Source organism: Microcoleus sp. A006_D1, assembly GCF_036702805.1.
GTDB lineage: Bacteria > Cyanobacteriota > Cyanobacteriia > Cyanobacteriales > Microcoleaceae > Microcoleus.
The window spans coordinates 23,861-80,502 of record NZ_JAUBVZ010000023.1 but is presented as its reverse complement, the minus strand read 5'-3'; the positions used below and the strand labels follow the sequence as shown (position 1 = coordinate 80,502).

General features: G+C 45.1%; 49 protein-coding genes, 31 tRNA genes and 2 pseudogenes. 24 read left to right on the top strand and 58 right to left on the bottom strand.

From position 1 onward, the window contains the following. Positions 1-55 precede the first annotated feature (55 nt). The 4 genes from cobN to QUB68_RS27665 form a co-directional block, all read right to left on the bottom strand. Positions 56-4,018, bottom strand: coding sequence for a cobaltochelatase subunit CobN (gene cobN, locus QUB68_RS27680; RefSeq protein WP_332998111.1), 3,963 nt, complete (start codon positions 4,016-4,018; stop codon positions 56-58). A gap of 171 nt (positions 4,019-4,189) precedes the next feature. Beyond that, on the bottom strand, positions 4,190-5,062 hold the full coding sequence (locus QUB68_RS27675; RefSeq protein ID WP_332998110.1) for an EamA family transporter: 873 nt from the start codon (positions 5,060-5,062) through the stop codon (positions 4,190-4,192). Next, on the bottom strand, positions 5,059-5,796 hold the full coding sequence (locus tag QUB68_RS27670; RefSeq protein WP_332998109.1) for an ABC transporter ATP-binding protein: 738 nt from the start codon (positions 5,794-5,796) through the stop codon (positions 5,059-5,061). The genes QUB68_RS27675 and QUB68_RS27670 overlap by 4 nt, the downstream gene beginning before the upstream one ends. Positions 5,797-5,885: 89 nt before the next feature. Further along, positions 5,886-6,698 (bottom strand): ABC transporter ATP-binding protein, encoded by an 813-nt coding sequence (locus tag QUB68_RS27665; RefSeq protein WP_332998108.1) that lies wholly within the window; start codon positions 6,696-6,698, stop codon positions 5,886-5,888. A gap of 51 nt (positions 6,699-6,749) precedes the next feature. Between QUB68_RS27665 and QUB68_RS27660 the strand changes: the two genes are divergently transcribed. The 6 genes from QUB68_RS27660 to QUB68_RS27635 all read left to right on the top strand — a co-directional run bounded on the left by QUB68_RS27660 (position 6,750) and on the right by QUB68_RS27635 (position 14,448). Beyond that, positions 6,750-7,049: a DUF4258 domain-containing protein gene (locus tag QUB68_RS27660; protein WP_332998107.1), complete on the top strand. Its 300-nt coding sequence runs from the start codon at positions 6,750-6,752 to the stop codon at positions 7,047-7,049. Positions 7,050-7,053: 4 nt separating this feature from the next. Continuing rightward, complete coding sequence (locus QUB68_RS27655) at positions 7,054-7,302, top strand: type II toxin-antitoxin system MqsA family antitoxin (RefSeq protein ID WP_332998106.1); 249 nt, start codon at positions 7,054-7,056, stop codon at positions 7,300-7,302. Between the two features lie 39 nt (positions 7,303-7,341). Further along, complete coding sequence (locus tag QUB68_RS27650) at positions 7,342-10,695, top strand: HEAT repeat domain-containing protein (RefSeq protein WP_332998105.1); 3,354 nt, start codon at positions 7,342-7,344, stop codon at positions 10,693-10,695. A 4-nt stretch (positions 10,696-10,699) separates the two neighbouring features. Beyond that, positions 10,700-11,557: a Uma2 family endonuclease gene (locus QUB68_RS27645; protein WP_332998104.1), complete on the top strand. Its 858-nt coding sequence runs from the start codon at positions 10,700-10,702 to the stop codon at positions 11,555-11,557. A gap of 21 nt (positions 11,558-11,578) precedes the next feature. After that, positions 11,579-12,514: a Uma2 family endonuclease gene (locus QUB68_RS27640; RefSeq protein WP_332998103.1), complete on the top strand. Its 936-nt coding sequence runs from the start codon at positions 11,579-11,581 to the stop codon at positions 12,512-12,514. A 65-nt stretch (positions 12,515-12,579) separates the two neighbouring features. Further along, positions 12,580-14,448 carry a hypothetical protein gene (locus QUB68_RS27635; RefSeq protein WP_332998102.1) on the top strand — a complete coding sequence of 623 codons (1,869 nt, stop codon included), beginning with the start codon at positions 12,580-12,582 and terminating at the stop codon, positions 14,446-14,448. 140 nt (positions 14,449-14,588) lie between these two features. Here the strand turns inward: QUB68_RS27635 and QUB68_RS27630 are convergent, their stop codons facing one another. Continuing rightward, positions 14,589-15,224: a L,D-transpeptidase gene (locus tag QUB68_RS27630; protein WP_332998101.1), complete on the bottom strand. Its 636-nt coding sequence runs from the start codon at positions 15,222-15,224 to the stop codon at positions 14,589-14,591. Positions 15,225-16,094: 870 nt separating this feature from the next. On the opposite strand from QUB68_RS27630, the gene QUB68_RS27625 reads away from it, so the two are divergent. Both QUB68_RS27625 and QUB68_RS27620 read left to right on the top strand, forming a co-directional pair. Beyond that, entirely contained in the window at positions 16,095-16,601 is a 507-nt protein-coding gene (locus QUB68_RS27625) for an autotransporter (RefSeq protein WP_332998100.1), read from the top strand. Between the two features lie 104 nt (positions 16,602-16,705). Further along, entirely contained in the window at positions 16,706-18,055 is a 1,350-nt protein-coding gene (locus QUB68_RS27620) for a PQQ-dependent sugar dehydrogenase (protein ID WP_332998099.1), read from the top strand. Positions 18,056-18,244: 189 nt separating this feature from the next. Here the strand turns inward: QUB68_RS27620 and QUB68_RS27615 are convergent, their stop codons facing one another. The 4 genes from QUB68_RS27615 to QUB68_RS27600 all read right to left on the bottom strand — a co-directional run bounded on the left by QUB68_RS27615 (position 18,245) and on the right by QUB68_RS27600 (position 21,084). After that, the gene (locus tag QUB68_RS27615; protein ID WP_332998098.1) at positions 18,245-18,811 is read right to left on the bottom strand and encodes a DUF924 family protein; all 567 of its coding nucleotides are present in this window, start codon (positions 18,809-18,811) and stop codon (positions 18,245-18,247) included. A 143-nt stretch (positions 18,812-18,954) separates the two neighbouring features. After that, positions 18,955-19,317: a peptidoglycan-binding domain-containing protein gene (locus QUB68_RS27610; RefSeq protein ID WP_332998097.1), complete on the bottom strand. Its 363-nt coding sequence runs from the start codon at positions 19,315-19,317 to the stop codon at positions 18,955-18,957. A gap of 262 nt (positions 19,318-19,579) precedes the next feature. Beyond that, positions 19,580-20,218, bottom strand: coding sequence for a ThiF family adenylyltransferase (locus QUB68_RS27605; protein WP_332998096.1), 639 nt, complete (start codon positions 20,216-20,218; stop codon positions 19,580-19,582). A gap of 38 nt (positions 20,219-20,256) precedes the next feature. Continuing rightward, positions 20,257-21,084: a hypothetical protein gene (locus QUB68_RS27600; protein WP_332998095.1), complete on the bottom strand. Its 828-nt coding sequence runs from the start codon at positions 21,082-21,084 to the stop codon at positions 20,257-20,259. Positions 21,085-21,237: 153 nt separating this feature from the next. Between QUB68_RS27600 and QUB68_RS27595 the strand changes: the two genes are divergently transcribed. Further along, entirely contained in the window at positions 21,238-21,630 is a 393-nt protein-coding gene (locus tag QUB68_RS27595; protein WP_332998094.1) for a DUF4189 domain-containing protein, read from the top strand. Between the two features lie 187 nt (positions 21,631-21,817). On the opposite strand, the gene QUB68_RS27590 is transcribed toward QUB68_RS27595, so the two are convergent. After that, entirely contained in the window at positions 21,818-22,159 is a 342-nt protein-coding gene (locus QUB68_RS27590; RefSeq protein WP_332998093.1) for a hypothetical protein, read from the bottom strand. A gap of 412 nt (positions 22,160-22,571) precedes the next feature. On the opposite strand from QUB68_RS27590, the gene QUB68_RS27585 reads away from it, so the two are divergent. After that, on the top strand, positions 22,572-22,883 hold the full coding sequence (locus QUB68_RS27585; RefSeq protein WP_332998092.1) for a DUF433 domain-containing protein: 312 nt from the start codon (positions 22,572-22,574) through the stop codon (positions 22,881-22,883). A 131-nt stretch (positions 22,884-23,014) separates the two neighbouring features. On the opposite strand, the gene QUB68_RS27580 is transcribed toward QUB68_RS27585, so the two are convergent. From QUB68_RS27580 to QUB68_RS27545, 8 genes are all read right to left on the bottom strand, one after another. Then, entirely contained in the window at positions 23,015-23,641 is a 627-nt protein-coding gene (locus QUB68_RS27580) for a Uma2 family endonuclease (RefSeq protein WP_332998091.1), read from the bottom strand. A 45-nt stretch (positions 23,642-23,686) separates the two neighbouring features. Further along, positions 23,687-24,013: a type II toxin-antitoxin system Phd/YefM family antitoxin gene (locus QUB68_RS27575; protein ID WP_332998090.1), complete on the bottom strand. Its 327-nt coding sequence runs from the start codon at positions 24,011-24,013 to the stop codon at positions 23,687-23,689. Between the two features lie 62 nt (positions 24,014-24,075). Beyond that, complete coding sequence (locus QUB68_RS27570; RefSeq protein WP_332998089.1) at positions 24,076-25,509, bottom strand: hypothetical protein; 1,434 nt, start codon at positions 25,507-25,509, stop codon at positions 24,076-24,078. 333 nt (positions 25,510-25,842) lie between these two features. Next, the gene (locus QUB68_RS27565) at positions 25,843-26,304 is read right to left on the bottom strand and encodes a hypothetical protein (protein WP_332998088.1); all 462 of its coding nucleotides are present in this window, start codon (positions 26,302-26,304) and stop codon (positions 25,843-25,845) included. A gap of 91 nt (positions 26,305-26,395) precedes the next feature. Beyond that, positions 26,396-26,463: transfer RNA gene (locus QUB68_RS27560), tRNA-Lys, on the bottom strand. A gap of 452 nt (positions 26,464-26,915) precedes the next feature. Next, a complete protein-coding gene (locus QUB68_RS27555) occupies positions 26,916-27,116 on the bottom strand; it encodes a hypothetical protein (protein ID WP_265234065.1) in 201 nt (66 codons plus the stop codon). A gap of 130 nt (positions 27,117-27,246) precedes the next feature. Continuing rightward, complete coding sequence (locus tag QUB68_RS27550; RefSeq protein WP_332998087.1) at positions 27,247-27,447, bottom strand: radical SAM protein; 201 nt, start codon at positions 27,445-27,447, stop codon at positions 27,247-27,249. 392 nt (positions 27,448-27,839) lie between these two features. Beyond that, complete coding sequence (locus tag QUB68_RS27545; protein ID WP_332998086.1) at positions 27,840-28,799, bottom strand: GNAT family N-acetyltransferase; 960 nt, start codon at positions 28,797-28,799, stop codon at positions 27,840-27,842. Positions 28,800-29,097: 298 nt separating this feature from the next. Here QUB68_RS27545 and QUB68_RS27540 point away from each other — a divergent pair, with 298 nt between their 5' ends. The 5 genes from QUB68_RS27540 to QUB68_RS27520 all read left to right on the top strand — a co-directional run bounded on the left by QUB68_RS27540 (position 29,098) and on the right by QUB68_RS27520 (position 33,479). Then, positions 29,098-29,610 (top strand): bleomycin hydrolase, encoded by a 513-nt coding sequence (locus tag QUB68_RS27540; protein ID WP_332998085.1) that lies wholly within the window; start codon positions 29,098-29,100, stop codon positions 29,608-29,610. A 387-nt stretch (positions 29,611-29,997) separates the two neighbouring features. Then, positions 29,998-30,195 (top strand): HEAT repeat domain-containing protein, encoded by a 198-nt coding sequence (locus tag QUB68_RS27535; protein WP_332998084.1) that lies wholly within the window; start codon positions 29,998-30,000, stop codon positions 30,193-30,195. A gap of 8 nt (positions 30,196-30,203) precedes the next feature. Continuing rightward, on the top strand, positions 30,204-30,410 hold the full coding sequence (locus QUB68_RS27530; RefSeq protein ID WP_332998083.1) for a HEAT repeat domain-containing protein: 207 nt from the start codon (positions 30,204-30,206) through the stop codon (positions 30,408-30,410). Between the two features lie 827 nt (positions 30,411-31,237). Then, the gene (locus QUB68_RS27525) at positions 31,238-32,392 is read left to right on the top strand and encodes an FIST signal transduction protein (protein ID WP_332998082.1); all 1,155 of its coding nucleotides are present in this window, start codon (positions 31,238-31,240) and stop codon (positions 32,390-32,392) included. A gap of 4 nt (positions 32,393-32,396) precedes the next feature. Continuing rightward, positions 32,397-33,479, top strand: a complete 1,083-nt coding sequence (locus QUB68_RS27520; RefSeq protein WP_442923135.1) for a sensor histidine kinase — start codon at positions 32,397-32,399, stop codon at positions 33,477-33,479. A gap of 141 nt (positions 33,480-33,620) precedes the next feature. Here the strand turns inward: QUB68_RS27520 and QUB68_RS27515 are convergent, their stop codons facing one another. The 4 genes and pseudogenes from QUB68_RS27515 to QUB68_RS27500 all read right to left on the bottom strand — a co-directional run bounded on the left by QUB68_RS27515 (position 33,621) and on the right by QUB68_RS27500 (position 36,231). Further along, a complete protein-coding gene (locus tag QUB68_RS27515) occupies positions 33,621-34,625 on the bottom strand; it encodes an MAE_28990/MAE_18760 family HEPN-like nuclease (protein ID WP_332998081.1) in 1,005 nt (334 codons plus the stop codon). A 76-nt stretch (positions 34,626-34,701) separates the two neighbouring features. Next, positions 34,702-35,775: pseudogene (locus QUB68_RS27510) on the bottom strand (DUF262 domain-containing protein). Positions 35,776-36,020: 245 nt separating this feature from the next. Beyond that, positions 36,021-36,094: transfer RNA gene (locus QUB68_RS27505), tRNA-Lys, on the bottom strand. After that, a complete protein-coding gene (locus QUB68_RS27500; RefSeq protein WP_332998080.1) occupies positions 36,085-36,231 on the bottom strand; it encodes a hypothetical protein in 147 nt (48 codons plus the stop codon). Before QUB68_RS27500 ends, QUB68_RS27505 begins: the two co-directional genes overlap by 10 nt. 42 nt (positions 36,232-36,273) lie before the next feature. Between QUB68_RS27500 and QUB68_RS27495 the strand changes: the two genes are divergently transcribed. Beyond that, positions 36,274-36,612: a XisI protein gene (locus QUB68_RS27495; protein WP_332998079.1), complete on the top strand. Its 339-nt coding sequence runs from the start codon at positions 36,274-36,276 to the stop codon at positions 36,610-36,612. Between the two features lie 92 nt (positions 36,613-36,704). Here QUB68_RS27495 and tuf read toward each other — a convergent pair. The 3 genes and pseudogenes from tuf to QUB68_RS27480 all read right to left on the bottom strand — a co-directional run. After that, positions 36,705-36,863: pseudogene (gene tuf / locus QUB68_RS27490) on the bottom strand (elongation factor Tu); the annotation flags it as partial. Continuing rightward, a complete protein-coding gene (locus tag QUB68_RS27485) occupies positions 36,836-37,420 on the bottom strand; it encodes a 3'-5' exonuclease (RefSeq protein ID WP_332998078.1) in 585 nt (194 codons plus the stop codon). The gene QUB68_RS27485 and the pseudogene tuf, both read right to left, overlap by 28 nt. Positions 37,421-37,504: 84 nt before the next feature. After that, positions 37,505-38,077: a dihydrofolate reductase family protein gene (locus QUB68_RS27480; RefSeq protein WP_332998077.1), complete on the bottom strand. Its 573-nt coding sequence runs from the start codon at positions 38,075-38,077 to the stop codon at positions 37,505-37,507. A gap of 170 nt (positions 38,078-38,247) precedes the next feature. On the opposite strand from QUB68_RS27480, the gene QUB68_RS27475 reads away from it, so the two are divergent. Continuing rightward, positions 38,248-38,418 (top strand): hypothetical protein, encoded by a 171-nt coding sequence (locus QUB68_RS27475; RefSeq protein WP_332969199.1) that lies wholly within the window; start codon positions 38,248-38,250, stop codon positions 38,416-38,418. Positions 38,419-38,489: 71 nt separating this feature from the next. Next, the gene (locus QUB68_RS27470) at positions 38,490-38,720 is read left to right on the top strand and encodes a hypothetical protein (protein ID WP_332998076.1); all 231 of its coding nucleotides are present in this window, start codon (positions 38,490-38,492) and stop codon (positions 38,718-38,720) included. Between the two features lie 544 nt (positions 38,721-39,264). On the opposite strand, the gene QUB68_RS27465 is transcribed toward QUB68_RS27470, so the two are convergent. From QUB68_RS27465 to QUB68_RS27415, 11 genes are all read right to left on the bottom strand, one after another. Continuing rightward, positions 39,265-39,350: transfer RNA gene (locus QUB68_RS27465), tRNA-Ser, on the bottom strand. Positions 39,351-39,563: 213 nt separating this feature from the next. Continuing rightward, positions 39,564-39,646, bottom strand: a tRNA-Ser gene (locus QUB68_RS27460). Between the two features lie 4 nt (positions 39,647-39,650). Then, positions 39,651-39,724: transfer RNA gene (locus QUB68_RS27455), tRNA-His, on the bottom strand. Positions 39,725-39,728: 4 nt separating this feature from the next. Beyond that, positions 39,729-39,823 (bottom strand) — tRNA-Ala (locus QUB68_RS27450). A gap of 5 nt (positions 39,824-39,828) precedes the next feature. After that, a tRNA-Ala gene (locus QUB68_RS27445) sits at positions 39,829-39,905 on the bottom strand. Between the two features lie 5 nt (positions 39,906-39,910). After that, positions 39,911-39,987 (bottom strand) — tRNA-Ala (locus QUB68_RS27440). Between the two features lie 6 nt (positions 39,988-39,993). Next, a tRNA-Arg gene (locus QUB68_RS27435) sits at positions 39,994-40,067 on the bottom strand. 194 nt (positions 40,068-40,261) lie between these two features. Continuing rightward, positions 40,262-40,334, bottom strand: a tRNA-Arg gene (locus tag QUB68_RS27430). 6 nt (positions 40,335-40,340) lie between these two features. After that, a tRNA-Val gene (locus QUB68_RS27425) sits at positions 40,341-40,411 on the bottom strand. 286 nt (positions 40,412-40,697) lie between these two features. Continuing rightward, a tRNA-Gly gene (locus tag QUB68_RS27420) sits at positions 40,698-40,768 on the bottom strand. Between the two features lie 44 nt (positions 40,769-40,812). Further along, the gene (locus QUB68_RS27415; protein WP_332998075.1) at positions 40,813-41,256 is read right to left on the bottom strand and encodes a retroviral-like aspartic protease family protein; all 444 of its coding nucleotides are present in this window, start codon (positions 41,254-41,256) and stop codon (positions 40,813-40,815) included. Between the two features lie 102 nt (positions 41,257-41,358). Between QUB68_RS27415 and QUB68_RS27410 the strand changes: the two genes are divergently transcribed. Continuing rightward, on the top strand, positions 41,359-41,964 hold the full coding sequence (locus QUB68_RS27410; RefSeq protein WP_332998074.1) for a macro domain-containing protein: 606 nt from the start codon (positions 41,359-41,361) through the stop codon (positions 41,962-41,964). 20 nt (positions 41,965-41,984) lie between these two features. On the opposite strand, the gene QUB68_RS27405 is transcribed toward QUB68_RS27410, so the two are convergent. The 19 genes from QUB68_RS27405 to QUB68_RS27315 form a co-directional block, all read right to left on the bottom strand. Next, positions 41,985-42,056: transfer RNA gene (locus QUB68_RS27405), tRNA-Thr, on the bottom strand. Positions 42,057-42,151: 95 nt separating this feature from the next. Further along, positions 42,152-42,225: transfer RNA gene (locus QUB68_RS27400), tRNA-Leu, on the bottom strand. A 270-nt stretch (positions 42,226-42,495) separates the two neighbouring features. Continuing rightward, positions 42,496-42,569: transfer RNA gene (locus tag QUB68_RS27395), tRNA-Leu, on the bottom strand. A gap of 28 nt (positions 42,570-42,597) precedes the next feature. Then, positions 42,598-42,672 (bottom strand) — tRNA-Leu (locus tag QUB68_RS27390). A gap of 4 nt (positions 42,673-42,676) precedes the next feature. Continuing rightward, positions 42,677-42,750: transfer RNA gene (locus QUB68_RS27385), tRNA-Pro, on the bottom strand. Between the two features lie 4 nt (positions 42,751-42,754). Further along, positions 42,755-42,836, bottom strand: a tRNA-Leu gene (locus QUB68_RS27380). 23 nt (positions 42,837-42,859) lie between these two features. Continuing rightward, positions 42,860-42,936, bottom strand: a tRNA-Leu gene (locus QUB68_RS27375). Between the two features lie 30 nt (positions 42,937-42,966). Continuing rightward, a tRNA-Gln gene (locus QUB68_RS27370) sits at positions 42,967-43,040 on the bottom strand. Between the two features lie 8 nt (positions 43,041-43,048). Continuing rightward, positions 43,049-43,124, bottom strand: a tRNA-Gln gene (locus tag QUB68_RS27365). Positions 43,125-43,252: 128 nt separating this feature from the next. Then, positions 43,253-43,327: transfer RNA gene (locus QUB68_RS27360), tRNA-Asn, on the bottom strand. Between the two features lie 6 nt (positions 43,328-43,333). Next, positions 43,334-43,406 (bottom strand) — tRNA-Phe (locus QUB68_RS27355). Between the two features lie 4 nt (positions 43,407-43,410). Continuing rightward, a tRNA-Ser gene (locus QUB68_RS27350) sits at positions 43,411-43,497 on the bottom strand. Between the two features lie 7 nt (positions 43,498-43,504). Beyond that, positions 43,505-43,579 (bottom strand) — tRNA-Arg (locus QUB68_RS27345). Between the two features lie 33 nt (positions 43,580-43,612). After that, positions 43,613-43,694 (bottom strand) — tRNA-Tyr (locus tag QUB68_RS27340). Between the two features lie 13 nt (positions 43,695-43,707). Further along, positions 43,708-43,782: transfer RNA gene (locus QUB68_RS27335), tRNA-Lys, on the bottom strand. A 5-nt stretch (positions 43,783-43,787) separates the two neighbouring features. Further along, positions 43,788-43,862: transfer RNA gene (locus QUB68_RS27330), tRNA-Glu, on the bottom strand. 93 nt (positions 43,863-43,955) lie between these two features. Continuing rightward, positions 43,956-44,029, bottom strand: a tRNA-Cys gene (locus QUB68_RS27325). After that, positions 44,030-44,104: transfer RNA gene (locus QUB68_RS27320), tRNA-Glu, on the bottom strand. Positions 44,105-44,108: 4 nt separating this feature from the next. After that, positions 44,109-44,182 (bottom strand) — tRNA-Asp (locus tag QUB68_RS27315). 709 nt (positions 44,183-44,891) lie between these two features. On the opposite strand from QUB68_RS27315, the gene QUB68_RS27310 reads away from it, so the two are divergent. Together QUB68_RS27310 and QUB68_RS27305 are read left to right on the top strand one after the other, a co-directional pair. Continuing rightward, a complete protein-coding gene (locus tag QUB68_RS27310) occupies positions 44,892-45,821 on the top strand; it encodes a polysaccharide deacetylase family protein (protein ID WP_332998073.1) in 930 nt (309 codons plus the stop codon). A gap of 219 nt (positions 45,822-46,040) precedes the next feature. After that, the gene (locus tag QUB68_RS27305; RefSeq protein ID WP_332998072.1) at positions 46,041-46,871 is read left to right on the top strand and encodes a biotin--[acetyl-CoA-carboxylase] ligase; all 831 of its coding nucleotides are present in this window, start codon (positions 46,041-46,043) and stop codon (positions 46,869-46,871) included. A gap of 175 nt (positions 46,872-47,046) precedes the next feature. On the opposite strand, the gene QUB68_RS27300 is transcribed toward QUB68_RS27305, so the two are convergent. Then, positions 47,047-50,673: an OmpA family protein gene (locus QUB68_RS27300; protein ID WP_332998071.1), complete on the bottom strand. Its 3,627-nt coding sequence runs from the start codon at positions 50,671-50,673 to the stop codon at positions 47,047-47,049. Between the two features lie 120 nt (positions 50,674-50,793). Beyond that, positions 50,794-51,840: a 4-hydroxythreonine-4-phosphate dehydrogenase PdxA gene (pdxA, locus tag QUB68_RS27295; protein WP_332998070.1), complete on the bottom strand. Its 1,047-nt coding sequence runs from the start codon at positions 51,838-51,840 to the stop codon at positions 50,794-50,796. A gap of 623 nt (positions 51,841-52,463) precedes the next feature. Here pdxA and petM point away from each other — a divergent pair. From petM to QUB68_RS27280, 3 genes are all read left to right on the top strand, one after another. Beyond that, on the top strand, positions 52,464-52,568 hold the full coding sequence (petM, locus tag QUB68_RS27290; RefSeq protein WP_332998069.1) for a cytochrome b6-f complex subunit PetM: 105 nt from the start codon (positions 52,464-52,466) through the stop codon (positions 52,566-52,568). Positions 52,569-52,951: 383 nt separating this feature from the next. Further along, positions 52,952-53,929 (top strand): NmrA family NAD(P)-binding protein, encoded by a 978-nt coding sequence (locus QUB68_RS27285; protein WP_332998068.1) that lies wholly within the window; start codon positions 52,952-52,954, stop codon positions 53,927-53,929. A 1-nt stretch (position 53,930) separates the two neighbouring features. Further along, positions 53,931-54,848, top strand: a complete 918-nt coding sequence (locus QUB68_RS27280; protein ID WP_332998067.1) for an NAD(+) kinase — start codon at positions 53,931-53,933, stop codon at positions 54,846-54,848. Between the two features lie 387 nt (positions 54,849-55,235). On the opposite strand, the gene QUB68_RS27275 is transcribed toward QUB68_RS27280, so the two are convergent. Then, on the bottom strand, positions 55,236-56,642 hold a 1,407-nt coding region (locus QUB68_RS27275; RefSeq protein WP_332998066.1), incomplete at its 5' end, for a WD40 repeat domain-containing protein.

Below are 56,642 nucleotides of genomic sequence, written 5' to 3'. Positions count from 1 at the left end.
AGCTTTCACCGTTGGCGAAACATTAGTAGATATTACCGCAAACGGTCTGGTGAGGTTAATTGCGTATGTCTGTATGGGATTCGATGACTGCTTCGGCTTGCAGGGCGATCGATCGCAATTTATCAAGAGTATCCTGATTAGCACTCTGCCACAACCCCCGCTGGCGGGCTTCTAGCAATCTTTCCGCCATATCTCGCAGCGCCCAAGGATTATTATCCTGGATAAATCCCTGCACTTTTTCATCAAAAATGTAAGCCTGTGCAATTCCTTCATACATAAAATCTTCTACACAATTTGCCGTAGCATCATAAGCAAACAAAAAATCGACAGTGGCGGCAATTTCAAAAGCACCTTTATAACCGTGGCGCATCGCCCCTTCAATCCATTTTGGATTTACCGCCCTGCTGCGATAAACCCGCGCAATTTCTTCTTTCAGTTGTCGCACTTTCGGATTTTCGGGAATCGAGTTATCTCCGAAATAAGTTTCAGGATTTTTCCCTTGCAAATTGCGAATTGCCGCAGTCATTCCACCTTGGAATTGATAATAATCGTCAGAGTCGAGGATATCGTGTTCGCGGTTGTCTTGGTTTTGCAGAACTATTTGCATTTGGCCGAGGCGTTGTGCAAATGCTTCGGGTGCAGAAAGTCCCCATTCACTCTGTTTAATTCCTGTTACCTCTCCCGGTAAATTTGAAGAACTAGAGGAAGTATAGGCGTAACTGCTCCAATTAATGTAAGCTTTGGCTAAATCTGCATCGTCTGTCCAGTTTTGAGCTTCAATTATGCCCTGAAGTCCCGCGCCGTAAGCCCCCGGTTTTGAACCAAAGACTCGAAATTGCGATCGCACTTCCGCATCTTCCCGACTCAAACCCGCCGATTCCCAATCCAAAATCTCTTGCTTAACTTGTGCTGCTAAAGGATTATTTTCTGGTGGTTCATCTAAAGCTGCCACAGCTTTGACTGCGGAGTCAAACAAATCAATTAAATTAGCAAAAGCATCGCGGAAAAAGCCAGAAATCCGCAAAGTAACATCAACGCGCGGCCGTCCCAAAACAGCAACAGGCAAAATTTCAAAATCTACAACTCGGCGCGAAGGCCCATCCCATATCGGTTGAACTCCGATTAATGCTAGCGCTTCGGCGATGTCATCTCCCCCTGTCCGCATTGTCGATGTTCCCCACACAGACAAACCCAAAGTTTTGGGATATTCACCATTTTCTTGAGTGTATCTTTCGATTAAAGTTTCGGCCGCAACTCTGCCAACTCTCCAAGCAGTTTCTGTGGGAATGGCGCGGATATCTACCGAGTAAAAATTGCGGCCGGTGGGCAATACATCAGGTCGGCCGCGGGTGGGCGCGCCGGATGCACCGCTGGGGATGTGCCGCCCATCTAGTCCGCGCAACAGGTTAGTAATTTCTTGGTTTGTTTGGAGGAGTGAGGGTAAAAGATAGTTGGCAATCCAATCTAATTCTTGTTGGGTTGCTTCTCCTATTTTAACCGCAGATGAACGCGGATGAACGCTGATGTTTTGGATTAAATTATCTACTAATTCAGCGGCTTTTTCTTCTAGTTCGGCTGTTAAATCGCCTGCGGTGGTTAAGGGGTCGAAGTCGTAGCCTAAATCTTTGGCTAGGGAGCGGGTTAAGCCGGAACGATTTGTGCTAGGATGGCGGGCGATCGCAATTATCAAATCTCGCAACTGTCGCCCTTCGGGACACTTCCCGAACACGTGCAATCCATCGCGAATTTGGGACTCTTTGAGTTCGCAAAGATAGCCGTCGGTGCGGGTGATAAACTCGGTAAATTCCGATTTATTGAGTTGAATGCCTAAGTCTTTATCTAGATTTTCCTGGTTGGTGAGGGCTACAATGCGATCGCGAATCATCGGTAATCTCGACGGATCTAAGCTTTGGGCTTCGCAATATTCGTCGATTAAGGCCTCCAACTGCTGCAACGGCCCGTAAAGTTCGGCGCGAGTCATCGGCGGGGTGAGGTGGTCGATAATCACAGCTTGCGATCGTCTTTTTGCCTGGGAACCTTCCCCCGGATCGTTGACAATAAACGGATAAAAATTCGGCATCGCGCCCAATGCGACTTCGGGATAACATTTATTAGACAATGCGACACTTTTACCCGGAAGCCATTCTAAATTCCCGTGTTTTCCCGCATGAATGATCGCATCAATTCCCAACTTTTCGCGCAGCCAGTAATAGTAAGCGAGATAATTGTGGGTAGGTTCCAAATCTGGCGCGTGGTAATTTAACGCTGGATCAATTTCGTATCCGCGCGATGGTTGAATTCCCACAAACACATTGCCGAATTGAATTCCCGGAATCGCGAAAGACTTGTGATCAGTGATTAAATCTTGTGCATGGTTTTCTGCTAATCCCCATCTTTGGCAAATGCCATCTTGTACTTCCTGCGGCAAAGTAGTAAAATATTCTTCATATTCTGCCAAATCCAAAGATTGATTAACAGGCCGCAATTCGCGTCCTTCCGGGTCATTTGTCACGCCAGAAGTCAGGAGTTCAATTAACTCATTGCCACTAGCAGGAATGTTTTCAACTTGATAGCCTGCTTGCTGCATAGCTTTGAGGATTTCCACACAGCTAGCGGGCGTATCTAAGCCGACACCGTTAGCTAAGCGGGCGTTGCGGGTGGGATAATTGGCGAGAATTATGGCGATGCGTCTGTTGGCGGCTGGGGTTTGTTTCATTTTCACCCAATTCGCGGTTAAATCTGCTACGAATGAAATGCGATCGCCCGCTGCGACATATCCTACCACATCTGTTTCTAATTCGCTGTTCCAAGTCTGTACCGCCTTAAAAGAAACAGCCCGAGTAATGATTTTACCGTCTACTTCGGGCAATGCCACATTCATCGCCACATCCCGAGGCGAAAGTCCTTGCAATTCAGTTTCCCACTGTTCCAAACCGCCACAGCTGAAGATGGCTTGTAATACAGGAACATCTAAGGATTTTAAACTATTTTGTTCCGGTTCTTGACTGTTGAAACCCGAGACAGCAAAACTTGTGGTGTTGAGCAATAATTGAATTGGTTCGGAGTCTTTGGGTTGGAAATATTCCAGCAATTCTATTTGCAAATCTGGTTCCCGCAGCGAAGACACAAAGACGGGAACTGGTGCTAAGTTTCGCTCTGCTAGAGCTTGACAAAGTGCATCGATTGGTGCCAAGTTTCCTGATAAGTAATGAGCGCGATAAAATAAAATTCCGACTTTAGCGTGTGGTGATAAACCCGGAGATCCCCCCCAGCCCCCCTTAATAAGGGGGGAGCAAGAAGTTGTCAAAGTCCCACTTACCTTAACCTGGGCTGGTAAACCCGGAGATCCCCCCCAGCCCCCCTTAATAAGGGGGGAGCAAGAAGTTGTCAAAGTCCCCCTTATTAAGGGGGATTTAGGGGGATCGGAATCTGGTTGGAAAGTTTCAAGACACGCCCCCGGGCGCCTGCCCCAATCATAAATCCCGACGCGGGAAACTGTTTGAGGTAGCGGCGGATTGTAAGAAGTTTTCAGACAAGTATCAGCAGTAAACTTGAGGGCATTAACAAAGTTTTGCACTCCACCTTCAGTGAAATAACGCCACAGTTGATTAACTGCGGACAGCGATACATTAGAATGACTAATTAAATCTGGATCGGGACTATCTTCACCAGGCATCACAATCAGTGCTGCATTAGTTTTCTGCACCGTTTCCCGCAGAACTTCTAACCCGTAAGACCAATAAGAACGCCCGCCTAACAGCCTTAAGATTATCACCTCTGCGCGTTCTAAAATTTCCTCAGCGTAGGTATCAATGGTTAGTTGTTGCTGTAACTGAAGCAGATTTACGGCGCGCACTTTCGGGAAATTTGCGGGCATTTTGGATGAGGCTGCCGCGAGTGTTTGAATGTCGGTGTCAGCAGCACTAATAAACACAATTGGTGCTGGGGTTTGCTGAATAAAAATTACTCCTTCTGATTGAGGGTTCCAACCTCCGGGTGTCGCGGCTATTTTGTGCATTAATTTTTACCTATATAATCAGTCTAAATGATTTAATTATGGCACATGGGCGGTCAGAAACCGGGTTTTTCACGAAGATATTTCGCAGCTACCGACAGATTACGTAAAAACCCGGTTTCTTGGGTGTAGTGGGTAAATTTTGTTTGCTAAAATCCGCTGACCTACAAAAATTCATAAGGTGATAAAGAAAACTCCCACAATCATGATAGCAGCTCCCAACAATCTTTGCTGAATATCTTTTTCCTTAAAAATGAAATGACCGAACAGTACACCCATTAATACGCTGGTACGCTTAACCGCTATTACTTGCACTACTAAAGTCATTGTCAAAGCTTGCATCTGAAAAATCACTCCTAAAGCATTGACAAAACCCATTGTTATTAGCATCGGTAAGTGCTGCATAATTTTGCGGCTGGGCTTAGGGGTTTTGTGCAGTAAAACTGGCAACAATAACACACTCATGGCTGTAAATAAAGAAAATAACCAAAAAATCGGGGAAGAGTTCTGCACTCCTATTTTGTCAAAATTTGAGGTGATACTCCACAGAAATGCTACGATTAACATTAATTTTGGCCCTGGTTGGTGCAGGAGTGCTTTGAAGGGGGCTAGATATCCTTGGGATTTTTCTTTGATGTTTAATAGATAGGAGCCCATGACTATGAAACAAATTCCAATACAATCAAAAAAGTTGGGATATTCGCCGACAATTAACGGTGAAGTTAGCAGCATGAATAACGGTGTTAAAGCTACCAGCGGCACGGTTAGGGATAAATCTGACAGTTTGATCGCTTTAATGTAGAGGATAGCTGTAACTGAGTTGAGGCTTGCTCCGATTAACAAGGCTATCCAAAATTGCGGGTTTAATTGCGGGTTTAATTGCGGTATTTCTATGAAGAATAGAAAGGGAGCTAAAAAGACTGCTGAAAAAAATGCTAACGACCAAGCTACGACATATTCGTCGTTTTTTTTCAGGTTTTGCTTGCTGAAAACGTCTTTTACTGCTTCAAAAAAAGCGGTGAGAATTCCAAAAATTAACCAAGTCAACCTAAATATGCGCTCCTGACTCGCTCGTCGTTTAACAAATCCGATCCTATACCTGTAAGGGTAATGTTACCAGCTTCTAGTACGTAAGCCCGATCGGCAATTTGGAGTGCCAAATTAGCGTTTTGTTCGACTAACAAGATTGTAACGCCCGTAGAGCGCAGGTTTTGAACGATCGCAAAAATTTCTTTGACGATCGCAGGTGCTAAGCCTAAACTCGGTTCGTCTAATAATAGCAGTTTTGGGCGGCTCATGAGCGCGCGGGCGATCGCCAGCATTTGCTGTTCCCCACCGCTGAGGGTTCCGGCTAGTTGAGTGCGCCTTTCTGCTAGGCGCGGAAATAGCTCGAATTGGCGGGCTAAATCGGCTTTTATCGCTGCGAAGTCCGATCGCACATAAGCCCCTAATTCCAAGTTAGTCAACACCGTTTGCTGCGCCAAAACCCTTCGCCCTTCTGGACTGTGGGCGATTCCCAATTTTACCACTTCGTGAGCTTGGCGGCGCGTAATATCGCGCCCGCTGTATATGATTTGTCCTTGTCGCAAATTAACTATTTTAGAAATTGCTCTCAGCGTCGTACTTTTCCCCGCACCGTTAGCGCCGATGAGACTGACAACTTCGCCCGCATTCACAGTTAAATTGATATTTTGGAGGGCTTGAATTCCGCCGTAATTTACACAGAGATTTTTGAGTTCTAAAAGGATATTTTGGGTAGTTTTGGGTGCGCTATTTTGCATTTCATATAACTTAATTTGTTGATGGTCTTAGTCCGCGGAGGCGGACATTGTTTGTGTAGACGCGATTTCCAATCGCCGGGTTTTATGAGTTATTTCTCATCTCCCAAATAAGCCTCAATTACAGCCGGATCATTCCTGACAATAGCAGGTTCACCCAAGGCAATAAGCTGACCAAAATGCAACACCGCAATGCGATCGCACAATCCCATCACTAGCGGTACGTGATGCTCGATCAATATTACAGTTAAATTGAATTGTGCGCGCACTTCCCGGATGAAATCACTTAACTTGTGCTTTTCCGTGGGATTCATCCCCGCCGCAGGTTCATCTAACAGCAAGATTGTCGGTTCTAGGGCTAAGGCGCGGGCGATTTCTAAGCGCCTCTGGTCGCCGTAGGGTAGGTTTTTGGCTTGTTCCTGCGCGCGATCGCCCAATCCGACCAAATCCAACAATTCCAGGGCTTTCCGCTGGGTTTGGCGCTCCATTGCGTTAGACTCTGGTAAGCCGAAAATCCCCGATAGTAGTGATAATACCGGATTTCCAGGGCGACTGTGGATGTGTCGGGCGATCGCCACGTTATCCAAAACAGAAAGTTCGCCAAACAACCGAATATTTTGAAATGTTCTGGCAATACCTTTATTCGCAATTTGATAAGGCCGCAATTTAGAAATATTTTCGTCTTGATAAATCAGATTGCCACTAGAAGCAGGTATCAGTCCAGTCATTACATTAAACAGAGTGGTCTTGCCAGCGCCGTTAGGGCCAATCAATCCAAAAATCTCGTGTTTTTGAACTGTAAAAGATACATCGTTTACGGCAACTAAACCGCCAAAGCGGCGAGTTAATCCTTGGGCTTCTAAAACAGGAGTGCTTTTTGAGAGGGTAAGTGGTTCGGAAATCATCAAATATGATAAAATAGTGATTATGTGATTATGCCTTAGACTTAAGTATAAATGGAAGCCGAGGAAATTCAAGCAAAAATTCGCCAAAATTTATATGTTTATACAGCTCATGGAGATATCGAGCGTCAGGCTGATGACTTAACCTTTACTCAGGTTGAGGAAGCTTTGCTCAAGGGAGAGATTCTTGAGCAATATCCTAATACTGGTCGAGGTGAAAGTTGTTTAGTATTAGGTTATGCAGGTGAGATAGCCATTCATATAGTCTGCGGCTGGCGCGGTGAAAGAATAGCAATTATAACTGTCTATATTCCCAGTCCCCCAAATTTTATTAACCCTAGAACCAGAGGATAAACTCATGCGAGAAATCCGATGCAATACCTGCGGTAGCAACCGCTATGAAGAACGTAAAATCAATTACCTTTACAGTCACAAAGGTAAATACTTGCTAGTTCCTAACACGCCTGTTGAGATTTGTCTGGATTGCGGTATGATTTATTATGATGCAGCAGTGCTTAAAGAAATTGAGCGCCGTTTCTTTGCTATTCATCAGCAGCATGAAATGCCTGATTCATATATCCAAATTCCCAGCAAAAGTTACACGTAAATCATTTCTGGTTGGTTTGGGAAGATTCGATGCTCGCCCTTGGCAGCATTTAAAATAGATTCGCCGCTGACAACCACAAATTTAGATCGCCCGGATTCAGAAAACCAGTGCGATCAGAATGTAGATACAATTATTCAAATGGCTGATACGGCTCATCAAATACAAGGATTCTGGCTCATGACGACGCGCTACCGAAAAAGATTAGTTGCCGTAATTGCCCTCTCGTTTTTATCTTTCACATCGCCTTTGCTGTTGATTCGCAGCGCTGGGGCAGAAAGTGTCAGCGCAGCAAAAGCTAGTTCCAAAGAGATTTCGTCCCTCATTGAGAAGTTAAAGAGCAACGATGAAAAGGAACTTGATGCAGCTATTAAAAAGTTAGGAAAAATAGGTGAACCAGCTATTCCTGCTTTGATTGAAGCTTTGCGAGAGGAAAATTTGCTACTCCGCCGGAGTGTTACTCAAGTTCTCGAAAGAAATGGCAATCGTGCTATTCCTGCCCTTGTCAAAGCATTGAAAGACTCGGATGTAAAGGTACGCCGTAATGCTGTCAACGTGTTAGGAAAAATCATGAATGGATATAGGTATGTATCGAAAGAGTTATCAGAAGCTAAAAATGCTGTGCCGCAGCTAATTCCCTTGCTGAAAGACTCCGATGCAGACGTGCGTAGTAGTGCCGCCAGTGCCTTGGGGAGTATGGGTGCAGAAGCTAAAAATACTGTGCCACAGCTAATTCTCTTGCTTAAAGACTCCGATGCAGATGTGCGTAAAAGTGCCGCCTTTGCCTTGGGGAATATTGGTGCAGAAGCTAAAACTGTTGTGCCGCAGCTAATTCCCTTGCTGAAAGACTCCGATGCAGATGTGCGTAAAAGTGCCGCCCGTGCTTTGGAGAATATGGGTACAGAAGCTGCTAAAACTGCTTTGCCACAGCTAATTCTCTTGCTGAAAGACTCCGATGCAGACGTGCGTAGTAGTGCCGCCGATGTCTTGGGGAAAATCGGTGCAGAAGCTAAAACTGCTGTGCCACAGCTAATTGTCTTGTTGAAAGACTCCGATGCAGAGGTGCGTAGCAGTGCCGCCGATGTCTTGGGGAAAATCGGTGCAGAAGCTAAAACTGCTGTGCCACAGCTAATTCCCCTGCTGAAAGACTCCGATGCACACGTGCGTCTTAGTGCCTCCTTTGCCTTGCGGGGAATCGGTGCAGAAGCTAAAACTGCTATGCCACAGCTAATTCCCTTGCTAAAAGACTCCGATATATTTATGCGTCGTAATGCGGCCGATGTATTGGGGGATATTGGTGCAGAAGCTAAAACTGCTGTGCCGCAGCTAATTCTTTTGCTCAAAGACTCCGATGCAGACGTGCGTAGTAATGCCGCCCGTGTCTTGGGGAGAATCGGTGCAGAAGCTAAAACTGCTGTGCCGCAGCTAATTCTCTTGCTGAAAGACTCCGATATAAATGTGCGTCACAGTGCCGCCGATGCTTTGGGGAGTATGGGTGCAGAAGCTAAAACTGCTGTGCCGCAGCTAATTCTCTTGCTGAAAGATTCCGATAAACCACGTAGCAATGCCATCTATGCTTTGGAGAACATTGCTCTTAGCCTTCAAGAAAAGGCAAATACGCTAACCCCATCGCAGTTAAATCAGGCTGTATTAAACCTAGAGTCAGCCTTAAAAATTTTGGAACCGTATGAGGCTGAACGTGATGATCAATATGTTTCAGTAGACGATGAGTCGGTAAAGAAGAGAACTATCGCAAATCTCCGTGTATATATCAAGAATCTCAAAGCCGAACAAAACGCCAACTTATTCAATTTAATTAGCCAGAATCAATGGGTAGCAGCAACAATAATTTACCTAATCTTCTTCCCCTCCCTGTGGTTTGCAATCCTCCGGCTGCGTCCCCTATGGCTGCTGCGAATCAACGACGCACTCAAACCCTACGAATTTAAACTACCTGAAACATGGGGCGGTGCTCCCGTGCGAATTCGCGACCTTACCTTTATCAGTATTTTTATTTACCGTCCCAGAGTTCTAGATTCCTGGATTTCGGCCCACATCGAAACAGTCCGCGAACAATTTGCTCAACGAAATACAGTCAAAAGCCGCGCTACTTACATCCCAGTTTCTTTTGAATTAGACGACAAAAAACTACCTCAACTTAGAGGTCAAGATTTGCCAGCAATTTTTACCAAAAAGCGAATCTGTCTGCTCATCTGGGGTGAAGGCGGTATCGGCAAAACTAGCATCGCTTGTCAAATTGCCGATTGGGCAATGGAACGCGATAAAACCCAACGCCTCTGCAAACACCTGATGATTCCAATCTTGATCGAAGAAGAACTAGACAGTAAAGTCGCCGAAGGCAAAAATCCCTTTTTTGAAGCCATACGCGGTCAACTAAAATCTATCACCAACCATCCCACCCCCATTGCTGAAGAACTGCTGCAAAAATTGCTACAACAGCGCCGCATTCTGGTAATTGCCGACCACTTTTCAGAAATGGCAGAAACAACCCAAAAGGAAATTGACCCTAATGCTGCCGATTTTCCCATCAATGCTTTGGTTGTGACTTCGCGACTTGATTCCACAATGGGTAAAGCCAACAAAAACACGCTTCACCCGTTGCGAATTGAGGGATCGGAACTATCAGCTTTCATGGAAAAATACTTAGACAAGCTAGGAAAATTAAATCTTTTTAACGGTTCGCAATTTCATTATGCCTGCGGCGACTTGGCTAAACTCTTAGAGGAAATCAGAATTCAAGGCAGAAGTACAACTGTATTGTTTGCCAAACTGTACGCCGATGTGTTGGTCGCGAAAATGGAAGGCAACAAAACGGGTAAGTTACCTGAAAATATACCAGATTTAATGCTGTCCTACCTGAACGAACTGAACCGGGACATGGTAGAAAATAAATTGACAGATATCACCGTTCACGAAGATGCTAAATTGCTCGCTTGGGAATGCCTCAAACTCACTTATCGACCCACTAGCACTAAGATGACCGATGCCATCAATGCGCTATCTGCATTCCATTCACAAGATGTGGAAAGACGCTTCAACTATCTCCAAGAAAAACTCCACCTGATGCAAACGAATGTTCCTAGCAAAGAGAATGTCCGGTTTGTACTTGACCCCGTAGCCGAGTATTTAGCAGGATTGCATTTAGTCGATATTTATGGTGAAAATGAAAGGAAGTGGCGCGATTTTCTAATAGATGCAGACTTTCAAAATTCGCCAGAGGCAATTAAAGGTTTTATGTTAGCAGTTCGTGATTGTTATTTGGCCAAGATTCCCGGTGCAAGAGATACTGACTTTTTGCCGAAAGAAATCGCAGCGCGCTATAATGTCTCCATTGCCGTACCGCCTCAATCTCCTCAAGCCGTCTCGCCAGGGTAATCCTATGACGATGTACATACCGGATTCGCAGCATTCCCAGACAAAACTGCTCCCTACGATGTATGATTTACCCAGTGAAGACCCGGAGGAGCCCGGTTTACCTGACGAATACCACGACTATCAACCCGAACTGCTGCGCCTAACCTGCCGCCCTCGCAACCATCCGCTAGACCAAATCTTTATAGCGACAAACCTCAATTTTTACTACGATTCCAATCATCTCAATTGGTATAAAAAACCCGATTGGTTCGTTGTTTTGGGGGCTTCGAGATTTTATCGCGGTGAGGACTTGCGCCTCAGTTACGTGATGTGGCAAGAAAATATTAGTCCTCTAGTAGTAGTGGAACTGCTGTCACCTGGAACTGAAGATGAAGATTTGGGAATCACACCAGAAGTGCGAAATAAACCGCCGACTAAGTGGCGAGTTTATGAAGAGATTTTGCAGATTCCTTACTACTTTGTTTTTAGTCGCTACACTAATCAATTGAGAGTATTTCAATTGATTGATAATCTTTACTGCGAACCAGTTTTAACTGATTCGCGCTTCTGGATACCGGAATTAGAGTTAGGTATTGGTTTGTGGGAAGGTTGTTATGAAGGTTTTTCGAGGTTGTGGCTGCGCTGGTACGATGCTAGTGGTGATTGGGTTTTGACTCCCGAAGAATTTGAAAGACAACGGGCTGAATTAGAAAGTCAACGGGCTGAATCTGAAAGTCAACGGGCTGAATCTGAAAGTCAACGGGCTGAATTAGAAAGTCAGCGGGCTGAATTAGAAAGTCAACGCGCTGAATCAGAAAGGGATCGAGCAAATCGTTTAGCCGATCGCCTCCGAGCAATGGGCATTAATCCAGATGAACTGTAGTTTTATGCTAATCATATAACAATGTACATACCAGATTCGCAATCTTCCCAAGCAAAAGCGTTGCCGACGATGTACGATCTACCCAGTGAAGACCCGGAGGAACCCGGTTTGCCTGACGAATATCATCAGTGGCAAGCACAGCTTTTGTGCGCTAGCTGCATTCCCCCTAATTATCCAGCCGATCGCGTATTTTCGGCCAGCGATCTGAATCTATACTACGACTCCAACCACCTCAATTGGTACAAAAGACCCGATTGGTACTTAGTTGTGGGCGTTTCGAGATTTTATCAAGACAGAGACTTGCGCCAAAGTTATGTGATTTGGGACGAAGCAGTCAATCCTTTAATTGCGATCGAATTTCTATCACCAAGTACGGAAGATGAAGATTTGGGGCTGACAGAATCAGAACCAAACAAACCTCCGACTAAGTGGCAGGTTTACGAGAAAATTTTGAAGATTCCCTATTACTTTGTGTTTAGCAAATACAACAACCAATTGAGAGTATTTCGCTTAATTGGCAACCGTTACCGCGAACAAGTGTTAACAGGTTTTCGATTCTGGATACCGGAAATACAGTTGAGTTTGGGTTTGTGGGAAGGTGCTTTTCTGCAAAATCAAAGGTTGTGGCTGCGCTGGTATGATATTAATGGCAATTTGGTTCTGACTCCTGAAGAATTTGAAAGACAGCGAGCTCAATTGGAAAGCCAACGAGCTGAATTTGAAAGGCAGCAAGCTGAAATTGAAAGACAGCAAGCTGAATCGGAAAGTCAACGGGCTGAATCGGAAAGACAGCGAGCTGAATCAGAAAGACAACGGGCTGAATCAGAAAGTCGGCGGGCTGAATTAGAAAGTCAGCGAGCCGAATCAGAAAGACAGCAAGCTGAATCAGAAAGACAGCGAGCAAATCGATTGGCCGATCGCCTGCGAGACATGGGCATTAATCCAGATGAACTGTAAAATTAAGTAGCAGCGTGAAATACGGCTCGCGGTGTCAATAAAAATTTATTAACTAAAAATAACTTATGCCAGAATCTACTTCATTGCGCGATCGCTACTTAGCCCTAATCGACAAAATCGTCGAAATCACCCTAAAAGGTCAAATTCGCTCTAAAGAACAAGTATATCAAATGCTGGTGCAAGACATTGGCACCGGCACCGGCGAAATTTTTGAGCGCTGTTTCGGCGAACGCTTAGATGCCACCGAAAACCTGCTCAGAAATGAAAAGGACGAAATCAAACAAGCCAAGGCAAATCGTAGCCTCAGAGCGCTAAAAACCATCCAAGGAGAATGGGAACGCTGGCAGAAGGATAACCGAGTCGATCGCGCGATCGCATCCTCCATCCAACAAATCCTTACCGCCGAATCCAACGGCCGCCTCCTGGCAATATTGCAAATAATCGATCCCAATAAAGAACATCCGCTGACTCTCGATCAATTGCAGCAATTGTCAAAATCTGTACACCAACAAATGCTGCAAACTACCAATCCCGAAACCGAGCGAGATTTGCAGCAAATCACCGCCGGTATTGCCAAAGGTTTAGAATCTTGGCAGCGCTTGGAACCGGAACTCGTCGGCTGGATTTATCAACCGCAGCAGCTAGGATTCGCCGGTAGTCCCGAACAAAATGGGCCTTGGGCTTTTTGGGCAAAAAAAGTGAATAGTGCCTTTGCTAACGCTCTTTTGCAGACTATTGCCAGGGGTGATTCTATTGTTGAATTTGCAGCAAAGCAGTCTAATGTAGAATTAGGTACGTTACTGGAATTGGCGATTATTTTGCAGTGCTTGCAGCGGGCATTGGCGACATGGTTCGACAAGCAAGTTTACGATTCCAAAGTGTCAACAAAAGCTTCGATTTCTACTTACATTACTTTCTCGGTAATTTGGAGTCAGCTAGCTAGTGGATTTAATAATTCTACCAAGAGCGGCGAGCAGTTGGCAAATGCTTGTTTTCAAGTGACTTTGCAAATTTTGCGCGCGTTTTCTCAGCGAGAATACTTTCCGCTTTACGGCGGGATTTTTGCATCGTTTGACGGTAAAGCTCTGCGGCATACTTTGGATTATTTAGATGAACCTCTGCGCCGTGTTGAGGGTACTCAAGCTAAGGCTCGGATTCTGACACTTTTGGGTTATTCGATGCAGGCGGCTGGGGCCTATGAGCGATCGATCTTATTGCACAAGGAATCGCTGGAAATTGCCCGTCTGGAAGGAGATAAAGCTTGCGAAGTTGCCAATCTCAATCACATCAGCCGCAATTATGTTGCTCAAAAAAATTATCAAGAAGCGATTAATTACAGTCAGCGGGCTTTAATTATGGCACGACAAGCGGGAGAGCGGCAAGGTGAGGCAAATGCGCTGGCTAATTTGGGCTACAGCGAGGTGTTTCAAGCGCGGCAGTTGGAGGAGGCGGAACCGGAGGTTTATGAGAGTGCGATCAGCTATTTGGAGCAAGGTTTGTTGCTGTCTGAAAAATTGGGAGACAGGCAAAGTCAAGCTTTTTGTTCCAGCAGTCTCGGGATTGCTAAAATTGCCTTGGAAAATCCGGCAGAAGCGATCGAGTATTTGGTCAAAGGTTGGCAAGCTGCACAATTTTCGGGCGATTTGTATCTGCAAGGTCTGAATTTGGCTTATTTGGCTCAAGCTTATTACAGCATGAATCAACTAGAACAAGCGATATTTGCTGGTAGTTTGGGGATGTATACTTTGGAGCAAATTGGGGCGATGGAGTGGCGTCAATCGGCTGGTTTGCTGACAATTTTGCGCGGACAAATGGGGGCGGACGCTTTTAAACAATCTTTGACAAAAAGTCGCTCGAATATCATTCCGGCGATCGGTGTTGATGGCTACGATTATATCCCGGAATTGCTGGAAAAATACCAGCAATCTATTTAACTCTTTGTGGAATAGGCATCTTACCTGTTGCTAAGAGAGGGGGCGGGCTCTCCGGCCCACCCCACAATCTATTTAACTCTTTGTGGAACAGGCATCTTGCCTGTTGCTGAATATTTTCAAATACCCCAGTTTCCCAATAATTACTTTTCAACTATTACCGGAGTACCAACTGCGACTTTCTCAAATAAAGCTTGGGCATCTTTATCGAACATTCTGACACAACCGTGAGAAGCCGCTCGCCCGATCGACTCTGGAGTAGGAGTCCCGTGAAAACCGATGACATTTTTGCCATCCGTCCAAAACCCGATCCACCTAGTGCCCAGCGGATTGTCCGGGCCAGCGGGCACAAGTTCTCCTGTCCAAGGATGCTCCCAAACAGGATCTTTAATCATTTGCATAACTTTAAAATTGCCCGTGGGAGTTTCCCAGCCCTGTTTCCCCACAGCCACCGGGAAACTCGCTTGCACCTTATTTTTGCGGTAAACATAGACGCGGCGTTCTCGCAATCTCAGCACTAAACGTACTTCCTCCATCGGATTTTCCGCAGCTTTTGGTTCCTGGGGAAGATACCGAGACGGTTCGCCCAGGGGCGGCAGTTCCGGGGCTCCCAGATTCGGCAATTTTACCTCGGATTTTGAGCGCTGCTGGGCGATCGCCCTATTAATCGAATTAGCAGCAGGTTCGGCAGCCACCTGCTGCTGTAGCGCCACAGACAGCGCCGCTGCACTCAAACTCAGCACAATTAACTTGTTAAATAAAAATTTGCTGTTTACCATTTTTTTGTTCGCTAAATTCCTCACCAGCAGTTCCTACAAAGTTCCTATCTAATTATCCGCAAACCGCAGCCGCTCACTCAAGTTTTGAGATGGCTTTTTGACTGTCAATATTGCGCCGTTTTTAGTTGAAAGTTCACAACGGATAACTTGTAATTTGGTTTCGGCTGCGCGATCTGGACGATCGCACTTGAAGATTATTTTGGTGTTACCGTATTTGATATAAATCAACACAAAACTTACGCACTAATATCAAAACAACTCGGTTTTTATACTGGGATAGATCGCACTCTGTGAGAGATTTTCGCGAGCCAACCCAGTTGATGCGTAAATCCTGCAAGACAATGATTAAACTTTACCTCCGACTCATTTGATTTTTTACTCCAAAGAATTGGTTTAAAGCCGGAACCCTTTGAAGGAGAAATTAAAAGAAGACTATTCATTGCTTCAATCCTCGGACTTCCAGGTAGAGGTAGCTGTCCCAGGTCAACTGTCCCAGGTCAACTGAACTGTGGCAGGCTGGCGATCGAGAATTGAAACTATGAGGCGGCTGCATCGGGAAAGCACAATCTGTCTTTTGGCAGAGTTTCCCGGCCGTGCAGCAACAGTTAGGTGGGCGCAAAAAAACGGCAACAGTCGATCGAACAAACTCAATATATCACGCCAACACTCTAGAGATGCGAAGCGCTGAACTTGTTGTAAATTCGGAACTTATGATGTAAAATCTAGTCTTTCAATACTCGTTCGATAATCTTTTTTGAGATTGTCCTAAATTTCCTACTCCGGGGATTAAACTGGATGAGGTCAAGAGGTTGGGATTTTCGCGCAGCGGAAGCAAACCCGACCCTGAATAGCAGTTAATGTGAGGTTTCAATGCGTCTTCAGAACATCAAATTATTGACAGGTGCAACCCTGTCGGTGCTAATTTCGGCGGTCTCAGTGCATCCTGCGATGGCTAACCCTGCAATTGAAATAGCCCAAACGCAGACCACCACAACAGCAAACACCCAAACCGTTGTCGGTTTTGTCAAAAGTATTGTTGGCGACGTAGTAACAATTCGCGAAGAAAACGCGCCGTACAGGACTCTCAGGATTCAAAAATGCGTCCTGAAAATTCTCGGCCTGGTACCGGGAATGAAAGTCAGAGCCAGCATAGCCGGCTCTCAGGTGGAAAATATCGTCGTGATCCCCAACTATAAGGTGGTAGCCACAACGGTTGTTCGTCCCGCCACCCCAGCACCGCGTCCGGCCCCAGAACCGCCACCTCGTCCGGCTCCCGCTCCTCGTCCGATTCCCCGTCCGGCTCCGGCTCCCGCTCCAATTCCGGCTCCGCGTCCGGCTCCCGCTCCCCGTCCGGCTCCTGTGAGAGGACTTTGGTAGAGTTACCGCTGTAAACGGAACGAAGCCACTGCGCGCGGTGGCTTCGCTTTTTAAGAGGAGTTAGAATAACAGAATAGTCCAGCAATTGTTGAGAAATAGCTGCTATGTATTACCTGCGTTTCTTGTTGCTAATTCTACTGCTGCCGCTGGTTGGGTGCGATCGAGCTATAGATGCCACAGCGACTCCCATACCCGTCCCAAGTCCGCTGGCGCAAATTCCCTCCCCTGTACCGCTGACAAATGTTCGCACAACAAATCAAACTGTACCGACCAAACCGCTTTCGCCGCAGCCAATCCGCATTGTTGCAACTGCTTTGCCGCAGCCTTTCGCTAGCGCCAGCGCCTCAAAACCTCCTCAAGTAGTACCGATTCCCCCATCGCCAGTGCTGCGAGTGCCACCTGGCTTTGTCGTCAACGTTTTTGCTGACAATTTAGACGCTCCCCGATGGCTGGCTTTGACGCCGACAGGGGATGTTTTGGTAACAGAAACCCGGCAGAATCGGATTAGGCTGCTGCGGGATGCCAACGGTGACGGCGTTGCTGAGGTGAACATGACTTTTGCCAGCGCCCAAAATGGGTTAAATATTCCCTTTGGTATGGCTTTTGCCGATCGCTATTTTTTCCTCGGAAACACCGCTGAAGTCCGCCGATTTCCCTACACAAAAGGGCAGGAACAATTAACAGGAACAGGGCAAAAAATTGCCGATTTACCGGGCGGCGGCTACAACCAACACTGGACGCGAAATGTTGTCGCTTCCCCGAACAACCGCCAGCTTTTCGTATCAGTTGGTTCCCAGTCTAACGCCGATGCCGAACCGCTGCCGAGGGCGTCTGTGCAAGTGATGAATTTGGACGGTACAAACCAGCAAACTTTTGCCTCCGGTTTGCGAAATCCCGTGGGATTGGATTTTCACCCGAAAACCAATCAACTCTACACCACAGTCAACGAACGCGATGGTTTGGGAGATGATTTGGTGCCGGATTACCTGACCAGAATTCGTCAAGGCGAGTTTTACGGCTGGCCTTACGCTTATTTTAAGCCGAATTTGCTCGACCCGCGCCACGTCAAAAATGGCAATAGCGATCGACCTGATTTAGCAGCTAAAACATTGATGCCGGACGTGCTGTTTCAGGCGCATTCGGCGGCTTTGGGACTTCAGTTTTACGACGGGAAAACGTTTCCCAAAAGATTCCTGAACGGGGCGTTTGTGGCGTTTCGCGGCAGTTGGAACCGCAACGCAGGAACTGGTTATAAAATCGTGTTTGTACCCTTTAATGCGGCAAGCGGACGCCCTCAAGGTTATTATGAGGATTTTCTAACTGGTTTTCTCACAGATCCGTCGGGGCCGAAAACTTGGGGGCGCCCTGTTGGTTTGCTGGTTTTACCTGACGGGAGTTTGCTGTTTACTGAGGAAGCGAATAACCGGATTTATCGGGTTCAGTATCGCGGCTAGACAAGATTGCAAAAACAGCGAGGACGGGCAAGATGCCCATCCCACAATTTTTTTTGGTTGTGGGATGGGCATCTTGCCCGTCCCAAATCTGCCCATCCCACAATTTTTTTTTGGTTGTGGGATGGGCATCTTGCCCGTCCCAAATCTGCCATGTTTATTTGCCCAACACCTTATGCCAAACCTATTACTCTAAAACCCTGAACCCGGTTGTTTGAGAAACTCTGCTTCTTCGGGAGTTGTTTCGCGTCCGAGAATTTGATTGCGGTGGGGAAATCTGCCAAAACGCTCGATTATTTTAAAATGTCGCACTGCGAAATCAATGACTGAATTGCTGTCAGGTTCGCCGCTGAGTTGGCGAAATAGTTCCACAGATTTTTGCTGGTGTTCTAAGTTTTCGCTGTGTTCAAAAGGCAGGTAAATAAACCATTTTTGTACAGTCAGCAATTGGCGATAGAAGTGATTGTTAACAGCGTGTTGGGCGGCGGCTAAGGCTTTGCTGTCTGTGGCGAAGGCTTGGCTTGTTTCGCGAAACATATTGCGCGGAAATTGATCGAGCAGTAGAATTAATGCTAGGCAGTTTTCCGGGGAATCTTGCCAGGAATCGAGTTGACCGGAGGCTGCTAGTTCGTATTGCTGTAGAAAGTTCGCTCGCACTTCCGTATCAAAATCAGTATTTTTCTCAAACCACTTCTTTTGAACTTTGCCAAACTCTGGAGAGTGCGATCGACCAAACCAAAAATCTAAAACTTCATTCATTAGCAATCTAGTGTCCGATTGATTTTTGATTGCAATTTATGGGTATGTAGTTGCATAACATATGCTTTGTGTGCAACTACATACAGCAGCGATTAATGATTGGCAGAGATAACTTACGAACTGTTGTTGTCCGGTGCTTAAATTTAGGAACTAGCAAACAGTCTATCCCAAGTTTTGCCTCCCACAATTCCGTCTACAGGAAGGTGCGCTTGTCGCTGAAATCTCTTCACTGCATCTAGGGTTGTTTTGCCAAAAATGCCATCAAGTGCGATCGGCTGCGGGCACAAACCCCGCGCGTTCAACAATTTTTGCAGTTTCCTCACATCTTCCCCTCTCGATCCGTGTTTTAAAACCCTTTTATGGTATCTGACTGCTGGTTCATGGCAATCATTAGTGGGGCAAACTGCGTCGCCCGCGCCCGCTGAAAAATTGGCTGCATTGGCGCCAGTCAAAACTAATAAGGCGAGAACTGCTACTAAATAATAAAAAGTCTGCGATCCAACCATACTTTCCCTGTTAATTTTCTCAAGCGTTTTCTGCAAGTTTGACCCGCAAGAAAGGGGTACAAGCCGCCGACTAAAGTCGTGGACTATCCCAAAATTTTAGACTTTTGTTCAAGCTCCCAGATTCATCTGTGGAGTCAATCTAAAATCTAAAATCTAAAATCTAAAATCGACTGACGATTGTTTGAGAGTGAGAAACCGGGTTTCTGGGATGGAGGCGTCCAATCTCGCTCGACCGGGTTTCTGGCAACAGTCAACAGACATTCTACAATATAAGGGGCTTTACTGCAAAATCTTTGATCGTGCAAGTTAAATTTTGTTGCTCTTGGGTAGCCGCAAAGGTAACAATTACTTCGCAGGCTACTGCAACTGTCAGCATTACCAAGTTTCGCGCCAGCGGGTAATCGCAAATGTCATCATTCGCTGCTGAAGGAACCCGATAGTGTTGGTTCCAAATTATTTCGGAGTAATCGGCAGCTAATCCTACGTGCAAGCACGGAATGGAGACACTCGCACAGTAATCCTTGACTGCTTGGCGCCCGACACTGTTATCAAAAGTATCGATCGCCACGGCGCTGTTGGCAAGCAGTCGATCGGCATTCGCGGGTGTCAATTCCTTTGAGTGCGCGTTAATGCTGACGGATAAAGCCCGGTAGAGGTTGTTGGCGAGAATTTTGGCTTTGAATGCGCCGATATCCGATCGATAATATGGTTGAGTGGAAAGGTTGCGCTCTTCGATGCGATCGCGATCGATGACTTTTAACTGACAAAAGCCCGATCGCGCCAGACTCTCTACAATATTCGCACCCAAAGCACCCGCGCCGCACACCGTTACCGGGAAATTTTTAACCAGCGACATCACTGCGGAAGTTCTGTAAAGTTGTTCGTGAAAAAATATACTCATGACAGTTGACAGTTGACAGTTGACAGAATTGATGATTTTTATCTATTTTCGACTACTCCGACTAATGACTGCAAGTCGAAATCATTGTCCAAGCCGCTGAGACAAATGCCAGCACTCATTACAGTTAAGTCATTTTTGGCGATCGCCGAAGTATGATGTTCTCCACTCCCGCTAGTCCATTCAACCAGCCAGTAATCAGCGCGATCCCTAAAATCCCGCAATTCGCCGCCGCCCATCTTCAAAGCGCGCTGCAAGCGCTGTTCGGCCTGCACATTCGGGTCTAAATGTTTAATATTTCGGCACACCAATTCGTAAACAGTTCGCATGGATGGCGTCATGCCTTTAAAGCGAACTTCTTGAGGCACAATTAAATTTTTTAAAGCTGTTTTCAACTTTTCCGAAGGTAGCGGATCGGCGCGCCTGTCAATATCTTCAAACCACAAACAATCCCCGTCCCACCGCGCCACAATCGGCTCGAACTGCGAGCCTTCAGTTACTAAATGGACTGGTACGGGTTTAGCAACACCAGTGCGCTGTTTAGCATCAGATTCGTTAACCGGATAAGCCAGCCAAGTTTGCCCTTGCAACACCCAAGCCAAATGCAAGCGAATCGGTACAAACAGTTGCAAATACTCTGCGACTTGCGGCAAACTAGCCTCCTCAATTACCGCAGCAATTTTCTCATTTATCGGTCTAAAAATAGCCCATCCTTCAAAGTTTTGCGGTGAGGGTTGAAAAGTATAAACCATTGAGCTAACCCTTGTTCGCACCCTTCCCCCCCGCACGCAGGGAGCCAGGAATTGGGTATTGAGTAGTTGCCCTTCTTGCGCCGCGAGTTGGCTGAGGATTTTGCGGATATCTGCCACTGGATTGACCTCCGTAATCTGGCTTTTGTTTGCATAACCTAATCTTAATTTAAGCAATTATAAACATTTATAAAAAAACTTGACATTAATAAATGTCCTACAATAGTATTGAGCTATCATCCAAACTTAATAGTGTAGAAATCTCAAGTAAATATGCTACAAAAAGTATTTTCTAAGTTGGTTGTACTGACAGCTTTGACAGTTCCTATGTTAGCGTCTGCCCAGGCAGCTATGGCTGAGAACACTCATGGAGCTACTGCTTATTCTCCGACTTCTGATGCCACGGGTATTAGTTGGGATCATGCTACAGAGAAGAAAGCACTAGACGCAGCAGTAGCCGCCTGCAATCAACAAAGCGAAGGAGCTAACGATTGCCAAGCCCTGACATCTAATACCAATAATTGTGGAGCGATCTCAGTAGGCAAGGGAGGAGCAGGTGCAGGCTGGGGCGACGATAAAGCAGCAGCAGAAGCTCAAGCTCTCGCGGCTTGTAGCGAACTGGAAGGAGGTAATTGTAAAATCCAGCTTTCAGCTTGCAACAAGTAATTGAACTGATAACAATCGGTCGGAGGGGTGTATATTTTCGCTGGTAAAATAGCTGATAAAATAGCCCTATTATGTCGGTTTATTTCCGCGAAAAAAATGGTTTGTAGTGAGGACTTTAGTCCTCAGATTCTAAGGACTAAAGTCCTCACTACAAACCAGTAGGGTGCGCCACAAGCACCTTACTCAGTTAATCTCCTACTTCCGAAGTAACTGCATCGGGTGGCAGCAAACTTTCTAATCTATCTTTAGACCAGTATTCAGTAGGATAAGCAAGTGCAATAATATCTGAAAGTCGAATCAGCCACGTAACTTGTCCGTAAGCATCGGTATTTTCCGCTTGTTCGTTAGGGGGAACTATCACCAAAAGTTCGGCAAACTCCCCAAACAAATTAATAGGGATACCGCCAAAACTACTATTATTTGTTTTAATCCAAACTTTACTGCCTCGATCGAGAGCTTCTTGCAGTCGCTGGCTGAGCAAAGTGGATGTTTTGACCAGGGATTTTTTGGCTTTCGACTTTTTTCCCATAGTTTTAAGAAGTTAAAGTAGTTGTACTGTGGTTGCACAGTGGGTTGCACAGTCGGTTGAGATCGGCGTGCGATCCTCTCTTCTGCAAGTTTCGCTAACGCGATTTGGTATTGAAACGAACAAAAGGAAAAAGGACGATCGCCCGATCGGCACCCATCAGTCTAGTCTACAAGAAAATGCTGCACTGCGATCGTGATAACAATTTAAGTGATTTCCAATTTTTCAATCTCAAGCCAAGCTCCAAACCCTTAAGTCATCAGTGATTGCCAATTTTTCAATTATTCAATTCTTCAATATAAAATAATCATACCTGCGGTATCAATTTACCGAGTCAATCAACGAGCCCCGTGTTTCTACTGTGCCCAAATGTACTATAATTGGCGGAGTCTTCCCAAATCGTTTAAGTAAAACAATGGACTGGCGAAAGCTCATTTATCCCAACCAGAAAACTGCCGCAAATCAACCCGCAGCACCAGAAACTCGATTGTCTGTAGAATTCTTGTTGGGACTCTTTGCGGCGGGATGGACAGAAGAGCAGGTGTTAGAGAAATATCCCGCACTCACTTCGCCCAAGCTGCGCGCTGCTTTGGCTGCTGCGGATTCTCAGTTAGTGTCATCCATCGCCAATCCAGAGTTACTGGAAATTATCGAGCAAACTAGAGAAGAATTGAAAATCGGGAAAAAGTTGCCGCTTGAGGATGTTGAGGGAGATGTTTGGGAGTAATATCAAATATGGTTAGATTGGAATTATACAGTAGTGCGAGCGCCCTCGATCGCCACAAATAATCGTGATCGAGGACGCTCGCACTACTCGGAAAATTATGATTTCGATGCCAACAAAAACAATATTAAATCTCAACTTCTCCCTAAATTTCGTCTAACTATTTCCCGAAACTCCAACACCGCCTCAAGGGGATCGGGGCGTTGTACATACTCTGCGATCAGTGATAAATCTAAATTGGGTAACAACTCACTTTGCTGGATTTTTTCATATTCATTTTCCCGCAGATGATAAACTTCAAAGCGACGATTTTTCCAGAACCAAACTTCTTTGACTCCGAGCTTTTGGTAAACAGCTAGCTTATCCAGACCACCACTGCTTAGTACAACCTCGATCGCCAAATCGGGAAACTCTTTTTCTGTATCAATACAATAGCACTCATCCGGTTCTGTACCGCCCTTTTTTGCTTGAATGCGAAATGTAGTTGAACCCAATCCCCAAAACCGAGTCCGTGTTTCTTGAAAATACGCTTCTAGCAGCATCCCAATATTGGTTTTATCTCGATCGTGACGGCGACTTGGGGACATAATTTCCAGGACTTCTTCTAAATATGTAACCCGATACCAAGGACTATCTCCCAGTTGAGTGAGTATTTCTTCATACTGTTGCCAACTTACCCCACTGGTAATAAATATTTCCACAGGATCTTCGGTGAAAAGCTCTAATTCGGTTGCTAAATCTTTGATTAATATTGAAGTCACCGAGCTGTCCTCTTAATGTTAGAGTATAGATATCTCTCTGGCGAATTACCATTTACCATTCAATCTCTGCCAACGGATCGAGTCCATCGGCTTCTTCATTAAGCCCAAGTTTTGTGCAAATCTCACAAGCGTCTGAGGTTGAGTGACTCTTGATTTAGCTCGTTTCAGTGCCGTTAACAAGCGAGTTGCATTAGCAGGAGAACGCAATAAGTAAAGCGTTTCTAGCAAACTTTCTAATTCTGCTTCAGAAATCAAAACTGCATTTTTGCCATTATGTCTGGTTATCACAATTAATTCCCCAGTTTCAACAGCGCGAGTGCAGAAGTTTTCTAAATTTGCTTCAGCTTCAATGTATGTAATTTCAGTTGACATACGAGACTAAAAAATGTGAGCATTGCCCACCAGCATAACTGACGGGCAATCCCTAAATTATATCACTTGTCATCCCTGACTGGCAAAGCCACATCCATAATTTCCATCAACAACTCCAGCCGCGAAGGACGAGACAACATCGGCACCAAGTTCGGCAGCGAGTAATAATCGCCAGCAAACGTAAACGTTTCCACCGACACTTGCTTTTCCTTCAATTGTTTTTCAACATATTCGCAGTAAGCGCCAACTCGCACGATTACCACATCAGGAATTACCCCCAAACTGCGGCAGTAATTATGATAAGCATCTGCAAAATAAGGTGCAGCGTTTTCGCCTTCATCTGTTACCATAATGAACTGCTCGACGACTTGCTTCTTGATCCGCATTGCTTCCACCGCGCAACCGCAACTTGTGCCGCCGCCTGCGCGAATGTGCTTGAATGCGCGCTCCCAATCGGTCAATTCGCTGCCGTTTGCTTGCACTGGGTACGGCATGGTGTCAAAGGCGTAGACGAACAGCGCAGCCTCGGAAATGCCGGAAATTAAAGCAGCCAGACGCTTACCAACTTCGATCGCACTTTCCATCGAACCAGACTTGTCAACCAACAAACCGGTGGCTTTGACAATCTTGCCACGCTTCTTTACCTGTTCGTTTGTCACCGCTTCCAGCTTCGCCGTCGTGGCTGCGTCGAAGTTCGCGCTATCGCCCGCCACACTCGCTTTGTATGCAGAAACCCGATCGCACTTGGCGGCTTCATCCAGCTTCGAGTCAATCAACAGCTTGACTTCCGGGTGATCCATCGCGCCGCGAGACTGAATCGATTTCAGATTGTTGATCACTTCCTGCGGCGACATCGAGTTAATCAGCGCCGCTAACACCGTTGGCGTGAGCATTTTGACTGCACCAACTGCGATCGTATACGGAATCTTGTACTCAACAATCAAATTCGCCTGTTCCGCAGGTGTCGCCGCCTTTGCTAACTGCTTCAAAACGAATGCCAGCGAGTCTTCCGGCGGATTGTCCTTAAACAGGATAGCATTAGCTCGATCGCTCGGCTTGACGTGCAGAGTGGCGTACAAGTGCTTCATCGCCTTGCGGTTGCGGATGGCGGCGCGATCGAAAAACTGTACATTCTTTTCGCGCGATCGCAGATAGCGAGTGACAGCAGTGCGCGCACTCCGAGGCAGCTTATTCTGGTGCTGCTTCATAAAGTCCACAACCCGCGAAACCTCGTAGGGAGGGAACTCTTGCAGCATCATAAACCCGGCATCTCGGTGCTCTGTCAGGGCCGAAGTCAGCAAGTTTCCGGCAAAAACTTCCTTGTGATCGCGCACGTCGCCGTGACGCTGATACCACACTGCTAAATGACCGTAAAAAATCGGGTCTAATTCGATAATTAACTTGTGAATTTCTGTCACCTTTTCCAGTTGGCGGTGAGGTGTGGTGAGCAGACTGTTGAGCATTTCTAAACGTAAATCGCGCTCTAATAAATTCATTGGTGCTACCTCCCTTTTCGATATTTAAATTTCGGGCGATGCTCAAAGCCCACCCCACAAGAGTTTGATTATTTCTTGACATGAAATTTAAATGCTGATTAGCTTAGACATTCTCCATAAATTTTGTGGAGTGGGCTTCTAGCCCGCTCAAGACTTGCTTTTCTGGAGATGTTTAATCAATATCCAAAAAATCTGCGGGTGGCAGTTGTTGCACGCTTAGCAATGAATGTCATAGTCACCGCGCAAGTTTGGGGAGCTTTGTTTTTAGAACCTGGATAGGGTTGGTATGTAAGCTCTCCGGATTGGGGCGCGGCAACAACTGCTATTTTAAAATTATTTCAGGGAAACTTGTTTGAGTTCGATCGCCCTTAAATCCGGTTCAACCCAATTAATCCGAGCTTCCCAAGACATCAGGCGATCGCGCGTGTAATAGCGAAATGGTAAAGTGCGATCGGCATATTGTTCAATCAAACCGTTAGCCAGATGTACGATCGATCGATTCTGCTTTTCTTCGGCCAGATACCGACGAACAGTTTGCACCCAAAACAGCGTTAGGGTTTCGTGATATCCGCCATCTTTGGTCATCTCAATTCCCTGAACCGAGTTGTAACGTTTAATCCCATTCCGAATCGCATTTATTGCTTCTGGTTCTGAATCATAAAACAGATACCAAAGGGCAACGGTTAAATGTGCTGCGTGAGTCCATTGATTTCGCGGCAGGCTGCATTCTTGGAAAGCATGAATCAGGCTGTCTATCTCCTTTGGCGATCGGTAAATTATAGTTTTATTTTTCATAATTTAATTTTTCTACCTCACCACTTTCATATCTAACTTGCTTTTTTATAGTAGTGAAAGTCACTTCGCGCAAGTCAAGAAAGCCGTTGTTCATACGCAGGAGTTGAACCTGCAACCTTTTCCTTAAGAGGGAATTGCTCTACCAAGAGCGAGTATGTAAGCTTCCTCAGTTAGGGCGCGAAGTGTTTTTTCACTACCTGACAGATACCCCGCACAAGTCATCAAAGCTTTTGACTATAGCGCTCTGCCATTGAGCTACATCCCCAAGCTGGGGATGATAGGAGTCGAACCTATAACCTCTGGTTTATCAGACCAAAAAGTGTGTAAGCTTCAATTGTTGGGGTGCGGTGTAGCTGTTTTTTAAATCTAAAAAATTCAGGTATAAGAGGAGGCGCACAAGTCAGAGAAGCTAATCCTCTCCAACAGGAGAAGACGATAGGATTTGAACCTACTATTCGATCGCTCGAACGTTACCAGTTTGTAAGCTTCTTTTGTTAGGATGCGCTTCCTAATCGCCGATCAAATTTTTGTTCCGCGCAAGTATGAAAGGCTTTGGACATTTTGGAAGTATGTAGGCTTCTCGAATTGGGGCGCGGAATAAAAGTTAATTCCTAGCCGTAAACGGCTTCTGGGCGGACAATTAAATCACCGCTGGGACGACGATCCAGCACGTAAGACTCGAAGCGATCGCTCTTGACATCAAAATGATTTGCTAGACGTTCCCCAATTGCCTTGTCGCTCATTCCTGCCGTGATACCCAGTTGGTTTTCTGCCACATCATAGGAACGTCCTTCAAAACGAATGTGAACCATAACTGTTACCTCCTTAAGCGATTTTGGATTTAGAATTTTTGGATTTGGGATTGGTAGCTTGTCTGCTCTTTAGCCGGGAGTTAATTGGTAAAATTTTCCAGAATTAGCATCTGCGCCAACACGAGAATTTTTACATAAACAAACGCCGTTCTAAATGGTAAGCTTGTTTGAGATGGCGGATTTCTTCAGTTTTTTTTGCCGATCGCAATCGATCGCAATTGTTCTGTTCTGCATCCGCCTGAAATTCGTGGGAATTCGGTTGACTTGGTACAATATCTGACTCAGGTCGAGTCAGCTTGTAACCGAACAGTCTCGTGAAAAGTAACAACATGACAATCAAGTCTGTATTGCAAGACTTTCAAATTGATGTTCCTTGAAATCTCGATCGCTATTTAGTTGTCAAGGTTCAGAAGTGGTACGGAAAATACAGGTTTTTGGCTCTCCTGCGCTTTCCATACTTTTATACTACAGGCATACTACAGAGGTGTCAAGGGGGTAGGAAAAGTTTTTTAGATAAAACTTACAGAGGTTGTAGAAACGGGGTTTTTGAGGAAAATATTGTGTTATGACTCGCAAATGCACTAAAAAACCCGGTTTTTTGAGTTGAAGTGCGATCGCCAACTGTGCACTCGGGCCCAGAAACCCGGTTTCTACGAGAAATATTGTTTAGTGACGAGGCATACACAGAGAAACCGGGTTTCTTAAACCCTGCACCCAAATCGATCAAACATCCTTAACATAAGAAATGCTATCGCGAATTTTGTGGAAGCCGGCAGACTCGTAAAGTCGCAATGCACCGGAAGGATTTGCAGTATCGACGCCGAGAATAGCAGTCTCGACACCGGCAGCTTTCAGTCGCTGCAAACCAGCCAGCAACATAGCTCGTCCCAATCCAATTTTGCGGAAACCGCGCCGCGTACCGAGACAAGCAATCCAGCCTTCGTTTCGCCCGGTGCGATCGCACTCTTCCTGGCTAATTTCGCAATAACAGAAAGCTGCAAAAGTCCCGTCAGCAGCCACTGCAATCAAGTCTAAATCCTTTCTGTAACTGGGTTGGGTCAAGCCGTGTTTAAATAGTTCCACCGTTAAATCGTGGTGATTCCAGTGATCGATAAACGACTGATTGAACATTTCTACCCAAGCTTCCGCATCCTCTTCGCGGGGGAATAGACGCAGCGCAAAACCTTCTGGTAATTGGGGTTCTGCGATCGGTTCAGAAAGCGATCGCGCCATGCGACAAAAATAGCGATCGACTATAAAACCGCAACTTTCCAGCACAGAAATGCGATCGGCATTCTGTGCCCTAGCCCCAGATCGCAGCTTCACACGCGCGCCCCACTCTTGTGCAACCTCGTGCATCCGCGTTTCACCCCAAGCCACTGCTGCGGCTTCCACATCCCCGCAGCGCGCGTCGGGATGGACGCGAAACCACAGCGAACCGTCGATGACTTCCCCAGGTTCAGAAATCGACAACAAAGCGAAACCGATTAATTTGCCGCTGGCATCTTCCCAAAGGCAGATATCGCGCGCTAAATCTCGGGACGGTTGGTTAAATTCTTGTTGCAATTCCGAGATGGAAGTGCCTTCATCGAGCCGATCGACCTTTTCGCAAATATTGATTAAATCGGCGATCGCTTCCAAGTCACTATCACCCGCGTAGGGTCTGATCGACACAATTAACATAGCTTGTCAGCTCAGGATGTGAGTTAAAATAACATCTTGCACCATTGCCAATAAGTTTTTCAATGGCCGGCTCTTTAGCCCACCCTACAAGCAACTTGATGTCTTGTGGAACAGGCATCTTGCCTGTTCTTGACAAGGAAAATGTAGTTTTAGCGACAAAAGTAACAAATTGTTACTTTGTTTCTCAGGAATGAGACGAAGGAATCAGCCCAAAGATATATTCAAAACCATCAAGTTCGTCACCAAGTTGACCAACAGAGATAAAAAATAATTTTTCGTCTAAGTTAAGAAGAACTCAATGCTTGACGCTTTTTCGAGAGCTGTAGTATCAGCCGATGCCAGCACCTCCACCGTCGGTGATATTTCTGCCCTCAGCACCTCAGATTTAGAATCAGTACAAGGTTCTATCCAACGCTCTGCTGCTCGTTTAGAAGCCGCAGAAAAACTGGGCAACAACCTGGATGCAGTTGCTAAAGAAGCTTATGATGCTTGCATCAAAAAGTATCCTTACTTGAACGAATTCGGTCAAGCTAACTCCACCGATACTTTCAAAGCAAAATGCCAGCGCCACATCAAGCACTACCTGCGCTTGGTTCAATATTGCTTAGTTGTTGGCGGCACAGGCCCTCTTGATGAATGGGGTATTGCTGGTCAACGCGAAGTTTATCGCGCTTTGAGCTTGCCTACTTCTCCTTACGTTGAAGCATTAAGCTTTGCTCGTAACCGCGGTTGCGCTCCTCGCGATATGTCTGCTCAAGCTTTGACTGAGTACAATGCTCTTCTTGACTACGCCATCAACTCTCTGTCCTAATTAATTAGACAGGTTTGTAATGTCGTGACTGGGTAGTTTATACCCCGACAAGTCTAGGAACTCTTGGATCGTTGCTTTACCGATTTCGGTGAAGTAAGGGCAAAGAATTCCTGGGCTTGTTATTGTGTTTAAATAGACATATAGCGGTTCTCAAGCGTGGTGAGGTATGCCCACGGAGGCCTATGCCCACGGAGGCCTATGCCCACGGAGGCCTATGCCCATAGCCCTATGCCGTTCGCGTACCTCATCTTTCTGAGAAAGGCTATAGAAGCTCATAACTCAGCAAAATCCTAATTATCTTAATTAAGCCTAATGACTACTGACTAATGACTACTGACTAATGACTACTGACTACTGCCAACTGCCCACCCCCAACAGCCTTAAATTATGACAACAGACGCTTTGTTTGAAAAACTAAAACACCCGAATCCTCCTAGGCGCGATCGGGCAATGTTTGAAATAGCCGATTCCCGCGATGAAAATACAATTTCTCAACTGGTGGCTATTTTAGATGACGAAGATGTCACCTATCGGCGGGCGGCAGTCAAAGTCTTGGGTGCGGTGAAGATGCCGTACCAGCAGTAGTTGACCCATTGTTAAACAGTGAAAATGTTACAGTGCGAGGAAGTGCAGCGAAAGTATTAGCAAAAATTGCAATTAACTATCCAGAATTACCTTTCCCAGAAGTGGGTTTGCAGGGATTAAAAGCAGCCATTGATGACGCGAATCCAGTGGTGCATATTGCAGCGGTGATAGCCTTGGGACAGATGGGCTCCTCTGCGTTTGAAATTTTGGTATAATCGCTGACAACGACGGATAATGTGGCAGTACAGGTGACAATTGTGAATGCGCTTGCTTCTGTGGGCGATCCGCGTTGTGTAGAAAATATCACCAGATTTGCCAATGATAAAGCCGTGGATTCCTACGTGCGGGAATCGGCGACAAGTTCTTGATCTCGGTTAGATTTGGTGATGAATTATAAGCGTGCAGATAGTTAGGTTGATGGCTAGGTGAACCTGATATCGCTACAACTTTAGCACTTAATCACTCGCGTCTACATGATGATTATCGCAACATTTTTTAAATAAAACTGATACTAAATCCGGCTTGGTTAACCCCTTTTTGGATTTGTGTCAAACGAGGCACTAAGCAATGCTGAAGGGTTAATCATAAAGGGATGATTAACCCGGATTTGATATCAATCATATCAAATCTGCCTGCATCGGAATTTTAGGGGTTGGGCGGGTTGATATAATTTGTAGAGACTTATCAAATATATCCGCGAAGCACCCCTAAAAACAATCCCTAAGATAAAATTTATCATCTAACGGATATGATCTCACGGGTGGTCATAAACCGGGTTTTTTACCACAATTCTTCGTGGTACTCCACAAATTTGGTAAAAAATCCGGTTTTTTTCGTCTTAATGCGTAAATTCTATTTAAAATTGACAAGGTGGAAATTTTCGCTATACTCAGAAAAGAGCATTCGCTATAAATCGATTGTACATAGGGTGCGATCGCCGTCAAGTTTGTGTAAAATTAAGACTAAATTAGGAATATAATAGTAGGTAACAACTATGTGTATTTCTGTAATCATTTAGTGTCAAAAATACTGGAGCAGACCTATGTTAAAATCTGTCGTTTGTCATAGCAACGATCCTGATTCTCTAGCGGCAATAACAGAAGTGCTAGAGCAATGTCATGATTCCCTGTCAGGCGAAATTCCTCAAGCAGGTATCTTGTTTGCTGCCATTGATTTCGATCATAGCCTAATTTTGCATCAAATTCATCAGCAATATCCCGAAATTCAACTGATTGGTGGCACAACGGATGGAGAAATGTCTTCTGTTTTAGGATTTGAACAAGATTCGCTGATGCTCATGCTATTTTGTTCCGATCGAATTACTATCCGTGCTGGGATTGGACGAGGGATTTCCAAGGACTTGCAGAGGGCGATTCAAACTGCTATTGTTCAAGCAAAAACAGGGCATCAAGATCCAATTAAACTTTGTATTACCTTCCCAGAAAGTCTAACCGCAAGTGCCGTCTTGATTTTAGATAGCTTGAATCAAGCTTTAGGAAAACAAGTCCCGATTTTTGGCGGACTCACGGCGGATCAGTGGCGCTTCCAACAAACCTATCAATTCTTCGGCACAGAAGTTTGTAGCGATGCGATTCCCATTCTCTTAATCTCTGGAGAGATTCTCTTTTCTCATGGTGTTGCTAGTGGGTGGAATCCAGTTGGTAAAAAAGGTATAGTGACCAAAGCCTCTCAAAATATCCTGTACGAAATAGATCGCAAACCCGCTCTAGAATTTTATCATCACTACTTAGGAAAAATGGCGCCTTCCTCAGAATATCCCCTGGCCGTGTTTGATGTAGATGAAAGTCATTACTATATGCGAGCGCCCAGTGGAGCTTACGATCCAGCCGTCGGAAGTGTGACCTTTTTTGGGGACATTCCCGAAGGTGCGATCGTTCAAATTACCGAAACCACCCATGATAACATTCTGACTGCATCTCGAAGATCTATGATGCAAGCCTTAGAAACTTATCCAGGTAAAGTACCTGCGGCTGCTCTGTATTTTTCCTGTGCTGGTAGGCGACAAATTTTAGGTAGTCGGACTAAAGAAGAATATGCGCTAACTCAAACCTGCTTAACCCAGGCATTGCCGAGTTGTGGGTTTTACACCAATGGCGAAATTTCTCCTCTCAAGAATCAGAAAATCTCCTGTTTTCATAATGAGACATTTATTACTTTGCTACTTGGAGGAGAATAAGACTGTGGTATCAGAAAAGATAGATGATTTTACCAAAATTCAGCAGTTAGAAAAAGAAAAAAGAATTTTGATAAAAAAGTTAGAACGGTCCGAAAAAAACTGTTTGGAACTGGAACAAATCAATCAAAGAAAGGAGTTTTTTCTCCGACAAATCATCCATGAGCTAGAAGATTCACAGAGGGAAGTCAAGGAAAAGCGTCAGTTAGAACAGACCTTGATCGAACTTAAACGAACTCAAGCCCAACTTGTTCATGCTGAGAAGATGTCTAGCTTAGGACAGCTTGTAGCGGGTGTAGCCCATGAAATTAATAACCCCGTTAACTTTATCCACGGCAACCTCACACATATTCAGCAATATTCGCAAAACCTGCTGGAATTGGTGCAACTATACCAGCAGCACTATCCCCATCCCGTCGCGGAAATTCAAGAGAAAGAAAATGAAATTGATCTAGATTTTTTGCAGATAGACTTACTCCAAATTCTGAAATCCATGAACATTGGAACTGATCGTATCCGTAAAATTGTGTTGTCGTTACGAAATTTTTCGCGCATGGATGAATCAGATTTCAAGTCAGTAGATATTCACGAGGGTATAGATAGTACATTGCTGATTTTACAACACCGTCTGAAGGATAATCGAGGATGCTCAGAGATTAAGGTGATTCGCAATTATGGCAATTTACCGTTGGTGGAGTGTTATGCGGGACAATTAAATCAGGTGTTTATGAATATTCTTGCCAACGCTATTGATGCCATTGATGAGGTGAATGCTAAAACAACTCAACAAGAAAGAAAAGAAAATTTAAGTCAAATTACTATTTCTACATCTATGATTGATTTAGACTGGGTGGAAATTGCGATCGCCGACAGTGGAGGCGGAATTCCCGAATCAATCAAAAAACTGATATTTAATCCATTTTTTACCACCAAACCTGTGGGTAAGGGAACCGGAATGGGAATGGCGATTAGTTACCAAATCATCACCGAAAAACATGGCGGTGAACTAATGTGTTTTTCAGCTCCGGGCACAGGGGCGGAGTTTGTGATTCGTATTCCTGTCCAGAAGAAAGTCTATAATCTAGTCTAAGAGTTGGCAAAAAATCGCTCCTCATGTTCAGGAAAGTATTAAGGCTTTGGCTGTTTAGGTTGGTTTGTGCGATCCCGATGTGTTGGCGATTGGCGTGCTTAGGTAAGCATGACAGATTGGCTGCGTTGTTGGTGTCTGGAATTATTTTTTTGCTATGTAAAATGTTTGATTATCTTTGATTTTATGGTCAACACGCACAGAAATATTGGTATTTTCGGAAATTGTAAGTTCTTGATGTGTCATATTATCTAATTGAATTTCCAAAATAGGCTTTTTGTATAATCTTCCTTCAGCAGTTTCAACTATCACCATATCCCCAACTTTGATCGTATAATTTTCGATTTCAAATGCCAATATCTTACTACTAAATATTTTTAAAACTTTTTCTATCTTTTGAAAAGTATGTATTGATTCTTGTTTAATAATTTTTTCAAATAATGTTTCAAAAATGGCTTGACAATACACTTCTAAAAATTGAATATAAGGTTCTAATCCAGAAAAGCCTAAAATATCCAATGTTTCCGAACCGTGAGCAATTTGATTTCTCCTTTCAACTAAGTCATTAATTTTATTGTACAAAATATCCTTATCTATTCTTGAAATTTGATTAAGTTGTAACCCAATTTCTTGCTTTAGGCTTTCATTCTTAATTAATTCATCGTTCAAATCTACATTTAAAAGTTTAAATAGTTCTACAATTTTATTGTGTTTTAAGTTTCCCGATAACAAGACAAATGCTTCTGTATTGATTTGATAGTTTGTAGGGCTGACAATACAAGTATTTAATTTTCTTAAAACCTTCTCTTTGGTAAGGTGTTGATATTTTGGAGTTTCTCTACTTATCATGGTATTTATTAGTTTTAAAGAAAATTTAAAATGATTATTTCTAATTTTTTTATCTATTTGGTTATACTCAGGTACTAAACGGGAAAGTGAATCAAGATATTCCTTAATCCAAGTTTCAACATATTTTTCCAACACCCCGTAAAGTGAAATAATAGCTGCTTTATATTCAAATACCCGTTGATCTATTCTAAAACTTCTATCATGTTCTTTTAACCTATTTAGCAAAGCCTTGATTTGTTCATTATCCTCTTCTGAAATACCATAACCAACTACATCACTTACATACTGAATGTGTTTCAAATATTCTCTTATTTGATTGACTTCTTTTTTGAAGCCTTCCAATCATGTTAGATTCATAAATTTCTACCCAAGTTTATTAAATATAGCTTTGTAGAAATTCATTAAAATATTCTATACGATTTTCGACATCCTTTCGATCGCCATACCTCCCATCAAAAATATCTCTATTTTTTGTTTTGGAAAATAACAATTGTTCGTCTGAATATCTTGTTTCCTTGATGGTTTCCGCATTTTCTATTATGCGATTTTTGGATGTCAAATTTCTTGAAAAAACCTGCATTAAGGGATCGTAAACACTCTTTCTCGGTGTCTTAGATTCTTGGGATCTTGAAGGAGCTAAAAACGCAGTCTCACCAAAAACTGTATAAACCAACTCAAGAGTTTCGTTAAATACAGATTCAAGATCGTTCAAAACTCGATCGGGCCAGCTATTGGCTTGTCTCAGATAATCATCTAAAAAACCATCGATAGGGGACTTTAACTTATCTAAATGCCTGTAAGCAAAAAATCGTAAAACCAATTCAACATCTTCCATTTTGCGATATAATGCTAATCTCGCTGAAAATTCTGATTGTTTTAGCTCTTCTTCGCTTTTAAGTAGTAAATCTTCTACCTCGCTTTCTAAAGGTAATTGCCACATTTTACGAAAGAGGTCGTTTTTGGCAAGCTTCATGCACAGTTGATTAAATTTGCCATTATGTAAAGCATTTCTTGTTTCTTGTGGTGTTAGTTTTTCACCCCCACTATTCAATCTTTCAAAAACTATTCGTTTGAGACTTTCGGCTTCCTCTTTGGTTTTTGCTGTTTCTTCTAACAATACGATAGATGATAAATAGCGCCTGTCTATACCTCTTCTAACTTGTTCAGGTAGATCGTCATATCTTTTTCCATTAAGTTCCCGCCAATATTCTAATCCTTTTAATTCAAATCTCCCTTTATAAAAATCCTAAATAGTTGTGAGCCTTTGTTGTCCATCCATTACTTCATAAATAGAATAATCTACTTCATAAAGAAAAATAGGAGGAATAGGTACATTCATTATAAATGATTCTATTAAACGAGATTTGCGAGTGTTATCCCACCTTTTTCTACGTTGGTACTCAGGATTTAAGATATATTTTTTACTGTCTCCCTGCTTGCTATCAAGCATAGTTTGTATGCTGTCAAGGGGATAACGAGCTTGCTCAGTCACTATTCTGATCTCACCTCTCTTGTATTTCTCGTTGATTTCCTGGTCGGAAAGAGAGGATTGAGAGCGATCGGATTGATTTCCAATACTAAATGTTTCGCCGGCAATTAAGTAGCTATTTACGCTCATATTTACCTTCCAACTTTTGAAGATTGACGATATCGCCACAGCTTGCGGGATTGGTATTGTAGTATGTTGTATAACGATGGGAGTAGAAGGACTTGAACCTTCGACCTTGAGATTAAGAGTCACCTGCTCTAACCAACTGAGCTATACTCCCGCATCTAGCCTACTATAACACAACTGTTCTGAAAAATCAACTATTTCTGTAAATCTTTGTGCCGATCGCCCGCTGGCGAGTTTTCTGTAAGGGCGATCGACTCCAGCTAAAAGCCCGTAAGCTACTGATGGTATCATTGGTTTAGTTAGCTTCGAGCCAGCAGAGGAGGCGATCGTGCAATGGATTCAGTGAACCTTGAATATCGCGACATTGTTGAAAAACTTCTCCAAGAATATATCGATTTTCTCGGTAATGACGACCTAGCTGAGGTTAAATTAGTATTAGACGAAAAGTGCGATCGCTATTTGTTAGTCGAAACAGGCTGGCAAAACGGTTATCGCATCTACGGAAATTTGATCCACATTGAAATTATTGATAACAAGCTTTGGATCGAACACGATGGTACGGAAGATGGAGTGGCTTACGAGTTGATGGCGGCGGGAATTCCTGAAGCAGATATTGTTTTGGCTTTCAAATTGCCGGAACTGCAAAAAATGCGATCGGCTGCGATTTCGTGATTGAGGGCGCTTTACACAATAAACAAGCAAACAGAAAAGCCAATTACCCGAATAGGTATGGCTTGGATGCTACTTATAAATTCAGCCAAATGCTACCGCTGAATCTTGGATACGACACCCGCACCGACGGTACGATCGCCCTCGCGAATGGCAAAACGCATACCTTGTTCGATCGCGATCGCCTGCATCAAATCCACAGTCATCTTAACGCGATCTCCCGGCATTACCATTTCGATCGCGCTCCCGTCATTTTTTGACCCAAAATATAAGGCAACAATTTCGCGATATTTCTAGCATCATCAATTCCTCGGTGATGAGTTCCTTCTAGAGGTAAACCCGCAAGTTCTAAGGCTTTTTCCATGCCGTGTCGTTTTGGCAAACCTTGGGTTTCTGTAAACATTTTTTTGAGATTGACGTGGGGATAAGCAATGGGAAAAGGGAGTTGATGAAAATTGCTATCCTGTTTAAATTGTTTGCGATCGAAGTCGCCCCAGGAACCAAATACACCGTTTGAGTAACCAGACAGCCAATTTTTCAGCAGGGTACTGGCTTCGGGGTAAGTTGGGGCGATCTCGACTTGCGTTTGGGCGATCGATGTTAATGACGTGCAGAATTCGGTTAAAATCGGATGGCGTATGGGTTTGACGAAGCTTTGAAATTCATCAACGATTGTTAGGGTTGTGGAATCTACCATAACTGCACCAATCTCGATAATTTCCATGTGATTTCGGGCGATCGATCCTTTGTCGCAGCAGGTTGCTTCAAGATCGAGCACTAGATAATAGTTGAAGTCTTTTAAATTCCTCATAAATTTAACCTAAAATATTTTGTCTTTTTAACCGCAGATGAACGCAGATGAACGCAGATAATTTTATGCGATCGCCCAAACACGTCATTTCTGCAACCGATAATGCAGCAACATGAAGCCGTTGCTGTAGATTTTGCGATCGACCAATTCCAGATTAGTAGGTGCGATCGCCCTCGCAAACATCGGAATTCCCGCCCCAATCACTACCGGATTCAACTTGACAATCATCTCGTCAATCTCAGAAACAACCGTTGCCGCTAACTCACCGCCACCGCACAGCCAGATATCTTTACCCGTTTCCTGCTTCAATTCCTGAACCAATTCAACAGCATTGTCCGAAACCAGTGCAACATTCCCATCTGGGCTTGCTTGCATACTGCGCGAAAAGACATACTGCTTCAAGCTGGGATAAGGATTAGTCAAACCCACATTTAGCCCTACCTCATAGGTTTTGCGTCCCATCAAAACAGCATCAAACTGCTTGTTACCTGCGCGAATGCCTAGTGCTTCGTGAAGGTGCGCCGGAATAGTTTCGGGAAAGCGATCGAACAAATCGGCGAAATGCTCTCCTGCCATCGGAAAACAATCAAATGAGCCATCTTCGCGAGCAATAAACCCGTCAACGGTGCAAGCAACGTAATATATGAGTTTTCTCATATCTAATATTGTTGGTTAAGAAGTTTGGGGAATCACCAAGGCTGAAACCATCCTAGCAGTAGCGCTTTTCAAGTGCGCGATCGCCCGCATCCCCACAGTCGATCGTCGCAAAGGGCGATCGGTACTCCGAAAGAAGATAAGCTGATGTCAACTAAATATGACTGCTGAAAATGGCCGAACAAGATGAAGCTTCCAAAACCATAAAAGTCACAATGCCCAACCGAATCCATCAAAAGCTGAAGAAGCTGTCTGACGAGTCAGGAATATCCATGTCTAAACTGATGCTCCTGGCAACTATCAAGGAATATAAGCTCATTGATGATAAAGATACCACCGAGTAGCCCCACTTAGTACCCAGTGTTACCCCATTATGCTATCCTTTAGGGAAATAGTCAACCCTGGAGGTGTACTTATGACTCAAGATGAACTCGAAGCCCTTGTCGATGAACTCGGCTTAGTGGCTGTCGTTAGCCTGCTGGCAACTATTTGCCACAACAAAGCCCGACAAACCTTGTGCCTGAAGGGACAAGGGGCTACTCCTTATACAGCTTGGAACAATAATGGCTTCTTGCTGAAGCAATTGATGACCAGACTGCGGCCGATCGGCAGTTGCGATCGCGATGTCAACCTTAACAGCAACTGAGGTTCAAACCCGTGCCAGGGCGTAAAGCATTCATTTGAGTCGGTTAACTGCCGAGTATCTATGCTTTAACTGTCAGAGTACGGGTTGAAACTCGTCGCTTTTGAATCACGAATGGAGAGGACGGGACTCGAACCCGCATCGATCGACAGCAACTTTCAGGAAACGCGCTTCCTTACTGCCCGCAAGCAGACGGGAACTGCCCCCATCTCGGACTGTTAATTCCTTTCAGTGCATCTGCAACCCGCTGCCAGTTTGCGGTTTCAGGGAACGTCGCGAAGCAACTTTTTACCCTACTCAACAAACGCGATCGTCCTTTTGAGAGCCGCTTTCCCTAGTTTTTACGGTGCCATTCCAATTAGGCGACCTCCCCAAATTTCCTAGTGCTAAGTAGGTGGACATAAATAAATGCAAGAATGTCATTGCGAGGAACGAAGCAATCGCAGGATTTTGGGATTATTTCGTTGTCTCTTCGGACAGGTAATATATATGTCAACCTACTTACAGGATAACAAATCTATCTGCAAAATCCCAGAATATTTCATTAAGGAAGATGAAGGAATCGAACCCTTACAGGTGTTACCTGTACCCTTGTTTTCAAGACAAGTTGCTGACCATTTAGCGGCATCTTCCATGATTAAAAATATCCATGATTCCTATGGCTAAAACATAGGAAATCCACCGGGGAGGTACTGCCCCTCCTACCTCTGCGTTATCAGCACAGCGCCTCGCTTCTCGGCTTCCGGTGGTGAATCAAATTCCTGCCACACCGCAACCTATCCGTAGGGACACAGCAGTGCTGTGTCCCTACAATGATCGGTGCAATCAACCGGATTTGAAATTAAAAGGAAGATGAAGGAATCGAACCCTTACAGTTGCCTGTACCCTGGTTTTCGAGACCAGTTGCCAACCATTTAGCGGCATCTTCCAAGGGGTGCCTGACGGGAATCGAACCCGCTATTACTGGTTCCACAAACCAGCGCCGCTACCAGTTTGGCTTCAGACACCGCATGGAATCAAGGAGAATTGTAGGCGAAGCCTTCCCGAAGGGTACTCCTAACCTCTTGCGTGCAAAGCAAGCGCTCTACCAATTGAGCTATGACCCCTTTTTTGGTGGATACTGGTCGGACTCGAACCGACATTTTCCTAGTTGCGAACTAAGCGCTTTTCCGATTAAGCTACAGACCCAAGGTTGGTGGATTGCGGTCGGATTTGAACCGACATCTTTCTAGCGGCCAGCTAGATGCTTTTCCAGTTAAGCTACGAACCCATTCAGTAGGAGTGGTAGGACTTGAACCCACAACATTCGAGGTAGAAGCTCGACACTCTATCCAGTTGAGTTACACTCCCGTATTTTTTGTTGATTTGCGATATTAATAGGACTAACGCACGGGTGGCCAGAAACCGGGTTTTTTGCGAAAAGACGCGTTTTTACTCGCAAATTCGGTGAAAAACCCGGTTTCTTCGATCCAATACGTAAGTTTTGCAATATAAAAAATCAACCATTCAATGGAATCAACCTCCTTAAATTAAAGTAAAAACAACGAGAGTGGCAGGACTCGAACCCACAACATCCGCGTCCGAAGCGCGGCGCTCTATCCATTGAGCTACACTCCCATAAATTGGTAGTCCTGGCAGGATATTACCCCGCTCTTGCTTGTAAGGCAAACGCTCTACCATCGAAGCTCAGGACTAGAAAATTTCGATTTTCGATTTTCGATTTTCGATTAAATAAAACCTAAAATATCTGGCAATTTTCGATTTTAGATTAAATAAAACCTCGTTTTTACCAAAGCGGATGATGGGACTCGTAGGCGAAGCCTTCTCGAAGAGTACCCATGCGCTGAGAATGGCATACTCAGATGCTAACCTTTACATCACACCCGCAAACAAATTTGATATTTCAGCTTACGTCCGACTGTCAATTGTCAACAGTTATAAAACCTGTCAACTATCAACTATCAACTGTTTATTTAGCCAAGCGGATAACGAGGCTCGAACTCGTGCCTAGAGTTTGGAAGACTCGAATGCTACCGTTACACCATATCCGCAATTAGTTTAGCGATTTTATCTGTTTAACCTCAACATACAGCCTTTACAAAATTGTCAAGTAAGTTTGCGTTGGACTGATGGGTAAAGTTACTAAAAGCTGATTTTTCAAATCTAATTCAATTCCCAGCGCTTCCAGAGGAATCACGCCTAATAAAGGATTCATACCTCCCGGCAATTCCAAACACTCAAACGTACCTTCGCGTCCTACCAAAGAAATTTTAGCATCCTGAAAAATTCTGGCTTTGCCAATGCCATTTGCCGTCTCTACATCCACTTCTTTGAGCAATTCTAAACCAAGTTGCGCAATGATACTTGCAGGCAAGCACAATGTTGTTGCACCTGTATCAACTAGCACATTATTTAGAGTGACTGAACGGATTTGGTCGGAAGGCATAAATCCTCTGGCTGCGACATTTTGATCGGCGCGGTTAGTCACGGTGAGTGTGGTAATAATTTTTCCCATTGAGGTGTTGTCAGTTGCTAGCATAGTTTAACCTTGAACTACTCTACCTCAATTATGGCAAGTTTTTGGAAAAATGAGTGCGCTCGCCATTAGTAATTTGCTAAACTAGGAGCGGAGATAAAACAAGTGAAACTTATACTTACAGCACCCAATCCCGAACTATTCGCCGCATTCCAAGAGCATTTTTTCTACCTACCCAATGTCGAAATTACCAACAAACGTTTCGAGGATTTAACCGAGTATGACTGTTTGGTTAGTCCCGCCAATTCATTTGGCATGATGGATGGCGGTATCGATGCAGCCATTGTTGATTTTTTCGGTCATTCTCTAATGGTTAGGGTTCAGCAGCATATCTTGGAAGACTATCTAGGCGAACAACCAGTTGGCACGTCATTTATCATCGAAACTCACCATCCCAAACATCCTTTTATCGCTCATACTCCCACCATGCGCGTACCGATGTCTGTCGTAGGAACAGACATTCCGTATGTGGCAACGTGGGCAATGCTGTTAACAATTCGGCGCTACAACCGACACGCAGAACGTAAAATTGAGAGTGTCGTTTGTCCGGGATTGGGAACTGGAATCGGCCGAGTTCCTTATCGCGAAGCCGCGCGGCAAATGGCTCTGGCTTACGATTATTTTGTGTATCCCACGCCGTATGTCAACTGTTTTGTTGCAGCAGAAAGACAACTGCAAATTTGGGAAGGTGGCGATCGCAATCCTGCTTAAAGAGCGATCGCACTTTCCCAACCAGGTGGCGAGATTTGAACTCGCATAAAAGCTTTACAAGAGCCTCATGTTGCCAATTACATCACACCTGCATTTTTGGTGGCGGGGGCAGGAGTTGAACCTGCTATGAAGAGGCTTATGAGACCTCCAAGCCTACCCAGGCTACTTCACCCGCAATGTCACCAAATACCCCTGGCTGGCCTCGAACCAGCAACCTTCTCGTTCTAAGCGAGACACCTCTTCCAATTGGGCTACAAGGGCAAGTTTGTTTGGTTAACCTAACATCTTGAACAATTCTCAACAAGCTTTGAGAAACCGGGTTTCTGACAAAAAATATCGGGTTTTATGTAAAGTATTTGCCAGAAACCCGGTTTCTGCCACAGGTGCAATATCTCAGATTAAGAGGACTTATGCGCTCAGACTAAAGAAACCGGGTTTTTATCTAATCTGTGGGTTAGTGCGAAAATTTTTCGTAAAAAACCCGGTTTCTGACCCCATATATAAGTCCCTCCGATATTTATTAAATATTCATGCTCCCGACAGGATTTGAACCTGTATAAAACTAGGTTCTCGAACTAGCGCGTCTGCCGTTTCGCCACGAGAGCAAATAACAGAAATTGGCGATTAGCCAAGTACCCCTGACAGGATTTGAACCTGCAAAAACACTCGTTCTGAGCGAGTGATGTTTTCCAATTACATCACAGGGGTAAAGTCGGGATAGCAGGATTTGAACCTGCAACCTTCGGCTCCCAAAGCCGCCGCGCTACCAAGTTGCGCCACATCCCGTTCATGCTCCCGGTGAGACTCGAACTCACAATCTAAAATAGAACAGATTTTAAGTCTGCCGCGTCTGCCAATTCCGCCACAAGAGCAAGTAGAAACTTAGTTGAAAAATTGGTACTCCTGACTGGATTTGAACCAGTAACACACAAGGTTTGAGCTTGCGGCCTCTGCCAGTTGGGCTACAGGAGCATCATCATTACTGCTATTAGAAAAGCAGAACTCGGAAGGCAGGGTTTGAACCTGCATTATTCCGCTTTCAAAGAGCGGTGCCATACCAATTAGGCGACTTCCGAATAATTGAATGCCGGGGTAGGCTTTGAACCTACATAAATTCCTGTTTCAGAGACAGGCGACTTTACCAATTTGTCTACCAGGCAATTTAAACAGGACTTGCGTATTTCCGAGCAGAGAAACCGGGTTTTTTAGCTAATCTACTGACTACAGCGAAGAATTGTCGTAAAAAAACCCGGTTTCTGGCCACCCGTGCGTAATTCCTATAAAAAAATGGCTGCCTCAGTAGGACTCGAACCTACAACCATCACGTTAACAGCGTGCAGCTCTACCATTGAGCTATGAGGCAACGCAATCCCCCAAGTCAGTGTCGAACTGACGGCCTCTTGTTCTTCACACAAGCGCTCTACCAACTGAGCTATCGGGGGAAAACGGAGAAGGAGGGATTTGAACCCTCGGCGGGTGTTAAACCGCTCTTTCTTAGCAGGAAAGCGCCATAAGCCTCTCGGCCACCTCTCCAATTGAGCGAGAACGGAGGGATTTGAACCCCCAAATCTTCAGTTGCGCAGACTGAGTTGTTGTCCAGTTACAACACATTCTCACGATCGCAATTGCATATTAATACAATTGCAAATGGGTCGGGCTGGAATCGAACCAGCAACGCTTTAAGCTACTGTTTTACAGACAGCTACTCATACCAATATGAGAACCGACCCAGGATAGGAGATTTGGTAGGTCGCCGAGGAATTGAACCTCGATCCATCCGCTTAAAAGGCGGCTGCAAAACCATTCTGCCAACGACCCACACAAAGTGCTGACGGGAGTTGAACCCGCAAATCACTTGGGTGAAAACCAAGCGGCTTAAACCATTTGCCTACAGCACTGTCGATTTTAGATTTTAGATTTTAGATTTTAGATTGGGAATTTGCGATTTTAGATTGCGATTTTAGATTGCTCCTGCGAATCAATAGGAACAGAGGTTAGGGCGGGATTTGAACCCGCGAAATTCGGTTTTGCAGACCGACGCTTTGAGCCACTCAGCCACCTAACCTGGGAGTCCCGACGAGGTTTGCACTCGCAATCTTCTGCTTGAGGGGCAGACGGCTTGACTTTTGCCTACGGGACTTTGACGGGAGTAACGAGACTTGAACTCGCAACCTTTCGCTCGACAGGCGACTGCTCTGACCGGTTGAGCTATACCCCCGCGCAAATGAACAATATTTTGTTCTTGAATTACTGAAGTTGGGACGGGGTGGCGGTTGATTCCGCGTACTACAACCCGATCGGGCTTTTGTTGCCGGAGTCTACACCGCCAATGTCCGCAATTATGTGACACGATTAATTATCTATTCAGTTTTCAAAGTTCATATTGCTCTTGAGGTAAAGCTTTGAAGCTCTTTCCCCTTCGCCATACATTTATACTACATTGTGTATTACAAGACTGTCAAGGGGGTAATACAAGTTTTTTTTTAAATTGGGTTTTTTCAATGGAGGTCGATCGCCCTCTCCCAACACTCCCACCTACCCAAATCCACGAATACTCAAGACATTGGGCTGCTAAACTGGTGTTGTAGCGCGTGGTAAATCTGATGCTGAAACTGTACTACACTCCGATGTCTCTTAATTCTCGCGGCGTGTGGGTGGCACTTCTGGAAAAGCAGATTGCGTTTGAATCGCACTCAACCTCCACGGCGACTTCTAAATTTCTTCAACCCCTCTGAGCTCGGGTTTCGTCTGTGTCGGCGCGATTTCAATCGCCCGCCGTGAATCGCCCGCTTCCCATCGCCCATTTCCTGTTGCCCGCTTTGACCCCGCTGTCAATCCCCGCCCAGACATATTTCTCAAAAATTAGGTTTCTTTTCCCTGAAATTCCCATTATCATGATCGGCAGTGTGGAGTGAAAGGAATCCCAAGTGACCGGAAATCATCTGTTTCAAAGACTTAGAAAACACTGGCGTTTTGTGGCGATCGCCCTTGCAGCGGCTACGATTAGCTTTATCATCGGTATGCTGCTGCCAGAAAACCAACAAGGAAGCGACAACCCCGCAATCGCTGCGGTGCAGAACCTCAACCAATCCCTAACCGTAAATCCATTAACAAAGGAGGTTGGGGACGATCGCACAGCGTTTAATCTCGATCGCACTGTTGAGGAACTTCTCACCGTATTGGAATCCAAAGAAAAACTCTTGACTTTTGTGCCGCCAGAACAGTTTCAGGGAACAACTGTTTTTGAGGGCAAAGTCCAAGATTCTGAGAAAGTTATTGCTTTAACTGTTGATGATGGCCCGTGGCCGGAAACGACGGAACAAATGCTGGATATTTTTAAGCAAAATGATGTTAAAGCAACGTTTTTTTGGATAGGTAAATCTATCGAAAATTCTCCTGAAATTGCTCGCCGAGTTGTGGCAGAAGGTCACGCGATCGGCAATCATACGTGGCATCACTGGTACGATCCGATGGATGCGGCGACGGCGGCTAATGAAATCGATCGCACGGCTAAACTTATTTACGAAACGACGGGAGTTAAGACTACTTTTTTCCGCCCGCCGGGGGGAGTTTTGACTAATGGTTTGGCTAAGTATGCTAAGGAACAGAATTATTCTGTGGTGATGTGGTCGGTAACTTCAGCGGATACCGATCCGCGCGCTCAACCGTCGGCTTTTGTTGAGAATGTGTTGAAGGGTGCGAAGCCGGGAGCGATCGTTTTGATGCACGATGGCGGGGGCGATCGATCTCGTACTATTAAGGCTTTACCGGAGATGATTGCTGGTTTGAAACAGCAGGGATATCGGTTTGTGACGATTCCTGAGTTGCTGGAAATGCAAGGGCAATCAGCAGCGTAAATTGTGTAGGAATTGCGTGTCTTTTTTCGACGATACAGCTCAGGTTATAGAAACCCGTTTTCTGCAATAATATTGGTTTTGCAACTAGCTATCTACGAAGAAATTGGGTTTCTGATTTCCTGTGCTTAAGTTATCAAAGAGAAAAAAATGGCGATAGATTTTAAATTAAATTATATAATAAACCAGCGAAGATAATAGTAATTTTTGAGATAAAATGATATGAGAGAACTCAACAAATTACAACAGAATGGAGTTGAGTTGATAAATGCCGTCGATCGCGAGTTAGTGCCTCACTGGCTGCACTCGTTGGATACCTGCCCGAGTACCAACAGTTGGGCGATCGCCCGCGCGGTCGAACTGCACCACGGAGATGTAATATTTACTAAGCGGCAAACTAGCGGGCGCGGGCAACACGATCGCACTTGGCACTCCCCAACAGGTGTTTTAACGGCGAGTTTTGTACTCGACAACCTCAACCCCAATCTGTTACCCGGACTCAGTTTAGCAGTCGGTTTGGCTGTCATTTACGCGATCGAGGATTTGGTGCCCGAATGTCGCGATATGCTGCGCCTGAAATGGCCGAATGATGTTTGGATCGATCGCCAAAAATTAGCCGGAATTCTCTGCGAAGCCACTTCTGGCAAGACTTTCGGCACTCGGGCGGTTGTGGGAATTGGCATCAACCGCTGCGTAGATTTCGCGGCTGCGGGATTGGATGAAAGGGCGATCGGCAATGCGGTAAGCTTGCATTCTATTGCTGGTAATGTGCCCGATGAATTGTGTTTGCTCGATCGACTGCGACACTATTTACTCGAACTAGCCGATATGTTTTCCACCACCGACAAGCCAGCCGAAAAGTCCGGTTTAGCGCGGCTTTTGCCGGAATTGCGCCGCCGCGATGCGCTGATTGGCTGTAATGTGGCGATCGAACTTCCCTCCGAAACCATCTGCGGACAAGCGGCGGGTATTGACGGATGCGGCCGCTTGTTAGTATGCTTGGCGGGCGATCGAATACAAGCATTTACCTCCGGGCGAGTTCGATTAAATTAAAAATCATTCATCACACCAAATCCGCCTTTAATACCGCCGACTTCTTCTTCTTCAGTCCGCGGAGGCGGACATCGTTTGTGTAGTCGCGAATTCCATTCGCCGACTCTTATTTACCAATTCCCAATTCCCAATTCCCAATTCCCAATTCCCAATTCCCAATTACCCATTCCCCAATTTAATTTACCACCTCAAATACTACCAATCTGCTCAGCCACAGCGGTTGATTCGCCTCCACACCTTCAGGACGGCCCTTAGTAGAAGCAACTTGGATTCTATTGCCATTTATCCCTTGTTTAACCAGAGCAGATTTCACATTTATCGCCCTTTCCAGCGCCAACTTTTGATTTTCCGCAGGACTGCTTTTAAAATCGCTGTAGCCAATTATCCTCAAATTATTCGTGCTATTTTCCTCCATATATTCCTTGACTTTTCCAAGCTTTTGTGCTATCTCTTTTTGCGATAAAATTGCCGAACCAGTACCGAAATAAAGGCGAACTTCTATTACCTGTGATGGCGGTTGAGTTACGATTCCCACTGTATTTGTTACAGACTTCACCCCCGGAATTTTCTCAAAAGCTTGAGTTATTTTCTGAGCATCTGCCGCTTTGCTCACGCTACCTGCAACGGCGACTTTTCCCTCTGCATAGCGAGCCGATATATTAATGCTCTCTACTTTATTCAAAAGAGCCACAGTCCGCTTGACATCGGCTTCGGCTAAAACCGGATCAGCAGGTACTTCAACGGCTATAATTTTATTGTCAATTCTGAATTTTGGAGCGGCTTGCTGAGCGATTTTTTGTGCTTTCAATCGCAGCTTTTGATTCGGCACTCGTCCCGAAATCTCCAACACTTTATCTTTAACATCTGCCGCGAGGCGATAAACAGATAGCTCGGGAGCCGATTGTAAAGCTAAATTCGTATCTGCTTCTAAGCGGGCTGCGACTCCGCTGCGGTATTGATGAATACCCCAAGGTACGCCAATTAAAGCTAACACTGCCAAACCGATAATTGGTAACATTGGAAGTTTAGAAGATTTAACTTTTACCTCAGTATCGACGATTAATTTTTGCAAGTTCGAGTTTACTTCTGTCGGTACAGTGGTTGGATCGCCGTTAAATAACTGAATTTGACTCCCGTATTCTTGAAGAATGTTTTTGAATATTGCTCGCATTTTGTACTTAAACCACTGGCGGGTTTCTCCTTGCATCACTACTGCTAGATAACAGGAACCCGCTACTTCCAATACGATCGTAGATGTGCCGTATTCTATAGCATCAATTTCTGCAATAGTTCCTGACTGAGATATGCAATCGTTGACAAAAGCGCGAATAGCAGTCAGCATTCCCGCTACCATGTCTGATTCTAGCTGTTCGCGTTCAGAGTCCTGCACTGCTGAAATTACTAAGCCCGATGCTGTTTGGATTAAAAAGACAGCTTTAACAGTCAGCGGTGTTGTTTCTTGGATCAGCAATTCTGCTTCAGAAATTCCCTGCATTTTGGCTTTGAATTTGCGAGTAATTCCCTCAGGACTTAAAGATGATTCGAGTTTTTCATTAATCTCCCGCATCATCTCTGCCATGTATTTTAAAATTGTGCTGCCGATTATCGGATAGAGCGCATCCGACATGGCTTCTCGCTTGAGATGAATTTGCTGTTTGATAGCAGAGGCCATTTCCGGCGCGATCGCCATGGCAATTTCATCGGGCGATTCACTTATGCTGTGGCTGATTCCCACAGGAATAGCGGGCGATATGGCTACTCCCATCGAGTGCCTGTTTTCTCGGGTTTTGGTATTAATTACTTCATCAATTATCGGAGTAATGGTTTCGGTAAATGATTTTCTCGACTCATTAATTGTTTGGATCATCATTTCGGGAAAGAGTATTTTAATTCGGCTCATTAATTCTTCCCGATCGCCTCCCCATTCCGCATCAGTTAATTTGCGATCTAGTTCCTCAACTTTAACGTTGAGTTGGTGATTGTAACCTACAACTTGATCTAACAATGGTAAAATAGATTCGATGACAGACTTTTCTAGTTGCGCGTGATGGCTAACCATCAGCTCGTCAATCAAAGGTTTGAGTAAATCGGTAAACAAGTCTGTCGATTCATAAATTCGGTGTTCGATCGCCACCAGCTTCTGTTCGATCTGTCCGAGTCTTTCATCAATCCTTTTATTCTGAATGATGGCATCCACAGCGGGGGCGATCGCAGATTCTATGTCTAGCTTTGCTTCCCGGATGCTGCGGGACAGCATCTCTGCGATCGCGGGCATGATTCTTGCCATCAACCCTTCTATCTCAGCTAAAACTTGCTGCTGAACTTCGGTAATCTTACTTTCATTTTGCAATATTTGTGCTGCAATACCGCTGTTTTGAAGAGCCGTATTGACAGCCGGTGCGATCGCCTCTTTGACTTCTAACTTTGTCTCGTCAATTTTCCGGTTCAGCGACTCAATCATTAACGGCATCAACCTTGCCATTATTTCTTCCGGCTGAGCTCTTTGCTGTCGCTGAAGATTATTTAGTCTACTTTCTACGTCGCTCAATTTTCCTTGAACTTCTCTTTGCAGAATCGCTGATTCTATCAAAGGTTCGATCGCCGCTGCTACCTCTAATTTTGATTCATCGATTTTCCGGTTCAGCAAATCAGTGATTGCTGGCATTAGCATCGCCCTAATCTCTTCTGGCGTCTGAATTTGTGACTGTTGGGCCGCCAGACGGCGCTCAATGATGCTCAATACTTTTTCTTCTATTTCTACCCAAGCTATTCTTACCTGTACTGAGGGCGTGACAGCTTCTACAACCTCTAACTTTAATTCACTAATTTTGCGGTTCAGCAACTCGTTAACTATCGGCACTAGCTGCTTGACTAAATCTTCTGGTTGGTGCTGGGAACGCTGCTGAATATTCGCAAGTTTATCTTCAATTCTTACTACTTTTTCTTCCAGCCCGTTTTGATTGTGAATCACTTGATTGATTGTCGGTGCGATCGCCGAAGTTACCTCTAACTTAGAATCCTCTACCTTGCGGGTGAGCAGATCCCCCACCATCGGCATCAACCGTTTAATTAACTGTTCAGAATTAGACAAGTGCTGCTGGTTGAAGTCAGCAATTTGATTTTCCAAACTCGTTAATTTTGCCTGCAATTCGAGACGATTAATTTTATTATTGCTGCCTAGTTCGATCGCCTTATTTAATTCCGACTTCAACCGCTCTAATTCTTCTCTTACTAACTCCGGAATTAACGGTCTCAGTAAATTCATCAACTCTTTAGGTTCAGACATCAGCTTCTCAAAAAAATCCAACCTTTGTTCCACGCTGAAAACCTTAGTATAAAATTCTGGCAAATCTCTTTCAAAAAGCAGTTGCTGCAACCGCTTAAACTGCTCCACTGCTTGTTCTAGCTCTTGCTCCGAGGGCTGATAATTTTTTTCGACATTCGCCGCCACAGTTCTAGATAAACCTGATAAACCCTGTTCCTGATTATTTTTTGGTAGTCTTTGGGATGGGATCTCTTCATTATTATTCAAAACCTCCGGTACAATAGCCGGTGATTCGATCAGAAAAGACAAATTCTTGCGACGCGTTTCCTCATCCTCAAGTCGATCCACCGGCTTTTCGGAGGGCGGTAACTTCAGCTCGCGGGGCTCCTTTTTGGTTTTTTTCACTAACTGCAATTCAGTCAGTATGGTTAGCAACTCCTGAAGTTGCTCTCCCGCGTTAGGAATTGCCAGAGTTCCATCAGATACCTCTTTTTCTGACTGATATATTTTGCCTAAATTATCATTAGATGCTGCCATAGTCTGCTACCAAAATCTGATTTTAACCGATCGACTAAAATGAGCAACTTGCTTGTCGCCTCGCGCCAGCGAAAATCAATAGAAATGACAGAATTTTTAGCAGCGTCAGGTGTGCTAAAGCTATCGCCCTATTTTAACTGCCGCTCTGCGACTAGCCAACTGGGCCGCCAACTGCAATGCTGCCTTCATGCTGGAGGCATCGGCAATCCCTTGACCTACAATATCAAAAGCTGTGCCGTGATCGGGAGATGTGCGGACAAAAGGCAAGCCAATTGTGGTGTTGACTGCTTTGTCGAATGCCATCATTTTAACGGGAATCAAGCCTTGGTCGTGGTACATTGCCAAGTAACCGTCGTGAGCTTGTTTGGCTAAACCGTACCAAACTTTAGCTGGTTTTACCCACATGGTATCTGGGGGTATTGGCCCGTCTAACTGCACTTGAGGAAAGCGATCGCGCTGCGTTTCCAACCAAGGTATCATCCAGTCTTGCTCTTCATTTCCCAGTTTGCCATTTTCGCCACTGTGAGGATTTAAGCCCGAAATCGCAATTTTCGGTCTTTCTATCCCAAAATCTTCCCGCAAACACTTTACCAGCAATTCTAGTTTTTCGCTCAGCAATTCTGGAGTTAAAGCATCGGGTACTTGACGCAGGGGAATATGTGTGGTAGCGAGTAAAGTTACCAGCGTCCAACCGCTGTGGGGAGATGTGGCGGCAAACAGCATTCCGAACCGCTGCGATTGGGCTTTTTCTGCCAGGAGTTCTGTTTGTCCTGGATAATTGTAACCTGCTGCTTGCCAGCAAGTTTTGGAAATTGGGCCGGTGACGATCGCACAAAATTCCCCGTCGAGGGTACGGGCGATCGCCCTTTGCATATACGCAAAGCTAGCCGCCCCGCTCGCCGCATTCCCCACACCCGGGACAATCGGGCCCCATTTGCTGTCTGGTTCAATATCAATAATGTTTAATGTTTCGGGATTTGCCGCGAATGCTGCTGGATGGCTCGATCGCAACTGATCGTAAGTTTGCTGCAAAATCATCCTAGAACCAAAAACCGTCACCATCAAAGCAGCAGCGGGATCTGCCAAGGCCTTGAGAATCACTTCCGGGCCAATTCCCGCCGGATCTCCCAGAGTTACAGCTAGTTTTGATTCCCGATCGAGACTCAAGGCAGTTCTCTCCTACAAAATACCGGAATTTGGGCACTAAAATTCTAGCATTTAGCCTGCTGCTTTCCCAAAAACCCGAGAAAAATGCTGAAAACCCCGCTAATCCGAGGCGGCGGAGCAAAACTCGCCGCAGTCCTTCACAAAGGCTGTGAAGTTCTGCGATGCCGATCGTTGATCGAAGGTAGCTCGATACAGTAAAATACTTACCATGACACAGGCTGTAACAGCGTTGATACGTTAAAGCGCGATCGGCAAGTGGAACGATTGGTCAATAAGTAGTAATCTCAAGTGGGATACCCAGCCACTCTAAAAACAGTACGCCAAGCGAAACTTGACCCGGAAACCAGCAAAACTAAAATTTTCGCTCAACAAGTAGGGCGGGACACGCCCCAACTCTAGGCCAGTATCCTAGTAAGCTTGATTCAGATGAACCCGCACAGATTGTCTAAACTCGACTGTTTGGTTGTTACTTTGGTACGATCAAATAGTTCAGGAATTGCTCGCAAGAGATAGTTAATTTTAAGGTAAGTGACTGAATTGAGAATCCCCGTTGATGAGATAGCGGGTAATGTCAAATTATGTTTAATTAATGAATCTGCAATCGTCAAGGAACTCTAAAACAAATGAACCCTGAATTTCTCAGCGCAACCTTTTTGTCCTTTTCCCTAATTTTCGTCGGTATCGGTGGAGGCCTCCTACTGCTCAAACTCCAAGGCGGCGAAGAGTAAGTCATAGCAAACGCAGAAACCGGGTTTTTCTACCAAAAAACATCGTGCAGCACCATTAGCAAGATTAGAAAAACCCGGTTTATTCAAATTTATTCTCCTAGTCCTGAGTTATTAAAACACATCGTTGCAAAGACATAAGTATCAAGGCCCAAAGCAAAATTTTTAGCGGCCGATAAATAAGCAGGCATTTTCCATCGCAGATTTTTTCACAGACTGCTGTCTCATCCCCGATGCCGGACGCCTTGGGCTTTCTACCACGCGCCGCCTGCCTGCCCGATCGCTTAATGAGAAAAAATTCCGGCTTTTGTTAAGTTTTTATAAAAAACATCACAAAAACCTGATACCATCTTATAGAAAGTTTAAGATTCATCATTAATCCCTAGATGACTTTATTGATTTTAGGTGCCACCGGCACCCTCGGCCGCCAAATAGCTCGCCGCGCCCTAGACGAGGGCTACCAAGTGCGCTGTTTAGTCAGAAATTACAGAAAAGCGGCCTTTTTGAAAGAATGGGGCGCTGAACTCGTACCGGGGAACCTTTGCCAGCCCGACAGCTTGATTCCTGCACTAGAAGGCGTCACTGCTATCATCGATGCAGCAACAGCCAGCGCGGCAGATTCTGTCAGCATCAAAAGAGTAGACTGGGACGGAAAAGTATCGCTAATCCAAGCAGCAGCAGCAGCAGGCATCAAGCGTTACATATTCTTTTCGTTTCTCGATGCCGAGAAATATCCCCAAGTTCCCTTGTTGGAAATCAAGCGCTGTACCGAGCTATTCTTAGCAGAATCCGGTCTAGATTACACAATCTTGAGACCTTGCGGCTTTTTGCAAGGACTGCTGAGTCTGTACGCAATGCCAATTTTGGATGGTCAGGGAGTCTGGCTGCCCAACAAGCCGTCAGCCCTTGCTTATATGAACACTCAGGACGTGGCAAAGTTTGCCGTCCGAGCTCTTACCGTTCCCGAAACCGAGAAAAAAACCTTTCCGGTGGTGGGAAATCGAGCTTGGGATGCTGAGGAAATTGTGCGGTTGTGCGAGCGGCTTTCTGGCAAACAAGCCAAAATCACCCGCACGCCAGATGCCTTGTTGCAGGCTACTCGTCAATTTGCTAAGTTCTTTCAGTGGAGTTGGAACGTAGCTGACAGATTGGCTTTTTCAGAAGTTTTGGCAGCCGGAAAACCCTTGAAAGCTCCGATGGATGACGTTTACAGTGTCTTCGGAATCGACCCCAAAGAAACTACTACTTTGGAGTCTTATCTCGAAGAATACTTTAATCTGATTATGAAGAAGCTCAAGGAAATAGAGTACGAGCAGCTTAAGACTAAAAAACGGAGTAAACAAAAAATGCCCTTTACATTTTAAAGTGCCGAAAGCAGGGATTATATACAACGATGTTAAACCTGTGGCTTGTCGCATCGCCGCAGAGTTGCAAGATAAGCTGACTGCCCGCGGCTGGGAGGTGTGTTCGGTTTCTGGTTCTGGAGGTATTCTGGGCTATTCTAGCCCCGATCGCCCGATGTGCCATACTCCGATCGACCAACTCGTCCCCCCCGGTTTTGACAGCGACATGGAGTTTGCAGTGGTTTTGGGCGGCGACGGTACTGTGCTGTCGGCATTTCGCCAAGTTGCTCCCATCGGAGTGCCGCTGCTGACTGTCAATACCGGTCACATGGGCTTTTTAACAGAAACTTACCTCAACTTGCTCCCGCAAGCTTTGGAAAAGGCGATCGCCGGAGAATACGAAATAGAAGAAAGGTCAATGCTCGCCGTGCGACTGTTTCGGGACAACGACTGCCTCTGGGAAGCCCTTTGTCTCAATGAAATGGTGCTGCACCGCGAACCGCTGACTTGTATGTGTCATTTTGAAGTGGCGATCGGGAATCACGCTTCTATTGACATTGCCGCAGATGGAGTAATTATCTCGACTCCGACAGGATCGACAGCTTACGCCCTTTCTGCCGGCGGGCCTGTAATTATTCCCGGAATACCGGTGCTGCAATTGCTGCCTATTTGCCCCCATTCGATGGCTTCGCGGGCTTTGGTGTTTTCCAACACCGAACCGGTCAAAATTTTGCCGGCGAGTCCGAATCGCCTGGTAATGGTGGTAGATGGGAACGGCGGATGTTATGTTTTGCCGGAGGATTGGGTGCAAATCGAGCGATCGCCCTACCCAGCGCGTTTTGTTCGGATACAATCCTTTGAGTTTTTCCACATTTTGCGGGAAAAATTAGGCTGGGGTTTGCCTCACATTGCCAAACCGAATTCCGTAGAGTTGCCTTGAGAGTTGTTGGTAATTAGCGGAGTGTAGGGGAGGGCTAAAGTCCCGTCCTTTTAGGGCGGGTTTTTCTTCGGCTTCAGGTTTCTAAGTTTTTTCCCAGGATAAAGCTCGATCGGAATCTCCTACGGAATCCTTAATTCTCGATCGAGATTCCGAACCATATCCAAGGTGAGGCAACGTTTACGAGATAACACTCCCAATCAGTGGCGGTAGACACCTTCGTACTCACCATCAATACCTCTCAAACCGTCCGCTGCATTTGAATAGTTAGACTGCCACGATCGCCAACTAAAATATTCTACAGACTATTCTTTGTGTAGGTTCTGCAAAGCCCAGCATTAACTGGAATAGCTTGCTAAGCCTGAGTTGCCGAAATTTCCTCCGAAGTTTCTAACAATAACCATCACAAAGATTTCGATCGCCTTCACTGACGTTAGGATTTGTTTTCAAATAATCACGAATCCAGAGGCAACCCTTTTTGAGCAACTTATCCAGTTTAATATCTAAATCTAAAATTAAATCGTCAGGATTGATATCCCATAATCTCACTGTTTTGTCAGCACTAGCAGAGGCAATAATTTGACCATCGGGACTAAAACTGACCCCATATACACCAACCGTATGCCCTTCTAGCGTTCGTAAAAGCGTCCCCTTCAGACTCCACAATTTCACAGTTTTATCTAAACTAGCGGAGGCAATAATTTGACCATCAGGGCTAAAACTAACTCCAAAGACCCCCTCCGTATGTCCTTCTAGGGTCCGCAGAAGTATCCCCTCTAAACTCCATAACTTTACAGTCCAATCACCACTAGCGGAGGCAATCATTTGACCATCGGGACTAAAACTGACCCCATATACACCAACCGTATGCCCTTCTAGCGTTCGTAAAAGTGTTCCCTTCAGACTCCATAGCCTTAGGGTTTTGTCAACACTAGCAGAGGCAATGATTTGACCATCAGGGCTAAAACTGACTCCCCAAACCTGATCCATGTGTCCTTCTAGCGTTCGTAAAAGCGTCCCCTCCAGACTCCATAGCCTTACGGTTTTATCAACACTAGCAGAGGCAATGATTTGACCATCAGGGCTAAAACTGACTCCATAAACTCGATCTGTATGCCCTTCTAGTGTTCGTAAAAGCATCCCCTCCGGACTCCACAGCCTTACAGTTTTATCAACACTAGCAGAGGCAATGATTTGACTATCGGGACTAAAACTGACTCCCCAGATTCGATCTGTATGCCCTTCTAGAATTTCCAAAGATTTTCCCTCAATCTCCCATAGCCTCACGGTTCTGTCGAAACTAGTGGAGGCAATAATTTGACCATCAGGGCTAAAACTGACTCCCCAGACCTGATCTAGGTGTCCTTCTAGAGTTTTCAAGAGCGTCCCCTCCAAACCCCACAATCTCACAGTTCTGTCACCACTAGCAGAGGCAATGATTTGACCATCAGGGCTAAAACTGACTCCCCAGACCCGATCTGTATGTCCTTCTAGGGTATTTAAGAGTGTTCCCTCCAGACTCCACAGTCTCACAGTTTTATCCAAACTAGCAGAGGCAATAATTTGACCATCAGGGCTAAAAATGACTCCCCAGACTTGATCTAGGTGTCCTTCTAGAGTTCTCAAGAGCGTTCCCTCCAGACTCCACAGCCTCACAGTTCGATCGGCACTAGCAGAGGCAATGATTTGACCATCAGGGCTAAAAATGACTCCCCAGACCTGATCTAGGTGTCCTTCTAGAGTTCTCAAGAGCGTTCCCTCCAGACTCCACAGCCTCACAGTTCGATCGGCACTAGC

What these genes read in the sequence shown, in the direction of transcription:
- QUB68_RS27610 (WP_332998097.1), bottom strand. Translation starts at nt 19,317, where the DNA reads ATGGTTGGATCGCAGACTTTTTATTATTTAGTAGCAGTTCTCGCCTTA.
- QUB68_RS27635 (WP_332998102.1), top strand. Translation starts at nt 12,580, where the DNA reads ATGCCAGAATCTACTTCATTGCGCGATCGCTACTTAGCCCTAATCGAC.
- QUB68_RS27620 (WP_332998099.1), top strand. Translation starts at nt 16,706, where the DNA reads ATGTATTACCTGCGTTTCTTGTTGCTAATTCTACTGCTGCCGCTGGTT.
- QUB68_RS27585 (WP_332998092.1), top strand. Translation starts at nt 22,572, where the DNA reads ATGGACTGGCGAAAGCTCATTTATCCCAACCAGAAAACTGCCGCAAAT.
- QUB68_RS27625 (WP_332998100.1), top strand. Translation starts at nt 16,095, where the DNA reads ATGCGTCTTCAGAACATCAAATTATTGACAGGTGCAACCCTGTCGGTG.
- QUB68_RS27525 (WP_332998082.1), top strand. Translation starts at nt 31,238, where the DNA reads ATGTTAAAATCTGTCGTTTGTCATAGCAACGATCCTGATTCTCTAGCG.
- QUB68_RS27595 (WP_332998094.1), top strand. Translation starts at nt 21,238, where the DNA reads ATGCTACAAAAAGTATTTTCTAAGTTGGTTGTACTGACAGCTTTGACA.
- QUB68_RS27300 (WP_332998071.1), bottom strand. Translation starts at nt 50,673, where the DNA reads ATGGCAGCATCTAATGATAATTTAGGCAAAATATATCAGTCAGAAAAA.
- QUB68_RS27555 (WP_265234065.1), bottom strand. Translation starts at nt 27,116, where the DNA reads ATGGTTCACATTCGTTTTGAAGGACGTTCCTATGATGTGGCAGAAAAC.
- QUB68_RS27660 (WP_332998107.1), top strand. Translation starts at nt 6,750, where the DNA reads ATGGAAGCCGAGGAAATTCAAGCAAAAATTCGCCAAAATTTATATGTT.
- QUB68_RS27670 (WP_332998109.1), bottom strand. Translation starts at nt 5,796, where the DNA reads ATGCAAAATAGCGCACCCAAAACTACCCAAAATATCCTTTTAGAACTC.
- QUB68_RS27475 (WP_332969199.1), top strand. Translation starts at nt 38,248, where the DNA reads ATGGCCGAACAAGATGAAGCTTCCAAAACCATAAAAGTCACAATGCCC.
- QUB68_RS27540 (WP_332998085.1), top strand. Translation starts at nt 29,098, where the DNA reads ATGCTTGACGCTTTTTCGAGAGCTGTAGTATCAGCCGATGCCAGCACC.
- QUB68_RS27570 (WP_332998089.1), bottom strand. Translation starts at nt 25,509, where the DNA reads ATGAATTTATTAGAGCGCGATTTACGTTTAGAAATGCTCAACAGTCTG.
- QUB68_RS27535 (WP_332998084.1), top strand. Translation starts at nt 29,998, where the DNA reads ATGACAACAGACGCTTTGTTTGAAAAACTAAAACACCCGAATCCTCCT.
- QUB68_RS27605 (WP_332998096.1), bottom strand. Translation starts at nt 20,218, where the DNA reads ATGAGTATATTTTTTCACGAACAACTTTACAGAACTTCCGCAGTGATG.
- QUB68_RS27545 (WP_332998086.1), bottom strand. Translation starts at nt 28,799, where the DNA reads ATGTTAATTGTGTCGATCAGACCCTACGCGGGTGATAGTGACTTGGAA.
- QUB68_RS27305 (WP_332998072.1), top strand. Translation starts at nt 46,041, where the DNA reads ATGAGAGAACTCAACAAATTACAACAGAATGGAGTTGAGTTGATAAAT.
- QUB68_RS27485 (WP_332998078.1), bottom strand. Translation starts at nt 37,420, where the DNA reads ATGAGGAATTTAAAAGACTTCAACTATTATCTAGTGCTCGATCTTGAA.
- QUB68_RS27495 (WP_332998079.1), top strand. Translation starts at nt 36,274, where the DNA reads ATGGATTCAGTGAACCTTGAATATCGCGACATTGTTGAAAAACTTCTC.
- QUB68_RS27655 (WP_332998106.1), top strand. Translation starts at nt 7,054, where the DNA reads ATGCGAGAAATCCGATGCAATACCTGCGGTAGCAACCGCTATGAAGAA.
- QUB68_RS27550 (WP_332998087.1), bottom strand. Translation starts at nt 27,447, where the DNA reads ATGTTGTTACTTTTCACGAGACTGTTCGGTTACAAGCTGACTCGACCT.
- petM (WP_332998069.1), top strand. Translation starts at nt 52,464, where the DNA reads ATGAACCCTGAATTTCTCAGCGCAACCTTTTTGTCCTTTTCCCTAATT.
- QUB68_RS27665 (WP_332998108.1), bottom strand. Translation starts at nt 6,698, where the DNA reads ATGATTTCCGAACCACTTACCCTCTCAAAAAGCACTCCTGTTTTAGAA.
- QUB68_RS27285 (WP_332998068.1), top strand. Translation starts at nt 52,952, where the DNA reads ATGACTTTATTGATTTTAGGTGCCACCGGCACCCTCGGCCGCCAAATA.
- QUB68_RS27575 (WP_332998090.1), bottom strand. Translation starts at nt 24,013, where the DNA reads ATGTCAACTGAAATTACATACATTGAAGCTGAAGCAAATTTAGAAAAC.
- cobN (WP_332998111.1), bottom strand. Translation starts at nt 4,018, where the DNA reads ATGCACAAAATAGCCGCGACACCCGGAGGTTGGAACCCTCAATCAGAA.
- QUB68_RS27590 (WP_332998093.1), bottom strand. Translation starts at nt 22,159, where the DNA reads ATGGGAAAAAAGTCGAAAGCCAAAAAATCCCTGGTCAAAACATCCACT.
- QUB68_RS27470 (WP_332998076.1), top strand. Translation starts at nt 38,490, where the DNA reads ATGACTCAAGATGAACTCGAAGCCCTTGTCGATGAACTCGGCTTAGTG.
- QUB68_RS27500 (WP_332998080.1), bottom strand. Translation starts at nt 36,231, where the DNA reads ATGATACCATCAGTAGCTTACGGGCTTTTAGCTGGAGTCGATCGCCCT.
- QUB68_RS27415 (WP_332998075.1), bottom strand. Translation starts at nt 41,256, where the DNA reads ATGCTAGCAACTGACAACACCTCAATGGGAAAAATTATTACCACACTC.
- QUB68_RS27630 (WP_332998101.1), bottom strand. Translation starts at nt 15,224, where the DNA reads ATGGTAAACAGCAAATTTTTATTTAACAAGTTAATTGTGCTGAGTTTG.
- QUB68_RS27640 (WP_332998103.1), top strand. Translation starts at nt 11,579, where the DNA reads ATGTACATACCAGATTCGCAATCTTCCCAAGCAAAAGCGTTGCCGACG.
- QUB68_RS27480 (WP_332998077.1), bottom strand. Translation starts at nt 38,077, where the DNA reads ATGAGAAAACTCATATATTACGTTGCTTGCACCGTTGACGGGTTTATT.
- QUB68_RS27565 (WP_332998088.1), bottom strand. Translation starts at nt 26,304, where the DNA reads ATGAAAAATAAAACTATAATTTACCGATCGCCAAAGGAGATAGACAGC.
- QUB68_RS27645 (WP_332998104.1), top strand. Translation starts at nt 10,700, where the DNA reads ATGACGATGTACATACCGGATTCGCAGCATTCCCAGACAAAACTGCTC.
- QUB68_RS27615 (WP_332998098.1), bottom strand. Translation starts at nt 18,811, where the DNA reads ATGAATGAAGTTTTAGATTTTTGGTTTGGTCGATCGCACTCTCCAGAG.